This window comes from Rhodopirellula halodulae, assembly GCF_020966775.1.
GTDB lineage: Bacteria > Planctomycetota > Planctomycetia > Pirellulales > Pirellulaceae > Rhodopirellula > Rhodopirellula halodulae.
Map to the genome: position 1 here is coordinate 346030 of NZ_JAJKFV010000002.1, position 55952 is coordinate 401981.

Consider the following 55952-nt stretch of genomic DNA (forward strand, 5'->3'; position numbering starts at 1 on the left):
TTTCGGGATGACGATCATTATCGCCGTCGCGCACGAGGAGCCGGGACTGGCGGCTTCGTCGGACGTACCTCTAACGGATCGAAGAACCTCATGTTGTTTCCCACCCGGTCATAGTCGCCGAGGTCTTCACGCATCGATTCGACAAGCCCTAGCAGTCGTTCGACCACTTCAGGATTCCTCGCAGCAACATTGACTGTTTCGCCGAGATCGTTTTCCAGGTCGACCAGAAAGGGTTCATCGAAACCGATCCGATCCTCGGGTGCGATGTGGGTATTGCGACTAAATGGTGCAACTCCGATTGGTTCTTTTTCCCTGGGTAAATGAAGTTTCCACTTGCCCTGACGAACCGCCTGCAGATGGACTCGCAGATAGTAGAAGTACGCCTTTTCAGGATCCGCCTTGTCGAATTCGCCGCGGAAGAGATGCCGAATGTCTTCTCCGTCGATCACTCGATCGGATGGCACATCCGCGCCGGCAAGAGCGGCAAACGTTGGCATGACATCCATGGTCGTGGCGATCGAATCACAAACCGTTCCCGCTGGTACGTTCCCCGGTGCCCAAAGAATCGCGGGGACGCGCACGCCGCCCTCAAACGACGACACTTTGCCGCTGCGAAGCGGTCCGGCCGACCCACCATGATCACGCGGCAGATGTCCGTCGGCATGGTTTTTATTCTTGATTAGCCAGGGACCGTTGTCGCTTGTGACAAGAACATAGGTATTCTCAGCGAGATTCAGCTCGTTGAGCGTGTCCAGGATCCTGCCGACATTGAAATCGATCTCTTCAATGACGTCTCCGTACAAACCGCGAGAGCTTTTCCCTTTGAATTCTGGCGATGCATCCAACCGCGTATGCGGCATGGAATGAGGAATGTAAACAAAGAACGGCTGGTCTTGATTTTTTTTGATAAACGCGATGGCTTCATCGGTGTAACGCTGAGTCAACGTTGCCAGGTTCGTCGCTGGTTCGATCAACTTTTCGTTGCGGTAAAGATTCGCAATGCGGTCGTTGCTGGTGGGTGTTCCGTAGAAGTAATCAAATCCCTGGCGGGTCGGGAAAAGATCCATAAAGAAATCCGACTGAGAATGTTTCGCCAAATCCCACTTGCCAAAGCAGGCGGTCGCGTACCCCTTCGTCTTCAACACTTCGGCGATGGTGATCTCGTCCTCGTGTAGAATCGGATGGACTTGCTTTGTGTGGCCTCGCTCGGCAACACGCATCGGATAGCAACCGGTCATGAGTGCGGCGCGGGACGGTCCGCAAATGGGCTGAGCGTAGAAGCTGGTGAACTTCATTCCCTCAGCGGCCATCGAGTCTAACCGTGGAGTTCGAATGTCGGGTGAACCGAAGCAGCCAACATCCTGATAGCCCTGATCATCGGTGAAGATGATGACAAAGTTGGGTTGCTCAGCAGCAGAACACGTAGTGGACTTCGCCAGAAGTCCCAAAACAATCAACGTAGTGGACTTCGCCAGAAGCCCCATGATGAACCACCTAATCATTCACTTTCTCCAGCTTCCGGAATTCTGGCGAATTCCACTACGAGACCATTCTTGCGCAGATACGAGACCGTTCGGTCAAATCGCATCCAGAAATCTGATTGAAACGGATTTAGCTCCGGATACCCGGGGACCAAACATCCGGAATAGGGATAGTTGGTGTATCCGTCGAGCGGAACCAGCTTCGCTCGCTCGGGATTGCGAGCGAGATAATCACACGTTTCGACGAACACTGCTTCCTGCCGTTCTTCGGGTTGTAGCACATGATCATACGCTTGATCCTGCAGCTCAAAATCGATTGTTCGCAATGATTGGTTCAGCCTTGTTCGGAAGTGTTTCATCGCAAGCTTCTGATCGGAGGATTCGAGAATCCCTAACCACATCAGGTGAATGTGATCCGGCATCAGACAAAAGATTGGGCAAGCAATCGCGTAACGAAACAGCGAATGAGTGAGCAATTCTCGAAAGTGAAAGTAGAACTTCGCATCCAACCAACCTGTTCGACGATCCCGCATCGTCATCGCCCAATGCACCACGGCATTGCCTCGGTAGGCATTGGCGTCCAGTCGACGCAAATGATCTCGTTTGCTCATGACAAGGGCACCTGAACGTAGCGGACTTCGCCAGAAGTCTTGACTCATCGAAACGTATTGGGCTTCACCAGAAGCCCAGGTTCACTGAAACGTGGGGGGCTTCGCCAGAAGCTCGGGGGCTCTTCGAAACGTAGTGGACTTCGCCAGAAGTCCAGAAGCAAGAAAAGCGACGGAATGCGGGCCAGGAATCCTGGCGAATTCCACTACTTCATGGCGGGTTCTCGCAGCTTGGTTCCGTTGGTCGTGAGCACCTGGAAGTGGTGAATCCCGACTTTCTGGCCGTCGGTGTACTGCCACACTACTTTCTTATCGCGTGTCACCTCGAACAGCTTCGGGGCGTGAGGATCGGCACGTCCAGCGGCGTAGCTGGTGATGACGATGTTTCCATTGGGCAGCACCTGAGCACCACAGGGATCTTGCAACCACTCACCAGGCAAATCGTCGTTGGTCAACTTCCAAACGACATTTCCCTCGCGGTCAAAATCAACGACTCGGTTGCCGTGAGTGCAGCAGACAAGCGTCTGGTTATCGCCATGTCGGATCGCGGTGAACGGCCAAGTATGAATCTTGTGCTGAGTATCACCTGAGACGGTTGTGTCGAACTTCCGCAAGACATTGCCGTTCGGGTCATATTGAAAAACAGCAAAATCAAGCAGATGCGGAACAAGGTAGGTTCCATCTTCGACCTTGCGTGCCATGCGCGTCTGCATGTGATGATTCTCCGTTTGACACGCCAATGGAAATTCAACCAAGACCTTCCCGTCCGGACCAAGCTCGATCAGACGTGGTCGGTCTCCCGCTTCCGTGATGACCAAGTTGCCGTCCGGGGTCGGCTGAGCACTGTTGACCTCGCTTTGCGTGCCTTTCCAAAGCAGTGTTTCTGTTTCGTCCGGATCAATTTGGACGACAGCTCCACCCTTGTACCGTTTGGATTTACTGAGCGTCAGAATGATCGTGCCGTCCCCGAGGACATAGCCGTCTCGCGTGGCCGCCGGATACGTCCAACTCTTCGTGCCATCCGCTTTCATAATGTAAGTGTTCTTGCCACATGCTAAAAAGCTGTGTGTGGTGTCTTGAGCAATCACACCGACTGCGAAGAAAGACAAAGCGATCGAAGAGACCATTTGCAACAGGATTTGATTCAGCCTCCTCGCGTCAGGAAGACTCATTGAACGGAACGCGGAGGAATTCATGGAAGACTTTCTTTCAAAGTGGGATGGGGTGAAAATCTTGGCGGTTTTCGATGCAGGGTGGGATAAAAGTCTTGGCAGCTTCTGCTGTGGAATGCGCCGAAAGTCTTGACGACTTTCGCTACGGAATGAGTTGAGAGTCTTGGCAGGATGTCACGACGGAATGCTTCGGAAGGACAGGCGACTTTCGCTACGAGTTGACGCTTGGCCTCACGGGAAAGCGACAATGCACCGAACCCGTTACTGGAGAGGATCGGGACATCCATTCCCATGCCATCGAGCCTTCTCAATGTGATCAATCATTTCCTCGGTCCTCTCCGGTGTTTGATCGACGATGGTGCGGAGCCTGGCGCCTGTCCTTCTGTGTCAACGAACGGTCGTAGACTTTCCCCGGCCGGACCGGCTCGTGAGCCTCGGATGCGTACTCGACCAGTTGTTTGAGAACCCCAGGATGCTCGTCGGCGACGTTGTTCTTTTCTTCGACGTCGCTGGACAGATCATAAAGCTCCCAATCCGCTTTGGCGGCTCGGTAAGCCTTCCACTGATCCTTCCGCACGGCTCGTTGGTTACCGTATTCCCAGTAGAGAGTCTGATGAGTTTCTTGCCCCTTCTCATCGAGCAGAGTTGGAAGAAACGAAACGCCATCCGTTTCTGGGCAGGTGGTGTCGGTTAGCTCAGCCAGTGTTGGCATGACGTCTTGAAAACACAACAAATGATCGGACACGTTGCCCGCTTTCACACGCCCTGGCCACCGCACCAAGTACGGCACTCTCAGGCCGCCTTCATAGAGCGAACCTTTGCCAGCACGAAAACGTTCGCCCGTCTTGGGATTCAGGTTGGGAGCAAAGAATCCATGCGGCCTTTCGTCTGTTTTGAAGTAGTCTTGTCCGCCATTGTCGCCGCACAAAAAGACGATGGTGTTTTCGTCGATCTCCTGCTCGCGTAACAGATCTAGTATCTCGCCAAGTTGTCGATCCACTAAATGCAGGAACGCCGCATACACTCGTGCATCGCGATCTGTTTTCTGGCCCGCCGTCCATGGCTTGTCTTTAAAAAGCATCCAAGACGGGTCATCTTCGTCGATCCCCCAAATCCCATGCGGCGGTGTCCAGGGCAGGTAGCAGAAGAACGGCTTGTCACGATTTCGTTGAATGAACTTCTTCGCTTCTTCGAAGATAACCAATTGAGCATGGGTGTCACCTTCATAGAACGATTCACCTGGATTGCCGGGGAGCAGAACTTCTTGGCTGTTGCGGATCAAATACTGTGGGTAGAACGTGTGAGCGTGAACTTGGTCGTAGTACCCAAAGAACTCATCAAAGCCATGCTCTTCGGGGATCCCCGATGTCCCGCGACCTCCGATGCCCCATTTGCCAAAGCCACCGGTGACATAGTCCGACTCCCGAAGCATGGTCGCGAGCGTTGGCTCGTCGGCTCGGATGGGTGAGAAGCCATCGTTGACTCGCATGGACGTGTGCCCGGAGTGCAACCCAGTCAACAACACGCAACGTGTCGGTCCGCACACCGGGGCGCCCGCGTACGCGTTGGTGAAACGCATGCCTTCACGAGCAAACTGATCAATGTTTGGAGTCAACAGCTCCGGGTGCCCCATATGCCCCGATTCGAAATAGCCCCACTCGTCCAACATCAAGTAGATGATGTTTGGCTTTTCATTGGCACGAGCATTTCCGATGAAACAAGCCAGCGATAGGGCAACGAACGTCAACCATCGCGAGAGGAATTGGATTGGCAAGGTCTTCACTCACTGTCAAAGTCATGTACGGGCACTCTTCGATTCCCTCGCGAAGATGCCGGGGCCCCAACACTGATGCCGGGACCCTGTCGCTGATGCCAGGCGACAAGGTGACATGAGCATACCTCCCGCCGAATTGCCGCGAAGAGATCATCGTCGATAAAGCAACACGCTTTTCCAGGACGAAACGCAACGCGACGCCAACGATTTGCGACACGATGGCAGTATGGAGACAGCCACAAGAGGGCATGTCGCCTCGTGATGGCTGTTCTGCAAGTGTCGGTTCGTTCAAGAAAGCCAGCCACTGCGATCACTCTTCGAACACCATCGACTCAGTCTTGGCGCCGAGTTTCGACAACGTCTCTTTCAGTTCATTCACCATGGCGGGCGGACCGCAGAGATAGAACGGCTGCGAGAAATCGTCCACACGTTTCTGCAACCACTGTTGATCGATTCGCCCCTGTTCGTAATCGCGGTGCTGTTCCTGCGTCAACGTGCAAACGACGGCATGGCCCAAGATCCGAAACAGCTCGCCTTGCAAGAAAACGTTCTGATGTTGCTTGTTGGAAAAAAACAATCGATTCCCCTCCAGTTCCCCATCTCTTTCAAGCTGTCTGAGAATCGAAACGAAAGGCGTGATACCAGCACCGCCCGCGATGAAGACACCGGGGCCTTGATACTCGATCGTGCCCCACGGATCACCAAAGATCACTCGGTCATTCACCTCGATTTCGCGACCAAGATGTTCCGTGACACCTTCGTGTTCAGGAAACTCCGCTGTCGGGTACGACTTGATGATGAATTCCAACCGAGGGTTGTTGGGCAGGCTGGTGATCGTGAAGGGACGTTTCTTCTCGCGATAGCCGACTTCGTCGATGGACAGCTCAACAGCTTGCCCCGGCCGAAACTCGAACCCTTCCGGTTTTTCAACCACGTAAAGGTTCACGTGCTCGGCCAATTGCTCGCGATGCAACACGCGTCCTCGATGTTTCCCGTAACTGTCCCAATCTGTCGTGCCGCTTTGTGGTTGAGTCTCTGCGGTGCTCATGTTCGTTCCTTAGTGAGTAGAGGTTCTTTAGCAAACGCCTTCGCAGAGAGCCGCGAAAAGAATGCCAAACCCCAAGGAGCGATCCACCAAAAACCCATCCGTAGCGAATGTCGCCAAGACTTTCGTCGCACCATCCGTACCGAAAGTCATCCAAACCCTCGACGCCCCAACCGTAGCGAAAGTCGTCAAGACTTTCGTCGCACCGTCCGTAGCGAAAGTCGTCAAGACTTTCGACAAAACAAACCTAGAAAATGTCGTAAAGACATTCGTCCACTCAACATCTCTCCGCAAACGCTCAGCAATTCTCCCGACTTCAAAACCAAGCCTCGACGCACCACTCGCAACAACTGCGAGACACCGCAACGCGATCTGAATGGAGGGCCGCACACAACGGATCATCGACTTCCAATCCGTGCCGGTGTTCAGCTTCCTAGCATGTCGCATCAGCGATTGCGCCACCGCATCGCGATCATCTCAAGTGCGATCGAACCCGTCCCATCAACTTTTCTGCGAGCCACCATGTCCACAACCGAATCAAAATGTCCATTCCCTCATGGTGGCTCGTCCAAACCCGTTGACATGGAAAACGGTGGACATGACACCACGACCAAGGTCACCACGCGAGCCGCAACCACGGGAGCCTGCCCGTTCCGCGGGACGCGCATCGGTGGCGCCATCGGATCGGAACCTCAACTGGATCACTGGTGGCCCAACCGATTGAAAGTCGAACTGCTGCACCGGGATCCCATCCAAGCCAACCCCCTTCGTGATTTGAACTACCAGCAGGCTTTCAGCGAGATCAATTACGACCAACTCAAAGCCGACATTCGCCAGCTTCTCCGAACGTCAGTCGATTGGTGGCCGTGCGACTATGGCAATTACGGACCACAAATGATCCGTATGGCGTGGCACTCCGCCGGAACGTATCGCATTGCCGATGGCCGCGGCGGTGCGGGCGGCGGGATGCAGCGGTTCGCTCCCATCAACTCCTGGTGGGACAACGGCAACACGGACAAATCACGTCGCTTGCTCTGGCCAATCAAACAAAAATACGGAGCCAAACTCAGTTGGGCGGACCTGATGATTCTGACCGGCAATGTCGCGCTCGAAGACATGGGCTTCCGGACATTTGGTTTTGCTGGCGGACGAATCGACCAGTGGGAACCCGACTCGGCAACCTACTGGGGTCCCGAAGGCTGGGCCGGCGACGACCAGGTTGGACATCCGGACGAGATGGTGACGCTCGACGAGCGTTGGGAAGGCGATCCCAAACAAGAGCACTGGGACCTTGAGAACCCCGTCGCGGCAACTCACCAAGCGATCATCTATGTCAATCCAGAAGGCCCCGATGGCAACGGCGATCCGATGGACAGCGCTCGCGAAATTCGTGAAAGCTTCGCACGGATGGCGATGAACGATGAAGAAACCGTGGCACTGATTGCGGGCGGTCACGCCTTCGGCAAGTCGCACGGAATGGTCAATCCGGCCGAGATCGGTGCCGCACCGGAAGCCGCTTCCATGAAAGAGATGGGACTTGGTTGGAATAACCCGGTTGGTACCGGCAACGCCGAGTACACAATGACCAATGGCATCGAAGGGTCTTGGACATCCAACCCAACTCAGTGGGACAACGAGTACCTGCAAAACCTCTTCACCTACGAATGGAAGAAGACGGAAAGCCCCGCCGGTGCTTTGCAGTGGACTCCGGTGGAAGACGACGCACGCACGACGCCGGATGCCCACATCGAAGGCAAGCAGAATCCGTTGATGATGATGACGTCCGACATTGCACTGAAAGAAGATCCCATCTATCGCAAGATCTGCGAACGCTTTCTAGAAGACTTCGATTACTTTGCAGATGCGTTTTCGCGAGCTTGGTACAAGCTGACTCACCGTGACATGGGACCGGTCGATCGATACGTCGGCCCGGAAATTCCCGACGAACTGTTGCCTTGGCAAGATCCAGTGCCGTCGCTGGATCACGAAACGGTTTCCTCGGACGATATCGCCGCTTTGAAAACCAAAGTGCTCGGCAGTGGTTTGTCCGTATCGCAATTGGTCTCGGCCGCGTGGGCCTCCGCATCCACCTACCGCGACAGCGACAAACGCGGCGGTGCTAACGGAGCCCGCGTACGGTTGGAGCCTCAGATCAACTGGGAAGTCAACAACCCCGCACAGCTTAAAGAAACGCTCGCGACACTCGAATCAATCCAACAACAATTCAACGAGTCACAAACCACCGACAAGAAGATTTCCATCGCGGATCTAATTGTATTGGCAGGTTGTGCGGGAATTGAAAAAGCGGCCCAGGACGCGGGCATCGACGTCGAAGTCCCATTCGTTCCCGGACGAATGGACACGACGCAGGAATGGACGGACGAAGCGAGCTTTGAGTGGTTGAAGCCCGTCGTGGATGGTTTCCGCAACTATCGAAACGACCAAGTGACCTACAAAGTCCCGCCGGAGCATTTGTTCTTGGACAAGGCTCACTTGCTGAAGCTAACCGCGCCCGAATGGACGGCGCTGTCCGGCGGGCTGAAGGTGCTGAACGTCAACCATGACGGCTCCGCACACGGTGTGTTCACCGAAACACCAGGCCGCCTTACCAACGACTTCTTCCGAGTCCTAACATCCATGGAAGTTCAGTGGGAACCGCAGAGCGATGACGAACTGTTGTTCGACATCAAAGATCGCGAAACCGGCGAGACCAAATACACAGCCACACGATGCGACTTGGTGTTCGGCAGCAACGCTCAACTCCGCCAAGTCGCCGAGGTCTACGCCGCCGACGATGGCCACGAACGTTTGGTCAACGACTTCGTCCAAGCATGGCACAAAGTCATGATGCTCGACCGGTTCGATGTGCCCGAAGAGCGAGCTCAAGCAATGTCCATTTGCTAACCCGAATGCCTTGCCTCGCAGCAAACGATTGACCGCCTCCCCGAGTGTAACCCCCAGCGTGAGATACTTTCGGGGTTCTCTCTTTCCTAAACCCCGACCCCAAAACACCTTACGAAATCAGAGGCCGTTCCGGCTAAAAACGGCACAAACGTCACTCGTAGGAACCAAAACAAGAGACGCGATAGGCAATCGCCAGTTCCACCTCGCTAACCAACAACGAACGGTTCGCGGCGATACATTCGCGAAGCGTCAGTCGCGTGTAACCACGATCGAACGTCCAGTGGTCTGAAACCAATTACTCGTTGTCATCAAGATCCGAAGTTGATTTGGCAACGCGCAGAGCCTCGCTGGACACATACCTCTGACCCATCGTAAACGCGGTCGGTTTGCCCGATTTCGATCTTTTATCGTTCGGTATCGGATTATCCAATACGAGAGTGTCTGGTGAGTCCGGCGCTGATAGCAGCAGGATTTTAAATCGTTCACCTTCAGGTCGGTATCCTTCTTCAATCAACTGATTGACCAACTCAGCCAACGGCGTTTCAGCAGAGCCTTTTGTCATGACCACATCGTCGTAGGAAGCGATGACCTTTGGCACCAGCGGGTAAATGACTCCTTTGGAATAGAAACCAATCCGGCTTACTAGCTGAAATGAACGGTTTGGTTGACAAACGTATGCATGCAGCTTTTCGTATTCTGGCCAAGCATTCCGAGCAGCAACGATGACTGTGTCATTCAAACTCGCGGTGAGCCCTTCGGCCTCAAGCATGGACTGCAGCTCACGCAAAAGAAACGCTTCACGTTCGGAGACAACTTCCTTCGGGTCCTCGAGAAGCTCGTTGATTGCTTGATCCAGCATTGTGAATGAAGCCCAGGCGACCCGATCGTCCTCCACGGAGTCCAATGCCCTTGGGCGAACATCGTCAGGGGTTAGCACGAGAAGCAAAAGATTGGATTCAGTAGCTTCATCCAGCCGCTTCAGATGCCGAACAAGCTGGTCGCGGCGAACCGTGTTCCGCTGAATCTTTGTTTCGATAAGCAATCTTAAACTGCTCTGAATGATCGCATCCGGAACTCCAGCCGCGCCTTTAGAAGGCTGGTTTTCAAAGCGAATCAATTGAAACTCTGACTGCTCCAGCAGGGCACCGACCAGCCTCTCCATCCGATCAATCGAAAGTGAACGAAGTACCGCGAGGCATGAAGCGGTGACTCGGTTTTCGCCAGTAGAGTAAGTGGAAAAAATGCTGGTCATTGGATTTGGGTGCCGTTGTTATGCAAACAGTTGTCTAGGTAGACGCTATGACGGCCAACTCAAGCTTACACGCTTCTAAGTGTGGTCGAAGCGCGGCTTCCAGCTTGATCATATGATCGACCATTTGTTCTTGAATCGCTGGCCAAGCCGTTTCGTCGCTGCGATAGCCACCGCTCGCCATGTTTGATGCAATTCGACAACTGCGTTTCTCATTGAGTCTTTGCCATGAAAGGGAACCGCCAAACTGTTGCTCGATAGCGTCCTTTCGTTCTTGAAGCCAATCAAAAATCTGCTTATTCACTCCGTCCTGGCCGGCGCCGCGATCGATGTAGAGTTCTGCCGTGGTGTCATCTTTACGGATCACATAGTTGAAGCCCAATCCCCGAATCCCAGAGCCAGCGCCCACCCATGCGTACTCTCCCGGCGAGATGTTGGCATGCAGTTGAGTGCGACTTGATGCATGTCGGAGAAGTTGTTGCCAGAACTTGTACCGAATGCTGTATCGCTCAGCTCGCTCTTGCCTGCCTCGTTGCTCCTTCTCTCGAACCTGGACCTGATATTCCGCCGCTTCTGGAAGCGGAATCACCTGCTGGACGTCAAGGAGCAGTCGTTCACCATCTTTGTATGGCCGCATACGAACGCAGCGGATGTCAATTCCGCGACCGTTGAGCCACATAACCGCCGTCGTAAGCTCTTTTGAGAACTCAGCGGACGCGAGCACGATGCGCACATCCTGGGCAAAGTCATCCTCGTCCTCTGACTCCCACCCTAAGAAATCCAGAAGGCTCGACCTTGGATCAATTGTTTCGTTGATCCGTTGGAGGTAACGACCGTAGATCTCCACTACCTTGTCAAAGGTCAACGTCGAAATCATGGCGGCATACCGAATGGCCTGCAGTTCCATGTGTCCGCCGTCTTCGGTTCGCTTCAGTTCGATAACGACCAAGTTTGCGTCTCGGTCAATAGCCAGCAAGTCGATCCGCCGACGCGAATCATCCCACTCCCCAAACTCTTCACTGACAACCAAGGTGTCGGGCGCGATTACGTCAATCTGTTTCCGCAGCAAACGCTGAAGGTCTCCTCGCTCAGTGACCCCCACATCGCTAAAGGTAGTCTCGGTGATCTTGCGTATTTCGTGATCGCAAAGCTCAAAGATAGGCATACTGACTTGACTGTGAGGAAATTGGCGTTGAGGCTGGAAGACTATGATTATATCCGTACCAACTTCTGCCTGTGGGCCGACTCCAGAACTCCCGAAAGTTGATGCGAACTTCGAAAACCGGCCTTCATATTTCGGTCTGTGTGAGGTAACTGTTAAGCATCCCCGAAAACGAACGACCGGAGACAAAGAATGCTACCAAGGACAAGCGACCAAGCTCTTGAACTCCTGCGAAGAGGATTTCCCGGATGCGACATCGAGGTATGCGACTGCCACGAGCTAAATGACGGAACCATCGAAGAAGCCGGAATGGTAACATCATACAACCATAAAATCGCTTCCTTTGCTCTGCTGTACTCTCCGAGAGATCCAGAAGTCGTAGCTGAAATCAGACTTGGAATGGTTGGTCGCTATTGCGGAACCGTAGAAGAGCAACATGCTTTTCAACGCAACCGCTAGGTATCTGCGACCGCGAAACTAGCAGAGGCCGTATCTGTCGCCGGATTTCGTAAACAGCTTTCGAGGCGATGCGGCCTTTGACTGATTCTCGACGCAATGCTTGTTCAGTTGCGCACGCAAAATGGCGAAGGGGTCTTTGGCTTTGAACTCGTAAAGCTGCTTGGAATTGATCGAATCGTAGATTTCCTTCGCCGTCATAGGAGCTTTATTCGCTTCGAGCACCGTCACCACTACGTCTGCAATTGATTCTCGCGCCATCAGGATTTTGCCTCACAGGTTAATGCGACAAGGTCGCCAATATTCTTAATCTTGTTTGGAGTCGCCAAGTAACTGATCCCGCGGTGAAGGTGCAAGCGAAACTGCGCTGCAGCAACCTCGTCGTCAGGATCCAGTCCATCTTGCACGCAGCGTTCTCGCACCAAAGCCGCGTACAACTCGTAGTTGTCGCCACCAAACGTCTCCCAGGTCATCTCGACGTTGCTGTCGGCCGGGATCTCGACAGGAGTTGGAGGCGTTGGCTCCTTGAGCGAAACGCACAACGCCCATCGGCAAAGAACGTTCCAGTTCTGAATGCCAGTTCGAGTCTTCAGCCTGATCAGCTGGTCGCGTGCCTGAGAAGAGAGTCGTATCTGTTTTACAAACATCGATTAATTGCTCCCTACGCCGACTGCTTCTGCTTCCCAAAAGTACCCTTCGGTCGCTTCGGTGAACTGCTTCTTCTCGTTGTAGTCGAGATGGTAGGCATGCGAGAGGTGCGGAGAAAGCGTCTCGTAGTACTCTTGGTCAACTTCAGTGTCCGTCGACAAGATAATGACTTGGTGGCTGGCATTCGGGAAGTACCGCTCCACAAGGTGATTGCGGTGGGTCGCGTCGAGTCGAGCCATCGGCGTGTCGACGATGGATGGAAGCGGGCGAGCGGATGCTCGCGCCAATCCCCAGAGCACAGAGACAGCGAAGATTTGTTTCTCGCCCTCGGACAATCGTTCTTTGGAAATCGAAGTCCCATCCGCTGCGAGCAGTGAAATCGAAAACGACTCCGGATCAATTTGAACCGACTCGACCAGAGTTTTTTTGCGAAGCAGGAACCGAAACGACTCCGTAACGTACGAGGAGAGTCGATCAATCTTTGCCGCGGAGGCCCGCGCCAGAAATTGTTTCATGATCTCTTGCGTCTTGCTCGCAAGCTCGGCCATTCGAGCCGATTCCTCAACCTTGAAAACCTCGTCTTTGAGCAGGCGACTTCGCATGGAATCAAGTGACTTTTGCGCAGACTCCATTTCCGACTTTGCGCGATCTAGTTCCTTCTGTAACTTCCGAACTTGATCCTCGAGAGCGCCCGCTTCCTTCGCCTTCTCGGTCAGAGTCTCGGCAACGCCTTTGATTGCATCTTCTTCAGGCGTCGCGGCTATGGATCTAGATACAGCCTCCATATCATGGATGACCTGGTTCAATTCTTCGACTAGTCCCGCAGCCGATTCCTTTTCCTCACGCAAAACCGTTTCGAGAAGGTTGCTTAGGCGTGCACGGGCACGATCAGACAGCCTATGCCTGGGGCTGGTGTCGCCTTCGAACAAACGTCCCTGCCTATCCGCCGCCAGGATCTCATCCACCGTTTGAAGATGAGCCTCAGACAGCTCAGCGGATAGCGACTCCATGATCTGGCGGTCACGGTCTTCTAGCATTTCATGTACGACGCGGGATCTCGCCGACTGACTCTCGGATGCGTCTTGCCGTTGAGCCTTCTCAAGCAAGTGGCGAACGAGCGAAATCGGAAGACTGCCCGTTGCAGATTGAACGAGTTGGGTCTTCAACTCAGCATCGCGAACCTTCAAATCATTCGCAGCCTTCTGCTGGTCTTCCCTCTTGTCCCAGTGTTCACCACCGACTTTTGCAAATGCCTTCTTCGCCCGACGCACCTCTTCCTGAGCACGCTGACGCTCGTTCTCAGCAGTAGCGAGTTGTGCCTTCAGTTGCTTGGTCGCTTCGTCCCGCTCGCCAATCAGCTGCTCGAGCTCGTCGATCTTGGTGGAGTCCGCATCCGAAAGCGAAGACTCTTTCACCAGACGCGATTCAAGTATCTTCGAGTCCGCGATCAACCTTTCGGCCAAGTCCAGTCCGAGTAGAGCCTTTACGGCGGTCCCCAGTGCCTCATTGCTGGACGAATCTTCGGCGAGGAACCGGATTTGTTCTGCATCGAAGAAAAACAATCGGGAAACGCCGATGGGAATGATCTCTTCGACGACTGTGTTCCAGTTATCGCTTAGCCACTTATCGCGTTCGCCATCACGATACACTTCGAGTTTTTCGCGAACGGTTGCTCCTGCGCCGTGCCAACGGCGGCTCACTTCGTACAAATGCTCTTTGCCGTCCGAAGCATACCGGAAGCTCAGTCCCACTGATGCTCCATCAGCCGGATCTACGTTGCGGTGAATGCAATCACGCAAGAATTGTTCGTATGGCTGGCTATTCCGTTTCGAGCACCTTGCGCGCTGGCCATACAAAGCCAATTGAACGGCATCGAGAATCGTGGTCTTTCCTCCGCCATTGATTCCGCCGAACAACACCACCGGGCGCAGCTTTCCATGTCGACGAACGGGAGCCAGGTTGATGACCTGCTCACCTCCGTACAAACAGAAGTTGAATAGTGTTAGTTCTTCCAGAATCACTTGATGCCCTTGGCTAGATAATGATCTCTTCCGTGATGTCATCCTCGCCAAAAAGCTCTAGCTGAGGTGTATGCGTTGCTTCGTCCTTCTTGCCTTGCGCCTCGTCGAGACGTCTTTTTTCTTCCCGCTTCAGGCGAATGGCTTCATCCTCGTCAGCGAACTGACTCGCTTTCAGTCGGTCAACCAGCTCGTCGTAAACTCCTGCCCGGCGGGTCATGCCTCGATACTGCCGTTCTACATCCAGCAAGTCAGCCTGCAACCGAAACATTCGTTCGTCGCCGTCACACACGTCTGCCAGGATCTCCCAATCTTCTGCTCCGAGAAGCTTGTCATCAGCCGGCGGAATGGGGAACTCCTCTCCCATGACTTCCTGATAGATCGTTGGCAGCGAGTCGTCGAACTCATGCTTTTCATCAAGCCAGATACGTCGGATCTCTTGCAATTCGGCCATCGATATAAGCTCGAGCTTTGCTACCTCTTTCGGCCCAAGTTCCCGGATCTGCTTTTGAATCTCGAGTACTCGCCGCACCCAGTGTTCACGGAACGCTTTCGTGTAAGGCCCAGGAATAGTGGCGTCCTTAAATAGCATCACACGCCCGTCGATACGACGATAATCGCGCCGCGAGCGCTCGATCTTTCGCAAGTCGTCGTCGGAGAGTTTGTCTCGACGTTTCTTGCCGATCTTCTTGCGTTCCGCAGGGCCGATCCCCTCTTCGATACACGCCAATTCGTTGCGCAGCTCCAACAAAGGAGCCATCCACTCCTTTTCTTGGTCGTTCTTGATCATCGCCTCCATGGAGCGATCTTTGTCAACAACGGTGCAGACCCAGCATCCGAATCGACTGCTGCCACAACTTGGTGTAGAGGTGTCAACGACCAACGGGCACTCGTTGTCTTCCGACGCACCTTGGTACATGCCGAGCAGCGATTTGTTGGTATGTCCCCACGGGTTCTTTACTTGCATGAGGAACAACCAGACATCGTCATTGGTCCAATCTTCAATCGGTGTGAAGACACGAGAGTTTGGCAAGCTCGTATTCACTGACAATCGTTCATCGAGGAATGCACCACGTGACTGCTCCTCCGCCTTGCTCATATTGCGGGCGCGACGCTGGCTCTCCGCCTTCCGCGTGCCAAGCACCAGCAATGCTTCACCGTTCTCTCGAATCACATTTCTGATGAAATTGTTCGACGGATTGATCTTCATACGTGATGTACACCAACGGAATTGGTTCGTTGGCTTGGGATATCCCTTGCCGATGAGATTCACCCAAAACGTATCGACTGTCGCGGGAGACAGTTTGTGGGGCGTAATGGGCACCTCCTGCTCAGCAGCTGCCTTGCGCATCTTCGCATGCGAGTCATCGACCCAAAGCGAAACGATCGGCTGTTCCACAAGGGTATCAGTTGAGATGACGTGAATTTGCTTCTTTCGTTTTGCAGGCGGAATCTCTTTGATTGCCAGCCAGACAAGTTGCAAGACCGCGCTGGAGTCCTTGCCGCCGCTGTAGCCGATCACCCAAGGGATCTGATCCCAGAGGTAGAACTTACGAATCTCCTCGCAGATTCGATCGACGGTTTTGCCTAGTCCATCCGTCTCGAAAGCTGACTGCTGTTTAGGCGGCTTTGTCTTTGCCACGTTGTTCCCTCCTGAAGTCCTGTTCCAGCTGTTGCTCTTCTGCGGTTAGTTTCATCCCGAGATGTTTCTTAATAAAATTGGCACACAGTGCCACGTTGACCGTCTTCTTGGATAGTCTGCCAGCGTTCATCGCTCGGCCATCCCAATGAGAACTGCCGCGACTCCAATCGAGAGAGTCGAGCTTTTTGAGCTTGGACTTCCATGCACGCGAGTTCTTGGCCAGGAGTTGATTTCCGACTCTGGCGAGTGCAGAAAGGGCCAAGGTATGTGCGTGAATAAAATCGCGTCGCAATTCAGCTGGGCTGGCTTTCCGTTCTTTCGCCAACTGCCATTCGGGGACGTAACCCGAGACAGTCGTCCAAAACTCAGCTGCAAGATCGATCTTCTTCTCGACGGTCGGCAATTCGAGCCCATTGAGTAGGGTTCGCGTTGCACTGTAGATCCCGCTCAATGTAAACAATTTTAGCGATCTGTTCGAGATGCTGGACCTCTCCAGCTCCGTAAGTCCCACGAATACCGGCACTTTAGACGCTAAGGCCTTGGCGATAATCGAGTCTTCTTCGCGGTCATCGTAAAGAATGCCCAGAGACTTGGTCGGGCGGACAGCGTGCCTGTTCAAATCCGCGAACATTTGCTGCGAGCGCTCCAGCCCAACATCCATAAAGAAAACGACCGAAATCGTCTCATCCCCCAGGTCGGGGTTCTCGCGGAGAGCCGCCTCGATCGCAGCCCTTCGGTGCTGGCCATCATTGATGATGAAGCGAGCGTTCATCGGAACACGCAATCGCCCCATCGTTCGCTCCGTCTTTTCCTCCCCCATCGCATCGAATTTGACCTTACCATCGATCGAGGCCGTTAGCGCTGAGAAGATATAGTCCTTAGGGTTGGCCAACAGATACCGAGCCATTTCCGGAATCCGCGATTTGTTCAGAATCCTCTGCGCTCGGAGCTCGGGGTTGAGCTCGTCCTCGTCAAAGAGGAAAATGCGAGGAATCAGGCGCAAAGGACACATCGAGATGTAGTACTCACGCCCTGCCTGAATCCCGCGAATCGCGGGGAAGTTGTATTCAAAAGCGGGCATTCCATTAGCTCCACCGAGTAAGTTTGGAAGTTTCTTGGCCAACTTTGGAAGTGACCTATTTAACTTCCATCGGATTAATTTGACTTCCGGCTTAAAGCAAACCCATCAGACAGTCCGAAAATGCCACCCGTATACCTGGACTACAACGCAACGACGCCATTGGACCCTCGAGTCTTCGAGGTGATGAAAGAGTGGTACCTAGGACCGCCCGCAAATGCCGGCAGCCGAACACACGTCTATGGGCAGCGCGCCAAAGAAGCTGTTGAGAAAGCGCGGTCGCAGGTTGCTTCAGTTATCGACGCGAAGCCTGAAGAAATCATCTTCACCAGCGGTGCGACAGAGAGTAATAACATTGCGATTATTGGGCTGGCCGAACATGGAGAACGAACGGGACGCAAGCACATCATCTCAACTGCGATCGAACACAAAGCCGTTCTCGAACCGCTTGAGCATCTCGCGAGTCGAGGTTTCGAAGTTGAGTTGGCGCCGGTGAATTCGGGTGGCTATGTTGAGCCCGATGAGATTCGCAAGCGTTTAAGAAATGACACGCTGCTTGTCTCCGTCATGCACGCGAACAACGAGACTGGTATCCTTCAACCTGTCGTTGAGATAGGTGACCTTGTAGCTGAATTAGATGCCTACTTCCATGTCGACGCTGCACAATCATTTGGAAAAGAAATCGACGAACTGCGAGAAGTGGAAGCAGATCTGATTTCTATCAGCAGTCACAAAATCTTCGGACCTCAAGGTGCCGGCGCACTCTTGGTGACCAGGGCATCGGGCTGCACCATTCCATTGAAGCCGTTGCACTTTGGAGGTGGTCAAGAACGTGGCTTACGACCTGGGACTATTCCGACGCCGCTCATAGTGGGACTAGGAGAAGCCGCATCACTTGCCGTCATGGAGCAAGCATGCCGCAAACAACAGTCGCTGATCTCCCGCCGCGAAGTCCTTCAAGCATTTGCAAGACTAGACCACAAAGTGAACGGCGATCCGGAGCGGTGCCAACCCCATGTCGTAAATCTAAGGCTGAAAGGAATTGACAGCGAAGCTGTAATGATGGCCTTACGTGAAGTAGTTTCAGTCTCAAACGGTTCGGCATGTACATCCTCAAGCTATCAGCCAAGCCACGTCTTAGTAGCGATGGGCTTGAGCGAAGTTGCAGCCAATGAGTCGATACGTTTATCCTGGTCAGGAGAACTAACGGTTCCCATAGAGCAGATCCATCGCGTTCTGGAGAAGCTAAGCTAGTCGTCTTCCGAGGGCTCTTTTGCACGAGAGTTCAGGACGGGCTATGTTTAGAATTACTTTTCATGATGAGGCGAGCCGACTGCTCTCATATTTGTCACACCATAGGTGAAACTCTCTTTCTGAAAAAATGAACCCATTGGAGGCATCAAAAACAGAGTCTGGGGCATTCTCGGCAACCAAATAGACTAATTCTGGCAGCCCCCAAACCTGAACGCCGAGTCTTTTGCAGTCGCTTCGTGCTTTCGTGCTTAGTCTGTAAGTAGTAACAAAAATCATCTGAACTGGGGACAACATCTTTACTCCCTGGTCAGCCCACGCACCTACCGGGCTGCGCTGAATAACCCACCCTCCAATTAATTCGCGAATCATCGCCGGTGAAATCAACTTCAACTTTGCTCCGCTTGTTTCGCTTTTCTTAGACGAGGCGAATGCAAATACTTTTGCGTCGGGCGCAAAACTTGTTCGATTGTCTCGCTCCAGGAACGCTTCATTAAGTTTGAAAAGAATGGACCATCCCAATGCATCAATGCCCTGGTCGCCGGATCCCGTTGTTGCTGCACCAGCTTCCATTCTCTCATCAAGAATAGCTGCTGCAACTGCCTCCAAGTAATGACCAGAATTCAGCTTCATCAATGAATCGCGAATATCTTGGTGATGTTGAATTCGATCAATAGTTCGTGAATTGACGTTGTGGTGACTCAAGAACCCACCGAGCCCAGATATCAAAATATTCCTATTTAGATCGTTGGATATCGTAAAACCAGGAACGTTCCCCTTCTCAAACAGTTCATCCCCTCGATAACGCGTGAGGGTTGCGGCAATCTCTGCAATTTCAGTGTCGGTCAATATTTGCAAAGCGTTGCGATTCAGAACGGAACTACAAAATGAACTCAATTTCGTAGCGGCAGTGCGGAAGCCGATGGATTTTGCGGCTTGCAGAACCACATCTAACTCAGTTTTTGAAACTCCAGCCATTCACTTCATCCCCTCAATCGTTTCGATGAGGTCATTGATGATGTCCCTCAGCTTGCGAAGCACTGAAAGATTCTTTTTCGGATTGTGTTTCATATCCTCGATCGAGACTCGACCAAGTGCCCGGACGTACTTACCAATCCGCCTTTCAAGATCCCCCTCCCTACGGTCCAGATACAGTATTTCGGCGTCTTGAAACGAGCCCTCTGTTAAAAGCTCGTTTATTTCCCGATCTTCCAGTCTGAGCATGCTATTGAAATCTTTCACAACTTGCTCAGCGTTTTGCTTCCTTTCCTCTTCGGGCCCTTCGCCTAGGCGGACTCTTTCCAGTAGAAAATCAAAAAAAGCGCGTGTTTGCTTGGTGACAGATATGTTCATTCGGGAATCAGACCAACTCATCCAACTCATGATTTTGGGAGCTTTTGCGGCCTCGGCAAAGGCATTGTAGGTCAGCTTGTGGGGCTTACTGTGTTTCGCTTCATACTCTCTAAACTTGTGGTAGATTGCCTGAGCTTTCAGGTCTCGAACCACGTCCATTTTGCGGCGCCCGAAACGCTCAGCGACTTCGTCGACTTCCCATCCCTCTTCTTTGATTAACCTTGCCTGGAACTCATACTTGCTTGCTGGGTCCCAGCTCTGAGACTCCATCAAGTGTCTCATGCCAATGTAGATTTCAGCGTCTCGGCGGTATTCGCTCAGACGTTCTTCGTCGTCATCAATTGGATCTCCCTGAAGTACGAAGCATGGAAGCGTGAGCATTGAGTCGCGAACTTCTCGCGACAGAGAATTACCGAACTCGGTGAGGATGTGTTGGACGCAAGCTACGCGCCGATTTCCTTCGAGGACAAGGAAACTGTTGCCATCAAAACGCGCAACGATCAATTGCTCATGCCGAAGGTAGCCGTTCGACTTAATTGACGAGATAAGTTTCTTCGCACCGAAGCGATCGTTTGATACGATCAAGGCACGCAGTCTATCTTGAATTGCATCTTGCCCATACAAAGCGAGCCTTGTTGCGCGTATGCCATCGTCTGACAGTTCAAGCAGTCGTAGATTACCAGGGTCAAGGATCAGATCTTTTGGTTCGATCTTTTCAGATGCCCCACCTTTAATTGGCAGTGGCCCCTTCTTATCACGCAGGTGAGATTTGCTATTTGCCACGAGACTGGCTCCGTGTCCTAAAGCTACGCGTACTGTGATGCACTCTTGATAACTGGATTATTCGCGTCTTATGCCAACTTCCAGAATGGCAAGTCATGAATTTTAATGAGATGCTTCTCGCCGTCGACGTAGAGCGATTGATGCTTATCTAACGCCTGAATAGTGCTGGTAAGGGAGTCTATGTCGTCTTTGCCGGCGGTGTTGAATAGGGCTTTGATTTCTTGCGGCTTGATGCTCGGAACTCGGTGAATGATCCAGCTCAAAATGTAGCTGGAGTAGTCGTTGTTCGTGGTTTTGAAGTGGGTGAGTTCTTGCGTTGAAAGTATGGTGCCAACGCCGAACTCGCGGCCCTCTTTGAGCAGCATCCGTAGCCCTGGGAACTCCTGTTTCATGAAGTTGTCAGCCTCGTCGACCAGCACGAACTTGGTCAGCTGCCGGTGCGGATCTTCGATCTTGGAACTGCCCTGCTGGTGCATCTGGGCGTAGAACAGATCAAGCGCTAAAGCAACGACCAAATTTTGGATCTTGGGGTCGTAGCCGGACAGGTTGATTACGGTGACGCCGCTGACTAGATCGTAGAGGGAGGTCGCTTTCGTTCGATCTGGTTCGAAGATTTCAAAGTTGGCCAACTCTGAGAGTGCCGCATAAAGCGAGTCCTCGTCCACCTTTTCCTGTGCGTTAAACGCTGTCCATACATCATGCAGAGTTGGTGCCGGCTTGGACCACGTCGAGGGATCGTTCTTGATTATCCCAGCCGCTTCGTAGGCTTCAATCACTAAAGAAGTGATCTTGTTCTCTTGCTTGTTCCCTAGATTGAATGCCTTGGAAATTGTCGCTCTGAACTGGCTTGCCGTGTGCATGGGGAGCATAGGTTTGCTGCCGAATAGCGCAAACGGATTGAACGGCAATCGATGCAACGGAAGGACTTTCGCGCCAGTAGCCTCGACGAAGTCCTTTTTGATGTAGTCCGCCTTGTAATCCAGGATCAGAATGCCAATCGGCAGTCCGTCAACATTGTTTGCCTGATTCCGAATCAATTGCGTCACAAGGCTTTTCGTGAACTGAGTCTTGCCGGTGCCCATCGTGCCAATGATTGCGGTGTTGGGATTTAACACCTTTGCAGTATTGGTCGGCTCCCAGAAGACTTTCTTCTTGGTTTTAACATCCGTTCCGAATTCGACCTTCAACGTTTCGCCTGGATGGGACGGAAGAACCGAGCCTTGAACATCCGGCAGAGTCAAGGGCGTAGTCGTTGCCTGGATTTCAGTGCCAGCCACTTCCGGTTCGATTTCGATCCCGTCGTCACCAGACGGTAGCCAAGCATTTGATTCCGGCGGTGGCGTATCGTCACCCCCACCGCCAAGAAAATACTTTGTGGGGACGCCGGGGAAATTTTCTGTTAGTAACCGTTCTTCGAGCTGCACTCGCGGCGTTTTTAAAAATGTCTCGAGAAAACTCACAGGTATCTTCAGGGTGGCAACACCCTCTGATTCCGAAGCTGTGGTTTCAAAGCAGGTTTCGCTATCGAGATGGCCAATGACAAATGCGGAGGGGAAGTTGTTCAGCTCAGCAACATGGAAGTCGCCTCGCATCCACTTCTCTCGATTGTCGCGCAGCTCAGAGTAGTACTCAGGGGGGAAGACTTCGTAGAGCTCGTACTTTTCCAGCTGCATGAAAACCTGGCGTACTAGAAGGCTCCTGTAGATCTTGCCTTCAAGAGTGGAGGGACCGAATAGGCAGTCGACCAAGTACTCTCTAAGATTCTTCGCCTGCTCATGCGCTTTCTTGAAATCACCCGATCCTGTTTTCACCTCAAGCGGCAGAAAGTAAATGCTGTCGTCTTTGAAGCCAACAAACAGCACATCATCAGAAATGCGGCCGGTATTTGTCTTGTCTTTGTGGTAGCGAGAGAAATCTCCGTCGCTCATCCGCAGCCCGATGTTGCCAGACACCCGGATCATCTCAGCAACGGAAAGTGGTACCCAAGTGATTCCGGATTGGGAAACGAGTGCGCTTAACAGCTTCCATGCACCGATGATTCCTTCTCGTTCACGACGGATACGCTCATTGGCCGTGACCATCTTGAGCAGCCACTCGCCGTTAAAGGCATTAAATTCTCCAACTGCTTCATCGGATCCGTAGCTGAGAACTTCACGGTACAGGTCAGTTTGCCGGGTTACGGTGATGGCATCGTAACCGGCCGAGCTGGTGTATTGATCCGAAAAATGGATGAGAACCACTTCCTTGGTCTTCTCAAAGAACTTCAGCGTGACTTTCGGATCAATGATCGTCACCCAAAGAGAGCTGTCGTAAGAACGCTCAAGAAGTTCACGAAATTTGTCGCTGACTGCTAGCCGAATGGCGGAGCTGCTGTTGTAGGTTTCAGTCGTAGCAACAAGTGGCTGCTGCAATGTTCCAACGAGCCTGGCCAATTCCAAATGCGGAAGCTCGCGGGTATCGACGTTCTGCAACCCAAATCCAGTGTAGTAGTTCTGGTTTTCCGCGCACGACGCTTCGCCGCTCAGAAGACCATCGCAAGCAACCCCAGAGATATGATTATCAACATCAATGTTGGCTCGCTCGACTTTTTGGTTGTTACGGAACAAGGTCAAGTGAGCATATGCTTGCTCTGACGATTTCTCGATTTGGAATTTGCTAAAGGTCAATCTCGACCTCAAAAGATCGATGATCGCGTCAGCATTCTCTTTTGCTTTACCTTTGTCTAGTTTGTAGCTCTGCTTAATCTTGCTGTAAGTTCCGATTTCAGCGAAACGATCAAACTCGGTCTCGGTGATCTCGTCATCATAGAGATTAATGTGGATCTTCTCGGACTCTTTGCCGGCGTCACGGAAGTAATCCAGTATCCCCAGGAAGACTTCCCGATTGTCAGCATTGTTGATCGAGTTGATCAGCAACGGTGCATCAGTGCCGTCTTTGAATAGCTCATCGAAGGTCTGTACAAACTCTTCGATCTTTTCTTTGGTTAGACGTTCGACGTAGTCGTAGCTGCTTTCCTCTTGAGGCACGATCTCAAGCCAGAATGCATTCTCATCGACTGCTTGGGTGTAACAATACTCGTGTTCGGCCGAATAAATGTAAGGCAATAGGCCGCGAGCGTTGAGTCGCTTCCGTGTAACACTAGGGACGCTCTTAAAGGATCTTTCCTCCCCATCTCGCGTAATTTCAATCGCCAAATATCGGAAGTACGACAGTACCAGCGGATGAAAGGGCGTGAGAAACTGGCGGCCATCAAAAGTGGCTGTGCCAAGCTTCATCACGTCCCGGACGGTATCGTCAAGGCTCTTTCCATATTGAATCTCGCGAAGAAACGTTTGGTAGGCCGCGATGTATGCGCCTGCCACGTCAATCATGTTCGGTCCCCAAGATGCCAGACTGGGGATTGTTGATCTTTCTGAGAGATAGCTATGTAGATCCTGCCAAGCGTCATAAATCGCTGGAGCGGTGTTTCTGATCTTAGCCAGAGGCAGTGAATTACCTTCGCTAGAGAAGCTAAGTAGCTTGTCATCCACGAAGACTTGCTCTACTTCGAGCATCTTCTGTCGAATTGCAACGACGTTCGACTCTTTGTTGTCTAGTACAACGCGATTCCTGTCGCGGAGAAAAACTCCGTTGTACTGATCGTCGAATAGCCGATTGAACCTCCCCTCATCCAAGAGCAACGGCAGACTTAACGACTGGTCGCTGGCTTCGCCTTCAACGTTAAAACGAAGCGTGCTTCCGCTGCTCTCAAGAAGGAACTCTACGATGTCAGATTCTTCGTAGAGTTTCTCATATTCGACCGCACCGTATTGATCGACAGGAATTCTTTGGCCACTTTCATTCAAGAGCCATCGTTTAGAAATATTGTCGTTGATCAGTAGTTCACGCTCATCAGTCTGAAGCTGGATCAGTCGCTGCTCAGGATCTGCGTGCGTCTTAACAAGAAACGTGTTGGCGAATGCTCCAGTGCAGAACAGGCCTTTCTTAACTACCAGAATGTTGAATTCAAATCTTTCGGTGGTCTGGCTTCGATCTAGACGAATGCGAAATATTTCTGCGACAGCTGGCGTTGGCATGGACATCGCGATTCGCCGCCGATTCTTGCTTTTCTTGATCTCGATGCCTGCGGTGCTTTCAATCTCTTGATTGTGCTCCAGTTTCACATCCGACTTTTCAAGGTCGTCGCCAATGAACTCAATGGTCAGATCGACATTCTCGACCTCTTCTGGAACTGACAAGATAATGCTCTTGCGGCGACGACCGGCAGCAGTCTCGGACTTGTTGCGTGGGCCAATGATTTCGCAAGATTCAGAGATCACACTCAGATATTCAAGTCTGTGACTCTGCTGTTCGGCGATCTCGTCTTTGATCGCTTGCAGATCAAGATCTCGCCACGGAGCCTGAGCAGATTCGCCGAAGTGCTTCTTCTCAAATGACTCACTAATACCGAGTCGTTCCGCGATTTCATCAGGAAAGTGATGGGTTACTCGGTCGAACTCTTCATGCAAGCGGCGATTGTCGTCTAGTCGACGTCGGATCTGCTTTGACTTATCCATTTCTGGTAAGCCTTTGTCGTTGAACAGCCCGAGCGGTCGTAGGTCGAGGCAATCATCGTTCTCTATCGAATCGAAGATCTTCCGGAAGCCGAATGCGCTCCCACCTTCTTCTGCAATGATTTCCGATTGCCAGTCAAGGATACACTCGTAGACCTTTTTGGGCCTATCGATCGCATCAGCCAGCCTCAACAGCTCACTGCTGACATGCTTTGTGGACCAGGGACCTCCTCGGCTAGAGAGATCTATCGCGCTGTTCACCAGCGTATCCAGCAAGCTATTGTGAATTATCAGCAAGCTCGTATTGCCAAACTCGTCAGATTGCTCCGCGACGCGATCACGAAGCATTGAAATGTAATTCTCGTTAAACGCATTCGGGGATTCAGGGTTATCTGAATGTGCGACGCACAAGAGCCGAACGTCCCCGATTTCCAGGCATGGTATCGCCGTGCCGTTAACTTCAACTACAGCGGTCGCTGCACTACGGAGCTCTCCGATCAGGCTTTCCGTATTACTGCTGTCCGACGATCGGAACTGGTAACGTTTTCCGGCAACGACTCGCGTGTCCAACCAGGATACAAGAAGCTCCTTTAGAAACGCGTCAAATTGTGTTTCGGACATATACCGCATCTCCACTATCGCTCATGCGGTCGACATTCCCGACACGCTCATAAAAACTGATCAAGGCTTGCTGTGATCCCTTGTCGAAGTAGAAGCCCCGCTCCTTGAATGCTCTCAGCAGCTCTTGAAATCGAACTGACGGCCGATCACCAATGGCAAGATTGGTTAGCAGCAGGACGAAGTCTTGGTTGATAACCAAAACGCGACCCGCTCTCCCACGAGACTGGAGAAAGTTCCTTGCGACCTCCTTGTCAAATACCTCCATGTATTGTTGCTGGACACGGTGCCGCCCTTCATTCACCGTCTTCGCAAATTGCTTGACTCCCAAGCTCATCAAATGCTTCATCGCCTCGATTGCATCGATGGGTGCCGCAGGTACGGCAGGCAGTTTGCGATCCAACCGAAATTGTTCCGAGAATTCGACCAGGGATTTATGTACACGAGCCCTATTCGAATCGTCTGAGTCGTGCACTGCCTTTGCGTAGGACCACAAAGGCGCTTTCGGATAATCAGTGTCAGAGTTGAAATACTCCAGCATGCTGAGAATGGGAAAGACGTCTGCCATCGGGCCAGCAAGTGACCGATAACCTTCCTTGGTTACGTGTACCCTCTCACTGCTTGCCTTTTCGGTGTCAAGTATGAAGTAAAGCGGCTTGCTCGATGGAGGGCTACCGCTGGTCCAGTTGCGGATATTCAGTCCAAGCTGAGTGCAGTAAATGAAATTGTATAGTTCGATGCAACTTGGTAATTGCTCCAGAAGATACTCGGAGTGACCAGCTAGGAAGGTTACATCTCTCACAAATTTTTCGGCTACAAACGGCAGATAGCACTCTTCAGCAGCCGCGATGTCTGCTTCACGCAACTCATTCTTTAGCAGATCGAGAAACCCCTTCTCCAAGAAGTTCGTTCCGCTTTCAAATTCGACCGAGGGCAGCGATTTATCGAAGAAGGACTTGAGCAGTTCAACTAAGTGTTTCGTTGATGCGTTTGTCTTGGCATGCGTTCGAAGGAGCATGAATTCTGGGGCTGTTCTCGATAACGCGTCTCCAGAGAAATACATCTTGCGCAGATCCTCAATGATCGACGTGTCACTTAGCCTATCTTCGAGATATTCGGAGCATTTTGCTTCGAAAGCATCCATCGAAAGATTTCTCTTGACCTGCTTTCCCATCAGCCAAGACAAGACCACGCAGGCGACGGATTCAAAGTCGAATTCCTTCGCGCCCTTCCGGTAAGGGAGGTATGCTGTCAGCTTGTTTGATCCGATTTTTTCAGCGTCAACATTCGAGAGACGGTCTACCAAATGCTCCATTATCGACGCTCCACAATGATTTCGTCTTCGACCTCATCATCGATGAGCTCCCACTCGATATCGCCCTTCTGAACGCTAAGGCACTGTGTCTGCTTAACGATCCGCCGAACATCCTCAACCACCTCTTCGAGCTGCACTACCGTCGTCTTGTCATGCGTGTTCGGTCGGTAGCCAGCATTAATCCTAAAAGCCAACTCCAGGAAGTTCACTGTTATCGGAACAGCTCTGATGTGATGTTCATGCCCAACCCTTAAATACGCTTCAAAAAACCTAAGTTGTAATGGAGCAATATTTTCGAGCTTGCTTAGATCCGGTTGCATCGTCGCTGTGGCAGAAAGTGCATAGCCGTTTGGCTTTCCCAGGAGGAAGCGGTCCCGTCGTATCTCAGGCGCGAAGCGATTTGCAAAACGGGTGACGGCAGAAACAAGTGTGTCTTTGTAGAACGACCTCAACGCGTTTTTCTGCGCTTTGTCACTTCCCTCGTAGTCTCGATGCAGCTGCCAAAATTCTCGGTACTTATCGAACAGATCCCGTTTCAGGTCTTCGCGAAATTGATGGTGATAATTGTTGCTGAACTCGACTTCCTGCATGATGTAGAACAACCGAACCCATGTCCTGGGTTCTTTGACCGTCAGGCCAAACTCCTTCTCTGCTGCTGTGCGAAACTCGTTGAAGTCTTCCTCGTACAATCCTAGAGATGCTTTTACCTGGAATAGGTCAAGCCGTTTCGATCTCGCGTGGCAAGGGTCGAGTTTATTGAGCGAATCGACCAACTCCGAGCCGTGCCCGCAAAAGAGGTTGTCAAATAGTGTTCCAGGACCACTGAGTATTTGAAAGACAAAGTCAAGAATTGTGCGAGCGGTTAAAAACTGATCGAACTTGAGGTGAGCGTAGAAAAGCAGTGCGCATATTCGATCTTGAATTTCTGGCACGCAAAGCAATTTGAAGTTCTGGTGCAGCCTCGTATTAGGGTCTGACTTCAAGAATTCGGCGTAGATTGGATTCGATTCTGATTCATCGCAGATCCTTCGAAGAAGTGGCCCGATGAACGGAGCCTCAATCTGCTTCCCATTCAAAGCAAATTTCGGATAGGATTCAAAGTTGATGAAAACGAATTGCGATTCTGTTGAGGGGTGTCCCTTCAAGAAATTGGAGATAGCGTTCTTGATATCGATATGCTCCTCCGCTCCGTCAGCTTCGTAGTTGCCGAGCATCCCAATATTGATGCCTACAACCAGTGGACGTTCAGCCGCCTTGTACTCTCGGAATCGATCGTCCAAGGTCTGGATAGCGTTCTTACCCGGATCGAAGCTGTGGGTTGCGTCTAAGTGAAAATCGAAAGCAGAGGCGTACTTCTTGTGGATTCGCCGAAAAACCTCTGATTTTCCATCTCCACTAGAACCGCATAGAAACAGGATTCTCTTCGCGTTTGAATCGTCCAATGCTGTGGTCAGCGCCTTCTCAACAGGCGTGCGGACGTAGAGATACTTTTTCAGCTTTGCTGCTTCTTTACTCGCCGATCCAAGGGTCGTGACTGCCTGTGCAGATCCCTTCGAGAGCATCTCGATTGTTTGCCCGAATGACATGGGTGATCTCCTGATCCCGCGTATGACCAATTGGCAAAACACCTCGAGACACTATTTCATTGGCGTACGAACTCCTAGAGCTACTGGAATGCCCCTCTCGAATCGTGATTTGCTTACAATGATTGTTGCGAAGGGCGGTTCGTGAAACAAGCAGCCTGGTTTTAAATGCCAAATCGTGCGTTTTCTCCTAGGCAGAGCGAGGCCGCGGGATGTTGCTGGTGGTCTATTTTCCCTAGGTCCAATGGAATTCGGCATTAAACGCCATCGAGCCGCGATTCGTCGGCACGAGTACTCATTGCCGGTCAAATGCTTGCTCCGTGATGACCTGCTCAACTCGGAACGCTGCTTCTTTGACTATGGCTGCGGTCACGGAGACGATCTTTCAGGGTTGATTTCGGACGGCTTCGACTGCAGTGGATTCGATCCCGCGTTCAGACCCAATTCGCCAAAGTCTCCCGCAGCCGTGGTGAACCTCGGCTTTGTCCTGAATGTCATCGAGGATCCGAACGAGCGGCTTGCGACGCTGAAGGAAGCGTGGAAGCTTGCCGAGCAGGTGCTCTGCATCGCCGCGAGGATCATGGTCAGCGACGATGGTGGGGCGGACGTTCCCTACGGCGACGGTGTCGTGACTCGAATAGGCACATTTCAGAAGTACTTTGCGCAGGCAGAACTTCGTCAATACATTGAGTCGACGCTAGGCGAAGAGTGCTTTCCGGCTGCTCCTGGTGTGTACTACGTATTCCGAGATGCCGATCTCAAAACCTCCTACATAGCGGGCAAGTATCGACGAAGGCTTGCGGCTCCTCGCAAGCGAATTGCTGAGATCCGTTACGAGGAGCATCAGCTGATTCTCGATCCGCTGGTTGATTCGATCACGGAATTGGGGCGACTTCCCGAGGCGGATGAGTTTTCGTTTGTAGAGGAAGTAATCGAGGCGTTCGGCTCCCTGAAACGTGCATTCGCACTGATCAGGCGTGTCACCTCCGAAGAAGATTGGGAAACAGTTCGACAGCAGCGGAGCGAGGATCTCCTTGTCTACCTTGCCTTGGCCAATTTCGGTAAGCGTCCAAAACTGTCTCAATTGTCGCGTAAGGTCCAGCGAGACGTCCGTTCGTTCTTTGGAAGCTATAAACGTGCGTGCAGCCAGGCGGATAGCTTAATGTTTCGCGCAGGTGATCCAGATGAGATCGATGCTGCCTGCATCCGATCCAAGATCGGGCGTTTGTGTCCAAGTTCGCTTTGGATTCATGAGGGTATTCGAGATCAACTCGAGCCAATCCTGCGAATCTACGAAGGTTGTGCGCGCGCCTATATCGGAACCATTGAAGATGCGAACCTGATCAAGCTGCATCGATTCTCTGGAAAGGTGTCCTACCTAGCCTGCCCAGATTTTGAGTCGGATCCGCATCCGATCACAACCGAAACAACCAAGGTTTGGTTACGAACGTTGCGTGTAGGGTTTTATGAGACCGCCGACAGAATTAATCCTCCACTGCTGGACCGAAAAGAACTCATGCTCGACTCGAATGACGACCGTCGCAGCAAATTTGAGCGTTTAAGCAGTCAGGAGTTGAAGCATGGGCTTCTGCACGACGAAGATGATTTCCTGACTCGTGAGGTGTGGAAAGCCAATCTTCAGATGCTCGGATTTGAACACCGCGGTCACCGTTTGGTCCGACGCAAAAACAATACGTCGACCAGCGTTGTTCTGCCGAAACGTTGTTCCAATTATGGGGTTGGCAAGCGAATTGGCGGAGCGGCTTACGTTCACCGTGATTTTGAGCATGTGCTTGGCGAGGCCATGGCAGAGGCTAAGAGCCGCCTGCCACCGGGATTCGAATACACCGTCGTCAAGCACAATGAGACGAACGGCAATTTCAGCTTCATCCATTGTCCTGACTTCGATGAGTCTCCGGAACCATCGACCGGCAGCTACGCTGTAGTGAAATCCGATGGATCGGTAACCGTGCGTCCGGGTTTAGCTGATCCGTTCATCTATCACCACAAATGGCTTTTCGTTGACGATGATTACCGGGGATTCAATGTCGAAGAAAGCAAGCGACGGTCCGCCGAATGGATGGCATTGCCCAACGTCGACAAGTCCCTGATCGGAAGGGCAAGCTATTGGAACAATCACGTAGTGCCGCAGCTCAATCGCGATTCGCAGCAGAGATGGCTTCGCAGTGAGGAGGTCCGCAAACGTCTCGGATGGACAACTTGCGAACTTGCTCACCAGAGAGATGCCGGGCAAATTCGATTTAAGAAAGTCGGCAACGCGTACCTTTACCAGCTCGACGAAATGAATGCTGAAGAATGAAGATCTGGTTCATTTCTGACACTCACAACGAGAACCTTGGGCTCCAGGTTCCGGACGTTGATTTAGAGCCTATCCGGAAACTGGTATTTGCTGAAAGCCTGATAAACGCGATACTTTGAGCTCCTCGAAGCAACGGAGTGTGCGATGACCGATGGCAAACGAAAACGATACCCAAGCGACTTGACCGACGAGCAGTGGGAGATCATCAACGAGTTGATCCCAAAACCTCGCAAGAGCCGTAAAGGTGGTCGCCCTCGGACCGTTGATATGCGGGAGGTTCTCAATACGATCTTCTACCAATGTCGCAGCGGGTGTCAGTGGGACATGATTCCACACGACCTGCTTCCCAAGAGTACGGTGTACGACTACTTCGCGAAGTGGCGTGACGATGGAACGCTTCAAAAGATCAACGATCGACTTGTCGGAGCGATCCGAATGCTTGAAGCGCCCAGCGAAGAACTCGAGCCTAGCGCGTGCAGCATCGATAGCCAAAGCGTGAAAACCAGCGAACGAAGTGGAAGCCGCGGATACGACGGCGGCAAGAAGATTACGGGCCGAAAGCGAAATATTGCGGTCGATGCGCTCGGATTGCTGCTCGCCGTGACGGTGACGATCGCCTCGGTGGACGATGCCTACGCTGCTCGCCCGGTGATGAAGCAGCTTTCGCAATCGCGACAACCTCGTTTGCAGGTCGTTTGGGCCGATTCGAAGTACCACAATCACGCGTTGAATTCTTGGCTTGGTCGCCAAAGGAACCTGTCTTGGAAGCTGGAAGTCGTTCGTCGCCCCAAGGGAGCCAAAGGATTCGTGTTGCTTCCCAAACGCTGGGTCGTCGAACGAACCTTCAGTTGGCTTGGACGCTGGAGGCGTTTGAGTCGTGACTATGAACACCATACAGAATCAAGTGAGGCAGTGGTCCGCATCGCATCAATCGGACGGATGCTTCGGAGACTTGCACCCGCTGGCGACCAACCTCCGTTCAAATATCGACTTACAACCTGAATCGGTTTCCGGATAGGCTCTTAGTGATCCATTGTGGCGACGAGGCGACTCATGGCAATGCATGGATGAATGAACCCGAATCCAGGCGGTTTTTCGATTGGTACTCCAGTCTCAACATCCCTACCAAGGTCTTTGTCCCAGGCAATCATTCAACGGCGATTGAGCAGGGGCTGATCCGAGCCGAAGACTACCCGGCGGTCCACTTCCTGATCCATAAGCAGATGGAGTGGAATGGTTTGAAGATCTTCGGGTCGCCCTACACCCCGCGGTTTCATGATTGGGCTTACATGAAGAAACGTGGCAAGCTGGATCTTGTTTGGCAGTCAATTCCTGAAGAGATTGACGTTCTCGTTACGCATGGGCCGCCCAAGGGCGTCCTTGACTTGACGCACGACATCGAGTCACACGCGATTGTTCAAGTCGGTTGTGCTGCCCTCCGCAGACATGTCGATGAAAGAATCCAGCCAAGGATTCACGCTTTCGGACATCTGCATGACGAGAAAGGAATCAGCAACTACGGAATGTTCACCCGTGGTACGACACAGTTCATCAACTGCGCATGTTGCGATCTCGCCGGCAAACTCAAGAACAACGGTTTTGTTGTTGAGGTTTAGCCGAGCAGTTTGCGCATCGCGGATGCGACGCCGAGGGTGACTTCGGTCATCCTGGGATAGTCGAGCGTATCTGGTGTGTCGGTGGCCTGGTGGTAGTTCGGATTGCGCAGGAAGCTGGTGTCGGTGAGCATCAGGGCGGGATAGTCTTGGTCCCAGAACGAGCTGTTGTCACTGAGCCGGATTTCGTTGATCTTTTCGGGCAAGCAGATCGAGAACAGGGGCATGCGTCGTGTGCCGCGTTTGAATCCTCGCCGGAATCTCCAGCACAATTTCCAGGACGGCATGTTGCCGACGGCTGCCAGAAAGTTGCCGCGTTGTGGGAAGAATCGGTGCATCCATTTCGGAATGCCCGGTGGAACCGCCTGCGAGCCTTTCGTCAGACTGTAATAGCCGACCATCTCCAGGCACAGCATCCCGACGATGTTGTCGCCGCGCTGTCGTGAAAGACGGGCGTGGTGCTGGCTGCCCATTGAATCCATGTTGAAGTACGGCGGCTCTTCGCAAGCAAATGCGACGAATCGGGCGGTTCGTTTCCCTCTGTACTCGCGCAGCAAGCGGCTGACTTCGATCAACACGGCAACGGCGGACGCGTTGTCATCGGCGCCGGGTGTGCTGAAGACGGTGTCGTAGTGGGCACCGAGCAAAACGATCTCATCGGCTCTTTTGGTTCCGGGGCACTCGACGATCAGATTGGTTGCCTCATCGCCCATGGCGTCGTAGCATTCCCGCGAATGACTGAATCCCATCTCGGACCATTGACCTTCGATGTAGCCGATCGTGGCCTGTATCGTTTTCGGCTTGCTCAAGGTGCGCGGACCGATCAGTCCCGCAAGCCGATCGACATGCAGTCGCAGGTTCTTCTCGATCGTTTCGCGGTCGATTGACATCAGTAAGGTGGAACAAGTCGGCGGAAGCCGTGAAAGAGAACGACGAACAGGAACAGAAGATTGCGGAGAAGCACTGCAACTGGATTGACGGTGGGCGACTTCACTGATGTATCACCATCGAGCGAATTGGCCAGAGTTTCACCGAGACGCCGCATCCAAGAAACACTACGTGGCCATTCCCAGATGCCGTCAAGCCATTCGCCCGGGATACCTTCCGCCCCGACACCAGCGCCCACGATGCCACCGACAATCGCGGCCGTCGTATCCGCGTCGCCTCCGCACTCGATGATGCTTGTCACCGCATCGCGAAAGTCATGGGGATTGGACAGCCATGCGTGAATAGCAACCGGAATGGTGTGGTACGTGTATCCGGTCACGCCCCGATCCAGGCCAAGCGAGTTGGCAAAGGTCTTTGTCGTTTCGCCGGCGTCAACGCTTCGAGTGGCTTTGCGAAGCAAGTCGATCAACTCCGCTCCACCTTCTCCCACCGCATCGACAACCTCGTCGAGCCAAAGGTTCGCGTCGACGGTTTCATTGTCGCGTGTGCGTTTGGCTGCCAATGCCACGGCGACCGCACCGTATTCGGCTTTCGGATCACTGTGGGTCAGCCGCGAGGAGGCCCGAACAAATTCCAGTATCGACGGAATGTCGTTCAGGGCAGCTCCGAAGATCGCTGCACGCATGGCGGGACCGTTCCCGGCTGAGAATACACCTGCCTTCTCGGGACTTGCCCCGAGCCACAACTTGATTCCCGATCTCGCCGTCGCTTTGCCAACTCCCGCCGGTAAAGCCAGAATCCACCAACGCAAACGTCTCGCAAACGTACGCGTGAATTTTGGAACGTCGCCACCCGAGTCAATCAACGACTGAGCGACCATGCAGGTGTGTTCGGTGTCGTCGGAGATCATTCCCCGACGAAAGAAGAATCGGTACCGATCGGGCGAGCCAAGCAGCCTGGCAGCTCGCCTTGGCGAAACGCCTTCATAGGGCAGCCCCAGCGCATCCCCGACCGCAGTTCCTAGGATGCATCCAACAATTGCATCGCGATTCACTCGATTTGCTCCAATAGTGATCGTTGCATTCGGTTGAGTTCCACTCCTGGTCGAACGGACTGAATCATTGCGATTGCCTCTTCGGCCGTTTGTGCTTTTCCAGATACAAGCAAGACGGCCGCAGCGACTAGGCCCGTTCGTCCGTGACCCTGGGCGCAATGAATCAGCACTGGGCTTGGCAACTCGATGATTTCAGCCGCGAGCGTGCGTAGTTGCGTCGGAGATGCACCCGATCCGTCGAGCATTGGAAAACAGATATACGACACACCGGGCCATTCTGTGATCGGCTCGGTGAACTCGCAGGTCAGATCGACCACCGACGCGACCTCGCTGGGAAGTTCATTGGCAAGTAGCCGCCGCGAGAGCATAAGCTCGTCCGTCAGCGCGTCGGCTTTCGATTCTCGCGAAACGAGACGCACTACGTGCCAGACAATCGCCACATAGGCAAGATACGGCAGCAATAGAAGGAGTGCCAATGTCGAACGCGAACCATCGGGTTGCTTCCCAAAGATCTCCGGTTTGGAAAGCAGGTAACTTGCTCCAACCATGCCGAACGAAAACGCCGGGTACAATAGCATCCATGACCAGGAACCCGTGCGCACTGCAACGCCTGCGATCGCGATTGCTAGAAATGATAAAAGCAGGCCGTACTTCACGCAGTTTCCTTACACTCGAGTTTTTCATTGCCCATGTAGTGGATCTTGTTAAAGATCCTTTCGGAAAGGTGAATGGCCGGGATCTTTAACAAGATCCACTACCGAGGGCGTCAATCATGCAGTCGATGGCTTTTTGAAGTTCTCCACGGTGTTCCTCGGACCTGACAACGATCGTGAGTGTGATCGCGTCGAATTTTGAATCGCTCAGCAGCGGCGAGATGGCTCGACCGAAATCCGGGATCGTCAAAGGACCATATCCGGTAGCCAAGGTTGGGGACGCGACAGTCTGTGCACCTCGTTCGATGACCATTGCCAATGCGGTACGCAGCGTTTGCCCAACAAGATCGATCGATGAGTCATAAAACGGATCGATCGCCACCGCGTGAAGGATGCACTGAAACGGCAAATTGCCGGCTCCGCTTTTGACGACAGTTCCGGCGGCAACGGCAGAGATTCCTAGAGACTTCAGGTAGCTGTGAAGTTCATCTTGAATCGTAGGCCCCGCGGATGAAAGGATGGCACCGTTGACTCCCCCCGAAAGATTCAACCACGGGTTCGCCGTCGAGATCAAAACGTCAGCAGGACATTGCAGTACATCGCCTACTTTGATCTCAACTTGCATTGATCTAATCCCAACTGCTTCGATAATTCCGAAAATAAAATCGAGCGAGCAGAAGCCTGAATCCGCCGATCGTCGCCGTGTTGTTCCTACCCGAAGACGTCTATCATAGGCGACGCCTGAATTCTTCTCGAAGTGAAATGCGCTCTCCTTAGTCAATATGGCAAAAAAACGCTCCCAACCAACGAAGCCTGCGAACGCCATTGCATCTCCGGACGGCAAGCCCGTCATCGCGTTTTCTACCACCGGCAAGCTTGAAAGATGGCTTAACAAACATCATGCCGAGCATGGCGGTGTTTGGATCCAGTTCTTCAAAAAGGACAGTGGCCACAAGAGCATCGCATATGCGGAGGCACTCGACGTGGCATTATGTTATGGCTGGATCGATGGCCCCGTGCGAAAAGGCATGAAGTCTCTTGGATTCACAAATTCACGCCGCGCGGGAAACGAAGTGTTTGGTCTCAGGTCAATAAGAAGCATATTGAACGTCTCACTCGTGATGGACGCATGAAGCCTGCGGGCCATTCGGCGGTTGAGCTGGCAAAGGCGGATGGACGTTGGGACGCCGCCTATGCATCAAGTTCGACATTCAAAGAATCGGAGGCGTTTCTCGCTGCTTTGAAGAAGTCTAAGAAGGCAAGAGACTTCTACGCGACTCTTTCAAAATCCAGAAAGTATGCGTTCTACTATCGACTCCACAACGCAAAGAAACCCGAAACGAAAGCACGCAAGCTGGTCGAATTCATCGCTATGCTCGAACGCGGAGAGACGTTCGGGTGAACACGAAAATCGATCCCAGACTTTTAGTCGAGGCGGCTTAATCGGAGAACGTCAGGTAGGTTGGTGGCACGGCGTCGACGAGCCAGACGCCGTTGGCGGAGAGATAGAACTTGTGCCCGTCACGATGCATGGTGTCGGCGGCGATTCTCAAGATGATGGGCTTGCCTCGGCGCGAGCCGACTTTGGTCGCGGTTTCTTCATCGGGCGAAAGATGGACGTGGTGACGTGATCGCTTTTGCAGGCCGGTCGCTCGAATGCTGTCGAGGAAAGCCGCGACCGTTCCGTGGTAGAGAATCTCGGGAGGCGTCTTCTGTTCGAGATTGAGTTCGACACCGGAGACCGAGTGACCCTGGCTGGCACGGATGCGCAATCCATCGTCGCTCAAGGCGAAACGCTTCTTGTCGTTCGTCGCAACCACGTCATGAAGCAGCTCGAGCGTGAGTGCCTTTCCGTGAGCGCCTGCTTGGGCAATCAATTCGTTGATGCAGAGCCAACCTTCAGGGTCTAGCTGTACACCAATCACCTCGGGACGATGGCGAAGGACCAAGCTAAGGAATTTGCTGGTGGAGACGAGTTTGTTATTTGATTTCATGACTCAAAGTGTACCGCAAACGAAAAAACGCCCGCGACAGAAATTCCGTCACGGGCGTTTCGATATTCAGCCTTTCGTCCTACAGCTCAACGGCTTCGACCTCGCGGACGAAACGGGCTGAGTCGGACTCGAGGAAGCTGCTGACGACGTTGAAGACGGCGTCGCTGAAGCCTCCGATGTTCAGGATGTCCTGGCGATCGGGTGCTTGCGTGTTGCCGTATGGGGCGATGTCGATGCAGACCAACTTCGGATCGGCGATGCCGTGTCCGCGCTGAGTCTTCTTGAACTTCTCCCATTCGGTCATGACGCCAGTCGAACCGCCTCGGCCGTACCCGTAGACACGTCCCGAGTTGATCCAGCTTTCGTTGTCGCTGACCAGGACGATTCCAGCAAACGCACGCTTTGCGTAACGCTTGTTGGCCTCGACCAACGGCAGCGACACATCCGTTCCGCCGCCACCGTACTTCGACAGCCGCGCCGACAGGCTTAGGATCGAATCGCTTGGATCGATCTTTGCCGAGTAGGCTTGCGTGTCGAACGGAATGACGACGCTGTCCGGGTTGCGACGCAGGATCGCTGCGGCGAACAACGCGGCGACGTCAACGCAACGCATCTTTGATGCGCGGCCCCGAGCTTGCCAACCTGTAACCGAGCATCCCATCGATCCAGACGTGTCCAAACCGATGATCACCGGCGCCGGCAACTGCGGGATGTTTCCGCACGCAATCTCGGCCGCGTCATGCAACGCAGACTTGATCTTGTGTGGAACCTCGTCCGCAGCGTTCAGGTACGCCGCCAAGAACTGGTACGGGAACTGACGTGAACGTCGAATCGCCTCCGGATCCGCGATGCGGCCGGCAACGTAATCGATCATTCCGTTGTCAGGCTTGTTACCGTTCTTGAAAACGTCGTGACGCAACAGCGTGTTCAGGTTCATGCGCAGAGCCTGCGGACCCATCTGTCGAGCGATTGCCTTCCAGACGATCGGACCCTTGGCCGCGTCGGCCAGCAAGTCCCATCGGACCTGCAGGTCGCCGGCGATCTGCGCCTGAGCCTCTTCGGTCTCCGCAGCACGGAACGCCTTCAGCGACTGAACCTCGGCCGGCAAGTCAGCTTCCGTCGCCGGAGCCCACTTTTCGACTTCCTTAACGGTCAGCCAACCGAACAACGCTCGACGAGCGTCATCCTTCGGCGTCGGACGTGCCATTCGCAGGACGTCGCGCAGGCTCGGATCGTTACCGATCGAAGTCGACAGCAACTTGCCCGTCGATGCCTCGTTCAGCCAACGCTGGAACGCACGCTGAAGCGAAGACGACAGACCCTTGCGACCGAACTGGCCCGAGCGAACCATCTGGAACACCGTGCGCAGAACGCGACCGTTGTCAGCGACTCGGTCAAAGACCTTGTGCATCAACGCCGTGTCGCGAGTCGACAGGGTGACCAGCAATGCTGCCGGCATGTCCTTCATGTAAGCACGCTCACGTGAATAGACCGCCAGCTTCGCCAGGAACTCGTTGTCGTCGACTTCGTCGATCAGCTTTCGCAGTTGGTCAAGCTGATCCGAAGCCGTCGCGTAGAAAACGTTTCCGAACGTACCGGTAGCCGCAAGCTGCGCGAGCGCATGCTTGGCCGGAAACTTGTACGCCGGACCGCCAGCTTCGTTGACAGCCAGTGCTCGTGGTAGAACGCTCGTGATGCTCGAAAACAAAGACTTATTTGCCATTACAGCCTCCTACGTATCGCAGGTGACGCACCTGCTTGGACAGTCGCAACCGGAAGTCCCGTTCGCGACGAAGTTAAAGGTCCCGACGAAGTATGGTTCAGAGGTGGCTCCCAATGAGCCGCAGCGCCGTGTTGTTTCCAGCCGTAGGTTTCGGCTGACGAAAGAGGCGCCGGAGGGAATCGAACTCTCATGTACTCCGTTCCGACAGTCGGGATGACTGTTCAGGGATAAGAGCCAGCTGTCCATCAAAGACAACTGAACGCCTATCCCACGATTTGTTTCAAACACTCGACGAGGTGTTGGTGCAGAGTTCTTCCCTGCGACAGACGCACGCGTATGACACAGGGTCCGGCCCCGCATCAAGTTTCTTGCGAAGGGGGCCGGCCGGGAGTCGAACCTGGGTAGCCATGTACTCCACTCCGGCAGTCGAATGTGTTCGGTTATTGGTTGTGATGCAGCTTTGGAAAACAAAACGCGATCGACGAAGTTGTGACCAGAGGATTTACGGTGCTCTACCACTGAGCTACGGCCCTGCTTGGATAAACAGTTGGGCCGGTGGGACTCGAACCCACGACACCCGGCTCCTGAAGCATGTACTCCGAATCGGCAGTCGATCGTGTGCGCTTGTTACTTCCGTTTCTTCTTCAAATTCTTCCGCAATCGCTTCCACACCTTGCGGCCAGTGTGAGGTGGCCTGGTTTTTGGGGGCCATGCGTCCTCTTATTTCAGCAGGGGACGGTTGTCTCGAATCGGCTTGGCGACAGATAGCCAAGCGAGGAGTGAAGTCGCGATGTGTTGTAGTAATCGATGAACCCAGTGAGTTCTTTTAACGCGTCGCGGTAGCTTTCGTATTCGGTCATCTGCAGCTCCGTCTTGATCGTTCCGAAACAAGATTCAATAAACGCATTGTCGTAGCAGTCGCCAGCACGGCTCATGCTTTGACGCATTGAGCTACGTTTGATAATTGCCCGATAGTTCTTGCTTGCGTATTGGCCGCCGCGATCGGTGTGGTGAATCAGACCGCAACGTGGTTGCCGACTGCGGATCGCTTTTTGAAGTGTCTCGACGACCAAGCGTTCGGTCATATCCACCGCCAAAGACCAACCGATGATCCGCCGAGAGAAGCGATCCATTAGCGTCGACATGTAAGCAAATCCGTCTCGAACGATCGGTACGTAGGTGATGTCGCCAACCCACAGTTCGTTGATGCCAGAGGGTTCCGGTTGATCAAGCAGCAAGTTCTCGTTGTAGCCTAGAGTGTGCCTACTTTCGGTGGTTCGCGGCTTGAAAGACTTCGGTTGAATTGCCGAAAGTCCCGCGATTCGCAGCAGTTTGGCAGCTCTTTGGCGTCCGATCGCAAACCCTTGCTGCTTCATGTCCGCAGCAATACGTCGGGCACCGTAGCGTCTTCGGTGTCGATGAAATGTCGAAATCACCATTGGCAGGACATCCATGTCGCTCTGCTCTCTTTGGCTTGAAGGTTCATTTTGGAATCGCTGAAAGGCCGACCGTGAGAAGCCAAATATTTCACTGACTTCACGCTCCGAGGCAATCCTATCGTTGACGATGCTGGTCGCGGCGCTGTAGAGCTGACTTACTCGTCGCGGCCGAAAATGATCAAAGCTTTTTTTAAAACATCCCGTTCCCGCTGGACGCGTCGAAGCTCGGCTTCAAGCTCTGCGACACGGCTGTCGAGTACTTCACCAACCGGCCCGGCCGACTCGACTTGCTGCTTCTTCCAACGATAGAGCAGGTTGGTTCCCGAGATCCCCAGCCGCTGAACAATCGAGGCTGCCGAGTGTCCATCGAGCAACATGGCGACAGCATCGCGTTTAAATTCATCGGTATAGGTGCGTCGCTCGGGCGTCGCTGAGGGTCGGGTCTTCCGTGGCATCGTAGGCTCCTTAAGTTCCTTTCAGTTTAAGGACTCGCATGGCCCCCAAAACCCAGGCCACCTCAGTGTCTCGGTCGAGCCGGACAAGCTGGTGTTTGCGGATGTCGAAGATCGCGGTACCGCCTCTCGCTTGCTCGGTGTAAACGAACGGCAAGCAGACGGCGATGACTTTGCTGGGCTGGCCAGCGTCACGAGCTTTGTAGACCGATCGAACCGGTTCGTCCGCCGCGAGCGTGCTGCTCGTGCAGCACCACAGGAACGATGGTAGTTCGTAGATCTCGGTCAAAGCGGTAACGTAGTCTCCTGGCTTGATGTCTTCTCCAGCGACGCGTGCTGCCACGTTCGTCGCGAAGTTGGTGTCGGTTGTGGTATCCATGATTCATTTCGCTTGATGAAAGTAAATTTGAATGTGCAGATCGTCTTCGCTCGGCGTCCGATTACTCGGCGCCGGATTTCGTAATGGCGAAGAAGTGAAATTGCACACGCATGGTTACTCTCACGAGCAAATGAAAATGAAAACGGCTGACGAAGTAATGTGTCAGAGATAAGCTCTCCCAATTGAGCTACGGCTCGGCTTGGCCAAACCGACGGGACTCGAACCCGCATCCTTCGATTAACAGTCGATGTACTCCAACTCGGCAGTCAGTCGTGTCTTGTTTGAGCTAGCCACATTGGGCCTTCGCTCATGGACTTGCAAAAACGATCAACGAAGTTATCGATCAGACAATTCGATGCTCTACCCACTGAGCTACAAAGCGAGCCAAAGGTTCGCTTTGGCGGGATTCGAACCCGCGACCGTCGCGTGATGTAGTCCGACCTGGCAGTCAATCGTGTATGGGTGGCGACGAAGTTCTGGCAAGAGAATTCTTTACTGAGCTACTGGCAAACTCTCGTTCGCCGGCGGGGCTCGAACCCGCGACCTCGCTGTTTCCAGCGCGCTCTCACCATGTACTCCGAACCGGCAGTCGCCGTGTGTTGTTAAGTTTCAAAAGCAACCGACGAGGTGTTGACCAGAGGCTTTTTTCCGCGTGTCTTCCAATTGCACCACTGCGATCGTGGATCGCAGACGGGACTCGAACCCGCAAGGTCTTTCGACCACAGAACCCTATGTACTCCGAATCGGCAGTCAGTTGTGTAGGGTTGGCGACGAGGTATTGGTCAGATCACAAACGTGTGGGAATCGAACCCACCAACGACGCGAACGTCGTTGCCAGACTCACTGGACGGCACATTGGTTAGCATGTATTCCGAACCGGCAGTCGCCGTGTTTTACGCTTGAACGAAGTGGTTGTTGAGTCGTTTAAGAGCGTCCGTTTTCGGCTTTCGCCGATCGTTGACTGGCACCTTTGTCTGCGAGAGACTCCGGTGACGTTCACTAGCCGGTCGCCCGACATCGCTACCTTAGGCTCCTCATATGTAGACCCAAACGGCAGTTCAAGCAGTGTTGGTTTGCGACGGATCGACGAGGTAACAGCTCAGATGGTTCACATTAGCAATATGTAATCCAAGCCTGCAGTCGATTCGTCAGAAACGCTGGTGGGAGTCGAACCCACTTCGACCGGGTTGCAGCCGGTTGCCTGGCCATCTGGCTCCAGCGTTTTGTTGATGACTAAGACTCTCTGTAATTTATTTGGTTCGCAGCAGCCAGCAAAAAGCTGCACAACTTCGAGTTCCCAAAAAACTCCTGCTCGCTAAAATGCAGGATGCAAAAAAGTTAGCAATCCCGTGCAGCTGAACAGACTCCATGCGCAACTACCTCTCTCGAATCAGCCCACTCAAGCTCTTGTTGATTGGATACGCTTCTTACATTCTGTTGGGCTGGATTGGCTTGTCGCTTCCCTTCGCTCAGGCGGGCGACGGGGTGTCAGCAATCGACAATCTATTCACGGCTACTTCCGCGGTCAGCACCACCGGTCTAGCCACCGTCGGAACACCAGACTCTTATTCGTTCTTCGGCGAGATGTTTATCCTTGTGATGATACAACTTGGCGGAGTCGGTTACATGACGACGGGCTCATTCATCCTGCTGATGCAGCGACAAACTCTACCGTCGACCAATGAAGAAATTGCCAAAGTGGCTTTCTCCCTTCCGGAGGGATTCAGCGTCAAGGAACTCGTCCGAAATGTCATTTTCTTCACCGCAGCAATCGAGATCGCGGGTGCCATCGCTCTGTATTCTGTATTTCAAAGTCAAGGCGTAGAAAACGCTGCATGGCAAGCGATTTTCCATTCCATCAGTGCTTTTTGCACCGCCGGATTCAGTTTGTTTCCAAACGGCTTGGAATCGTTTCAGTCGGACTTCTGGGTGAATGCGATTGTTGCGACTTTAAGTCTCTGTGGCGCGATTGGATTTCTCGTTTTTAGCGACGTTGCACGTTCTTTTGTAAAGCCGGAAACGCAACGAACACTCACTACTCGCATCATCTTGAGAGCGACCTTCATTTCCGTTGCTGCGGGTTGGGCACTGCTTTTCTTGACCGAGCCAAGTTATCAATCACTGCCAACGGAGCAGCGGCTGCTCTCGTCTGGCTTCCAAGCCATGACAGCATTGACAACCGTTGGTTTTAACACGTCGCCGATTGGTGAATTGGCTTTGGGGCCAACGTTTTTGATGTTGCTATTGATGATCATGGGCGCTTCGCCATCGGGAACCGGTGGAGGGCTGAAATCGACCTCGGTCTCTGCGGCGATTGCGACTACGATCAGTACGCTGAAGGGACGAGACAAGGTAACGTTCTGGGGATGTGAAGTTCCCGCGTATCGCCTGTCACTCGCTTTTGCTTCACTCGTGTTCTACGTTGGGATATTTTTTACAGGAGGGTTCTTGTTGCTATTGCTTCAAGACACCAACAAGTTCGAAGATGTCGTTTTCGAGGCTGCATCTGCACTCGGAACAGTTGGGCTTTCGCGAGGGTTGACTGGAGAACTGACGCCATTGGGTAAGATTGTCGTGATTGCATTGATGTTCATTGGACGGGTAGGCCCCATTACTTTTGGTCTCGCACTAGCTTCTGGTTGGGACGGATTTCGGAAGCGAGATGACCTTGCAGTCTGAATGCATGTCGTCTCAAATTTTTAGAATCGAAGGAGGAACGTTTATTGGCAATTTCAAATGCCTTTTCCTGACGCGATTTGGATTCATTGGTCGAATCTCAATGAACCCGACACAGAACCCGTTCCAACGGATGCTGCTATCCAGCACACTCCAAGGACGAAAAATCGCAGGACCGATGAACTGGTCACCGGTCCTGCCTAAATCGAATTCACGATTCGCTTCAATTACGAATCGTGCTTTCCTGAATCCGTTCCGTTCAGACTGACTCGGTCGAGACCGAGGTACAGTCGAGCGTTGCCGTTCTGGGCCAGTTCACGCAGCGTTTCGAGTTCAGCCAGTCGCAGCAGAGCCGGGTGGCCTTCCAGTGCCTCGGCTGCCTTGACACGTTCCGCGTACGCTTGCGTTTCGGCTTCCGCCTTCGAGCGAGTTGCTTCCGCTTCGGCTTGCTCACGCAGTCGTCGTGCTTCGGCATCCGCCTGGGCATCGCGGCGTGTGATTTCCGCTCGAGACTCTGCCTCGATCTGCTCGACTTCCGCACGCGTACGTGCTTCGACCAGTTGAGCTTGACTGTGTCGTTCCGCTGCCAGAACGCGGTTCATGATCTCCTGCAGGTTTCCCGAGAAGATCAAGTCCTTCACGTCGGCTCGCCTAATCGTCACACCGTAGCTGCCGGCCGATTCAGTGACGTCGGACAGGATATCCTCACTCAGCCGATTTCGGTTCGTCAGGATTTCTTCCAGCGTCATCGACGCTAGTGAACGTCGCGCGGCCAGCTGCACATCGCTGTACAGTCGGTCCTCGAAGCTATCGACCGTGTGGATCGCAGCCTTCGGATCGGTGACACGGAACTGCACCAGAATGCTGACTCGGATAGCCACCTTGTCAGCCGTCAAGATTTCCTGGCCCTTGATCGTCAGCTCTCGCTCACGAACGTCGACCAGCATGCACTCGACGCTCGGTAGCTTCTTGAAGAATCGCTTTCGCGGCGGAATCTTGTAGTGTCCCGCCTCGAGAATCTTCGTCAGCTTACCGTCTTCGTAGTACAAACCGCGATGGGTGTCCTTAATGATGAACTCTCGTCGAGCACCGCTAATCATCATGATGCACCTCCTGTCGGTTTGCGTGATTGATGATTGGAAATGGTTAAGTGAATGGAGCCTCGGAGCGGAGTTGATGTGAAGTACGAGCTGTCAGATCAGGAAAATCTGAGCGATCATTTCGAATGGTGAACGCAGGCTCCATTTGTTCGCTCGCTCCTAACGCCGCCGAGGCAAGTAACCCGCCCAGGAATCGAACCTGGTCCGACAGTTTCGAAGACTGTCATGCTATCCAGCACACCCGCGAGTCATGTAATCAAGCGTCCTCACCAGGAATCGAACCTGGTCTACGACCTCCGCAAAGTCGCGTGCGAATCCGGCACACTCCAATGACGAAAAAGTTCAGAGCCGACGACTGGATTTGCACCAGCATCAACCGCTTTACAAGAGCGGTGCCTTTCTCAGTCGAGCCACGTCGGCAATTTCCAGGGTGACCGAAGGGATTTGAACCCTTACCTCTTGCTTCACAGGCAAGTGTGCACAAACCGAGTACACCACGGACACCGTATGAAACGGCTCGCCACCGTGGTGGAGAGCCGCGGGTTAATCGATGAACGCGACGTGTCGCATTGCAAGCGATTCGTTTTCTGTGTTCATCATGACTTGGTGCCATCCGTTCAAGATGATCGTCTTGTGATCCGGATGACGCACTCGTCCGCGAACGAACACACTTGGGTTTCGTCGTTGAGCCACCCAATGCAGATGACGAAGTTCAGGTCGACGACTTATCATTTGTCGACGCTGGATCTCGGTCACACCGTTTGGGTATTGGTTGCTGACGTAAACCAGTTGTCCTCCCTGCCGAACGACCTCTTCGCACACGTGCGGCTTTCCACCGCCACGTGAAATCGGCTCGTTTCGTAAAGCCAGTCGTTTATCGACAAAGCTCGAGTTTTCGACGGGAACGAAGAACCATTCACCTTGACGGATGAACGCTTCGTTTCGTCGACGATTTCGCTTTCGCGGCTTCACGCCGAGACGGTTTTCGAGTGCTCGCACCGCAGTTGGCTTGAGCGCGTCGAACGCTGTCTTGACCGAAGAAACCGAGGCTCGCTCTGGAACGGCCGCGACGAACCAGTGACGTTCATCGTGTCCGCACAGGAACTTGTGCTTTCCGTCGTCTTGACGCGACATCAACAGCAAGTGCCGCATTGAAGGCTGAACGTCGATGACCTGCGTTTCAGCGACCAACTTGGGCTGAATCGCAAGATCGAAGAATTCGCCCTCGGCGTCGTTGCCGATGTCGATCGAGACTTCAGGAGGCGTTCCCCAGCGTCTGGCGATCGGAGGGTGGACTTTTGCTCGAGCACCAATCCGCGTGAATTGACGCTCGATACTCTGCATGCTCATGACAGTGCCTTTCAAAAGTGTCAAACAAGCGGAATGATGCCGGCAGCCAACGTGACCGCGAAATTCGGCAGTAGCCCGACCAGGAATCGAACCCGGAACTTCTGGTTAGAAGCCAGAGATGATGTCCGTTTCACCATCGAGCCGTTACAAACAAGCGGAAGGAGAGGGAGTCGAACCCTCAAGGCACCATCAAGATGCTCGCCCGGCTAGCAACCGGATACCGTCGCCCATCGGATTGCCCTTCCATTAATGAGTGGACCGGAAGGGAATCGAACCCTCCCACCGATCTTGCAAGGATCAGTCGCCCCCTTGGAACATGCCAGCCCATATCAGAGGTCCGTCCGGGAATTGAACCCGGTCTTCGTCCAAACCACAGACGCGTGCTGCCGCAACACTTACAGACCTTGTGAATCAGTGATCGCGGATGGAATCGAACCATCGATCTTCTGGTTGTCACCCAGACGTCTTCGCCGCTGGACCACGCGATCGTGTTTGCCAAGTAGTCGAGACAGGAGTCGAACCTGCAAAATCACAAGCCTCTCATGCTTGCCGCTTTGCCTGTTTGCGTACTCGACCTTTGAAGTAGCGGATCCGGGGGTCGCACCCGGCGGTCCTGGCTTATGAGGCCTGGCTGAGCACTGGCCCATCCGCGTCGTTGTTTGCACCGAAGTTGCAGGTCTCGGTATCGAGCCGAGCACACCGACCTTATGACGATCAGTTGGACACCTGTCGCACCTGCAAGGTTGTCTTCGAAAAGTAGCCAAGGCGAGAGTTGAACTCGCACGCCACGATGGGCACGACATTCTGAGTGTCGCGTGTCTACCAGTTCCACCACTTGGCTGTCATGAAAGTAGCGCGGGAGGGAATCGAACCCACAGACATGTCACGGAGGTTTGAGCTCCGCCGCTTTTCCGGTTTGCGTACCGCGCCGTTTGTTTGAAAGCGTCCCCGATCGGATTTGAACCGACGACCTCTTGCGTGACAGGCAAGCGAGCACTCCGCTGCTCCACGAGGACGATTGAATTGGAAAGTACGGGCACTCGGATTCGAACCGAGACTAATTGGTTGGAAGCCAATCGTGCTGGCCGTTGGACACTACACCCGTATGATGTATGCAGTAGCTCGAGTGGGATTCGAACCCACAGCATCTCTGGTTCTAAGCCAAAGTGGTCTTCCGGTTGCCTACCGAGCCGTTTGAGTCAACCAAGTGGAGCACCGGGGAATCGAACCCCGATTTTCTGCTTGCAAAACAGACGTCTTCCCGTTGGACGAGCGCCCCATGTGTTTCGTGTTTGAAGAGGACAATGCTTGGCTAGTGGTTCGCCTCTTTCATAAGTTTTCAGTACCCAGAGCAGGGATCGAACCTGCAAACACTCGGGTTTAAGCCGAGTCGCTCTGCCGATTGGCGTATCTGGGCATCCGATGCTCACCGACCGATGTGATGTCACCACACCGACCGGCAAGCCTTGATTCCTCATTTCAGTCGCGGTTGACTATCGCCTGTCGATTTGCGATGGTTCCGAATCGCTTTCCGATAATCGGGAGCATCCGCAGCATCGACGACCACGTGGCCGACGCACTCGACCACCCATCCATCAACCCAGCGATCAAGGTCGTCTTTCAATTTCAAGACACGACCCAACTTCGCAAACTGCTGAGGGATGTAGGACGTTGTCCGCACCGAGCCACCAGCGACCGCGCGTTTCATTGCACACTGCACATATTTGACTTGTTTGGCCATCGTCATTCTCCAAGGCGGGCAGGAAGCAGCGTCACCGCGACGCGTGAGTAGTCCTGGATGGAATCGAACCATCGTTTCCTGTTTGTAAGACAGGTGTCGTAGCCGTTGGACCACAGGACTTTTTTAGATTGTCGATCCGGAGAGCACGTCCCCAAGGATTTGAACCCTGACTTACTGGTTTGGAATCAGCAGTGCTACCGTTACACCAAGGACGTGAATGAAGTGGGAACGCAAGGAATCGCACCTCTCGCCAGCTACCACACAATTAAAGGCAGAAGGGTTACAACCTCCCGTGTGGAAACGCTCCCAAGTTTTTTCAAGCGGAAGCCGTGGGACTCGAACCCACAACGGTTTTACCCGCAGCTGTTTTCAAGACAGTATCCTCATCCGGCCGGGTGACTTCCGAGTGATGCGATTGCTCGCAGTGACGTGAGCGGGAATCGAACCCGCGGACTCCTGGCTGAGAACCAAGCGATTCTGCCATCAGAATCTACCACGCCATAAAATTGCTTCTTGTCGAAGCGAGTACCGCATGGGAGTTTCGATCTCCCTCCTGCTGTCTGAAAAACAGCCGACCTAGCCAGTAGTCGAATGCGGCATTTGAAAAGGGTGACCAACCGGAATTGAACCGGCGACAAACTCATTCACAGTGAATCTCTGGAAACCAGCACCAGATCTGGCCACAGCGCCGAGGACAGGAATCGAACCTGTGTTTGCCTGGTTCAGAGCCAGGTGCAACGACCAGCAGTTGCCGCCTCGGTGTTTCAGTTCTTAGGAAGCACTCCGTCCGGGAATCGCACCCGATCAGCGGGCTTCAAAGGCCCACGTCGCGTCTACGCGCCGGAGAGAATTGCAATACTGCAAGCTCCGGTGGATGGGCTCGAACCATCAATCGTCTCCTTAACAGGGAGCCGCCCTACCGATTGGGCCACACCGGATTCTTAACTCAACAGTCAGGATGGCTGGATTTGAACCAGCGGTCTCGTGCACCCGAAGCACGCGGATTGCCAGGCTTTCCCACACCCTGATAACAAAGCCTCATACAGAAAGAGCGCCCAGTGGGAGTCGAACCCACACTTCCGCCATGGCAAGGCAGCAGGCTACCGCTACATCATGGGCGCAAAATTGCATCACAACCAAATTGTCAAAGATCAAAGATGCACGAGGCATCCAAAGAGCACCGAGTCGGAATCGAACCGACGTCTCCTCGTTACGACGGAGGAATCTTCCCGCTAGACGATCAGTGCTTGTTGTTTGTTTCAGTGGGACCGGTGAGAATCGAACTCACATCGTTCGGTTTAAGAGACCGATGCATTACCTTGTCTGCCACAATCCCAAATTGTGTTGTCGTTGTTTCGTTTCAGTCGGCGTGGCGGGAATCGAACCCGCGACCGTCGCCTTATAAGGACGCCGCTCTCACCCCTGAGCTACACGCCGATGCGTAGCAAGTGGGGCCGGAGAGATTCGAACTCTCGCCGAACGGATTAAAAGTCCGTCATGCTGCCAGTTACACCACAACCCCAAGATCGATTTGGGGTATGCGTTTCAATCGCTGAAGCATGCTTGGTTCTCCTTCGTGTTCGTTGTCGTCAGTGGTAGCCCCGAGGATCGAACTCGGCACAACCTCGTTATCAGCAAGGCCTGGACAACCAGCCCTCGACTACCATGTGGTTCCCATTCAAGTCGGACACCTCGGAGTCGAACCGAGACCCTCCTGCTCCCAAAGCAGGCGTGCTTCCATCTGCACCTGTATCCGATGTGTGTTGCCGATTCCGTCGGCGCATATCTTCCTTGTCAGTGGGCCGGGAGGCGCTCGAATCCTCGTCTGCGGTTCTTCAGACCGCCGCTAGACCGTCTCAGCTACCAGCCCATATTGGCTTGTTGGGTTCGTCCGATACGGACACGAAAAAAGGCTCGATGTCTGCGTGACACCGAGCCTTCATGTAGAAAGCAGTTCGCTTGAAGCGAGTGTCACGTGAGCAATCGATACGCCGGGCTATTACCGGGCAGGAACGTATTGGATAAGGACCAATCGCTACCGCCGAAGGCAATCCCTTCGTGTATTCGTTCGAGTTGATTTGATTGCTGTTTGGTAAACATCAGAAAGCTCGACTCGCTTCTCTGGGTGTGACTTTTGTGTTCCGGCTTGGCCGGGTCTGGGGTAATAGACGCTATCGGATCTGAATGGTTCGCGAAAAAACTCGCTTTCGCAAAACTAGATGCGCTGCGAGGCGAAGTTATTTCATGCTCGCAAGAAAAAATTTGCCATCTCTCGCACGAAAGTCAAACGATTCGTCCATGCTTTTGTACTCGCAACTCGCGAGATTTTCTCCGCTGGCCAATCAATCAGAGTCCCCTTGGGCTCGAAGATGTCGGAGATGGTGAGCCGCATGAGCTGTGTGAATCTCAAGAATCTTCTCGCGTGGCAATCGGCCGAATCCTGGATGCGGAGCGAAGCTGCCGGAGTGATCAAGCAGTCGTCCAACACTTGCCGCGAATGCTTCGACTTCAGTTGCGTCTTCCAAGTTATCCGGCGGAACAAAGATCGGGGCCGTTCGTATCCCGCGAGGAGAATCACCGCTCAGCACCTTGGGCAACAGTATTCGTCGCACCAGAGGCCGCAATGGCGCAAACAGCGACATCCAAATCGGGTAGCCATCGACGCTGGAGTCTTGAACCAAAACCAAGTGCCGACAGATCTGCCCGAGCGACCAGTTTCCGTGCAGGACATAGCCGCTAGCCAACAATTGCCGAGCATCATCGACGGCCGCTTCGAGATTGTTGAACTGCAATTGACGGAGGTCACTCATGTGTCTGCGGCATCTCGGTAGAATCTGAATCTTTGGAAGCACATTATGGGCGACACGCCTGAAGATTGACACCAGCGATGAAAACCGACGCCATTCAAGTCCGAGCGACTCGCAGCGATGATCGCGATCGCATCCTTGCCGTGCATCTGGATGCATTCGGCGGGGACGAAGGTCCTGTGATAGTGAGCTTGCTACAAGAGATGCTCGACGATCCGACGGCAGAGCCGATGCATTCATTCGTTGCCGAGTCAAATGACAAGATTGTCGGTCACGTGCTCTTCACGTCTGTCACGATCGAGTCGGCCAGCGTCTCTACCGATGGTGTGACTGCCCAAATTTTGGCGCCTTTGGCTGTGCCCAGCGAGCTGCATGGCAAAGGTATCGGCACGCATCTCGTTAAAGAGGCATTGCAACAACTTGCCGCAAACAGCGTGCAACTTGTTTTTGTGCTCGGTTACCCAGGCTACTATTCTCGATTTAGTTTTGTGCCTGCCGGTGCTCGCGGTTTACAAGCTCCCTATCCAATACCTGAGAAGAACGCAGACGCTTGGATGGTTCTTGAACTGGAAGCTGATGCGGCCAAGTCGTTCGACGGCACGGTCAAATGCTGCGAAGCATTGAGCCACCAAAAATACTGGGTCGAGTGATGGACGGTGCTGCATCACTACAGCTGAGGCCGTTCAGACCAGACGACGCAGAAACGTGCTTGACATTGTTCATGGATTGCGTCCATCGCATTAGCTCACGCGACTACACACCCGAACAGATCGCGGCGTGGGCGTCACGAACGATTGATCTTGAAATATGGCGTGCACGGTTCGATGATCGCTTTGCTTACGTTGCAATGGAAGATGATTGCATCGTTGGGTTCACCGATATGACACGGGAAGGACATCTCGATCGCCTGTTTGTATCCGCGGACCATCAGGGCCGCGGTATCGCTCGTGGACTTGTTAGAAGACTTCTGAAAGACTCGATCGATCATTCAATCGAAGAGATCACGACGGACGCCAGTATCACCGCAAAACCATTCTTCGAGCGAATGGGCTTTAGCGTCGTTCGCGAGCAATCCGTCGAGTGCCGCGGAGTGTGGATGACCAACTATCGAATGCAGCGAGCCGTTTGAGCCGAAGCTAGTTGACCCTGCAAGTTCCATCGTCGCAGCGCCCCGTCAATCGCAAGCGGTTCTTAGCAAAGACGCGATAGCCGAACTCGAGACCGTGCGAGATGCCGGGCAAGCGAGTGAGCGAGACAATCGGCTTCAGACCAACGGCAGCATACAGTCGACGAAAGACCTCGACGCCCGTGATCCACTCGCCACTGGGCAACCGACCTTGGATCTCGTCCATAAAGTCTTTCATGGTCATCCCGTAGCTTGCCGGCCTAAACGAAGGATCGGCGATGTCGGTAAAGCGGATTCGGTGCTTTCGATCAAGTCGACGAAGCAGTTTGATCTCGCGCAGGCAAAGTGGACACTCGCCGTCGTAGAAAACTTCCACCTGCCAGTCGTTGCTCACCTCGCCGTTCATCAGTCCTTCGCCGCCTCAATGCCAGATTCCGAATCGCCTTTTTCGGTTTCCTCAACCGACGATTTCAAGCGGATCAGGATCTCGTTCCGGCGAAGTGCTGCCGGAGTAAACGGCGGATCGTAGCCAGCCGCCTCGGCCGACTCCTCACCTTCCAGCCCTTGGCTCTTCATCCATTCTCGCAGCTCGGTTTCCTTTTCTTTGGCCAGCTTAGAATCGAGCTTGCCGGGGAAGCGAACCACGGCGAACTGACCACCCTTCCGCTCACGCAGTTTTACGCTTTCACCCTTCGGATCCGGAGCTCCCTTTGCCGCGACTTCTTTGGGCATCACAAAACCCATCGAGACATCCGACTTGCCGATTTCGCCTTCCATGAATACCGGCGTCGTCATCGCGATCTTCTGCTCGGCTTCGTTGGCCCCACTGATGTACTGAAACAGCCGCATAAAGCTGCCGTCCCGACCTTGAGAGTCCATCTTGGAATCGGTCGCAACCAGCATCAGGTCCGGGTATTCGCGGACTTCAAAACTTCCGTTGGACTTGATCACTTTGTACTCGGCCGACTCGTACCCCGCTCGAGTGGTCATGGCCAGGGCGAACGTGCCGACCAGAGCGACTCCGACGAATCCCGCGATATAGATCCCCGTTCGATAGATTTCTGTACGTTTCATCCGTCCCAACTCCATCGTGTTGAACTTTCTCGACTGCCTTACTGTAGACACACGGCTAGCAACGCCCATGCCGCCATTGACGGCTGCCAATCCTGCTATTGGGCAAGTCGTTTGGAACTCAAAGTCTGAAGGAAGAATGCGGGATGGATGAAGGCCAGCCGGAACTATCGAGAGGCGAGATCGATCGCGTCATCATGATGGCCTGGGAAGATCGCACCAGCTTTGACGCCATCCAAGATCAGTACGGCCTGTCCCCAGGCGACGTCATTAAGTTGATGCGTCGAGAGATGAAGCCCAGTTCCTTCAAGCTCTGGCGAAAACGAACCCACGGGCGAGTGACCAAGCACGAGGCCAAATTCGCCAAAACCGTGAACGGCGACGAGCTCCGACGGTTCCGAGCGTCGTCTCAGCGAGGGTAACGGCATTGGCGAAGATCAAACGAGTCAGGACCAAGCCTTGCAGTCGTTGCAATGAAACCAACGACGTTCTCTACCGGGTTCGCGTCGAGGAAGACGGTAACTGGATTTTCGTCTGCCCGACCTGCCTCGGCAAAGTCAAACCTGGCAATCCACACTACCAATACGGCGGGACCTGGAAGAGTAAGAAACGTCATTGACTGGTGAAGCTTCCATCTCCGGTCGAGCCTTCCGGTTCATCCGGTACCGGGTGAATGACTGGATACGGCGGCATGTCGGGATAGTACTCGCCGGGATGACCCGGCGGCAGGTTGTCCGGCGCTGAGTAGCCGGGCGGGACGTGGTACGGATGGTCGGGCGGCAGTCGCGGCCAAGTGTGGATTGTCGGAGGAGCTTCGATCACGACGGGTTCTTCGGGCTCCGGCGGCCACGGCCAATCCTCGGGCCACCAGTCGGGCCGCGATCCCGAACTGAATGTTTCGTCATCGGTGCTGGATCCTTCCGGTGGATCGGGATCGGCGGGCATTGATGGCGACTCGCTTCCTGGCGGATCGAACGGCGGGATGAATGGAGGCGGCGGCATTTCGGGTTCGAACGAATCATGCGGGGTCATCGCAAGGCACTCCGTTGCAATGGATTTGAATGAACAAACTTGGTGCGGTGCGAGGGACACAGGCCGCACTGGTGAATCGCTTTTGTTTGCAAGAACCGGCGAACATCATCGTCGCTCGCGTCGGCTGAGCAGGCTTGGTAATCGCGGAACGGTTGCCACGCAGGCAGGTGATGCAACTTCAGCTTTGCTTCGACTTGGTTGAAGTAGGCTAACGCCGGGCATTTCCAAAGCATCGAGCGGTAGAGCTGCGTGCAGGTCTTCTGCATGCACACTCGGTAGGCTGCGGCGGGTTTCGAATCAAATGGGATCAGCTTGCCATCCTCAACGTTGTATTGCCGCATCCACCCGCGATGCGACTGTCGGATCTTGATCTGGATGCCCGGGTACTTTTCACGCCATCGCCAGACGAGCCGCTTCACCTCGCGGAACCGTTGCACGTAGGCTTCATGAGTTCCGTGTTGACTGACTTCGAGGCGACAATTCGTTTCCAGCAGGACTTCCGGCAAGTCGGGAAAACGGTGCAAAAAGAAACCGTTCGTGACGAACATCAGTTGGCTATCAGACCAATGCTGTCTGGCAAGCTGAATGTGCCCGATGACCTGCGGGTTCAAAAGTGGCTCGCCGCCTAGCATCGCGAATCGTTTTGGCTTCAACCGATGCGACCAGTTCGAATACTCGCCATCGGCAGTATCAACTGTCGGCAATTTGCCTGCCACGTGAAAGTTGCTGTAGTGGCTGCACTGCTGGCAGGAGAGATTACAACCGTGGGCGACGTGGTATTCCAGGGCAGGCAGTTCGATCATCGCCAGATCACCTTTTTCAAACCGTATTTTTCCAGCCCGAGTTTGAGGAATTGCGGGCGATGTCGCTTGTAGCCAGGCGGATCGATGTGTTCATGTTTGAACGAGTGAGAGACGTCGCAGGCAACATTGACGCCGGCGACCTTGCATCTCCAAAAGAAATCCCAGTGTTCTTCAACCTTGAGCGATTCGTCCCAACGGATCGCTTGCAAAATGTCGCGATAGGCGACAAAGCAATTACCGACGTAATGACACCAGCGAATCGAGCCGCGTTGTTTCAGAACGCCGCGATGGATACGGAGACGACGACCGTTGCTTTGCAACAGTCGAGGGCGTTCTTCATCGTTGCTTAGGGTCGAGAGCAGATCGATGTCGTTGTGCTTATTGAGCTTGGCGACAAGTTCCGGCAGTTTTGTCCGTTGGGTCACCAAATGGTCATCATCGGTGAAGACGACGATCGGGGTTTCGCCCGCGTCGAGCAATCGATTGCGCCCGGCGGATAATCCAATGTCGAAATCTGTCTCGATCAATTGGTCCACCATTGCCGCTTCGGTCGGACAGTTTGTTGAGAAGCGAAGTTCCGGTTTGCCATCGTCGAGCACATGGATCGCCGGGCGATTCGTTCCGTAGTGTGTGTGGATGCTCCGCACCAGCGCGGCACAACACTGCGGTCGATGGATCGTCTTGATGCAGAAGGTGACTTGATCACGCATGGACGATGCCGCCTCCGGGATATCGCATTGAATGGAATCCATGTTTTCGAAGGCCAAGTTTCCTGAACTTTGGCCGACAGCGAAGATCGCCGTAGGGTTTCGCTCCAACGTGGGCATGAACGACCATGCAGTCCTCTGCGACGGCGACTTTCAACTTTTCGATGTGGCTGGCCCGGTAGAAGAATTCCCAGTGTTCGTAGGTCTTGATCTCAGGATCCCAACGCAGCTTCGCGATCGCGTCCCGACGGGCGAGGAATGCGTTGCTAGACATGTCGCACCAGGCCAGCTGGCCAATGCGCCGGTGTTCGCCTCGGAACATCCAGATCCG

47 protein-coding genes, 30 tRNA genes and 1 pseudogene (1 of these 78 running past the window's edge) are annotated in these 55952 nt (G+C 53.5%); 11 read left to right on the forward strand and 67 right to left on the reverse strand.

The features are described from left to right. Positions 1-17: 17 nt before the first annotated feature. The 5 genes from LOC70_RS01890 to LOC70_RS01910 form a co-directional block, all read right to left on the reverse strand. The gene (locus tag LOC70_RS01890) at positions 18-1502 is read right to left on the reverse strand and encodes a sulfatase family protein (protein ID WP_230251558.1); all 1485 of its coding nucleotides are present in this window, start codon (positions 1500-1502) and stop codon (positions 18-20) included. Further along, positions 1499-2092: a hypothetical protein gene (locus LOC70_RS01895; RefSeq protein ID WP_230251559.1), complete on the reverse strand. Its 594-nt coding sequence runs from the start codon at positions 2090-2092 to the stop codon at positions 1499-1501. Before LOC70_RS01895 ends, LOC70_RS01890 begins: the two co-directional genes overlap by 4 nt. A 203-nt stretch (positions 2093-2295) precedes the next feature. Next, a complete protein-coding gene (locus LOC70_RS01900) occupies positions 2296-3216 on the reverse strand; it encodes a beta-propeller domain-containing protein (protein WP_230251891.1) in 921 nt (306 codons plus the stop codon). Positions 3217-3577: 361 nt separating this feature from the next. Beyond that, positions 3578-5035, reverse strand: a complete 1458-nt coding sequence (locus LOC70_RS01905) for an arylsulfatase (RefSeq protein ID WP_230251560.1) — start codon at positions 5033-5035, stop codon at positions 3578-3580. Positions 5036-5345: 310 nt separating this feature from the next. After that, entirely contained in the window at positions 5346-6083 is a 738-nt protein-coding gene (locus tag LOC70_RS01910) for an FAD-binding oxidoreductase (RefSeq protein ID WP_230251561.1), read from the reverse strand. A 519-nt stretch (positions 6084-6602) separates the two neighbouring features. On the opposite strand from LOC70_RS01910, the gene katG reads away from it, so the two are divergent. Then, positions 6603-8984 (forward strand): catalase/peroxidase HPI, encoded by a 2382-nt coding sequence (gene katG / locus LOC70_RS01915; protein WP_230251562.1) that lies wholly within the window; start codon positions 6603-6605, stop codon positions 8982-8984. A 151-nt stretch (positions 8985-9135) separates the two neighbouring features. On the opposite strand, the gene LOC70_RS01920 is transcribed toward katG, so the two are convergent. From LOC70_RS01920 to LOC70_RS01930, 3 genes are read right to left on the reverse strand one after another with little or no spacing between them, the layout of a single operon-like run. Beyond that, entirely contained in the window at positions 9136-9279 is a 144-nt protein-coding gene (locus LOC70_RS01920) for a hypothetical protein (protein WP_230251563.1), read from the reverse strand. Beyond that, positions 9280-10236 carry a hypothetical protein gene (locus LOC70_RS01925; RefSeq protein ID WP_230251564.1) on the reverse strand — a complete coding sequence of 319 codons (957 nt, stop codon included), beginning with the start codon at positions 10234-10236 and terminating at the stop codon, positions 9280-9282. Between the two features lie 34 nt (positions 10237-10270). Next, on the reverse strand, positions 10271-11140 hold the full coding sequence (locus LOC70_RS01930) for a DUF4268 domain-containing protein (RefSeq protein WP_230251565.1): 870 nt from the start codon (positions 11138-11140) through the stop codon (positions 10271-10273). Here LOC70_RS01930 and LOC70_RS01935 point away from each other — a divergent pair, their 5' ends adjacent. After that, the gene (locus tag LOC70_RS01935) at positions 11141-11500 is read left to right on the forward strand and encodes a hypothetical protein (protein WP_230251566.1); all 360 of its coding nucleotides are present in this window, start codon (positions 11141-11143) and stop codon (positions 11498-11500) included. It begins immediately after the preceding gene. 372 nt (positions 11501-11872) lie between these two features. Here the strand turns inward: LOC70_RS01935 and LOC70_RS01940 are convergent, their stop codons facing one another. The 5 genes from LOC70_RS01940 to dndB are packed head-to-tail and all read right to left on the reverse strand — an operon-like array spanning position 11873 to position 17240. Next, positions 11873-12112: an HTH domain-containing protein gene (locus tag LOC70_RS01940; protein ID WP_230251567.1), complete on the reverse strand. Its 240-nt coding sequence runs from the start codon at positions 12110-12112 to the stop codon at positions 11873-11875. After that, on the reverse strand, positions 12112-12498 hold the full coding sequence (gene dndE, locus LOC70_RS01945; RefSeq protein WP_230251568.1) for a DNA sulfur modification protein DndE: 387 nt from the start codon (positions 12496-12498) through the stop codon (positions 12112-12114). The genes LOC70_RS01940 and dndE overlap by 1 nt, the downstream gene beginning before the upstream one ends. Positions 12499-12501: 3 nt before the next feature. Then, entirely contained in the window at positions 12502-14520 is a 2019-nt protein-coding gene (dndD, locus tag LOC70_RS01950) for a DNA sulfur modification protein DndD (RefSeq protein WP_230251569.1), read from the reverse strand. Positions 14521-14533: 13 nt separating this feature from the next. Further along, positions 14534-16159, reverse strand: coding sequence for a DNA phosphorothioation system sulfurtransferase DndC (gene dndC / locus LOC70_RS01955; RefSeq protein ID WP_230251570.1), 1626 nt, complete (start codon positions 16157-16159; stop codon positions 14534-14536). Beyond that, positions 16137-17240, reverse strand: coding sequence for a DNA sulfur modification protein DndB (gene dndB / locus LOC70_RS01960; RefSeq protein ID WP_230251571.1), 1104 nt, complete (start codon positions 17238-17240; stop codon positions 16137-16139). Before dndB ends, dndC begins: the two co-directional genes overlap by 23 nt. Before the next feature lie 120 nt (positions 17241-17360). On the opposite strand from dndB, the gene dndA reads away from it, so the two are divergent. Then, complete coding sequence (gene dndA / locus LOC70_RS01965; RefSeq protein ID WP_255715149.1) at positions 17361-18491, forward strand: cysteine desulfurase DndA; 1131 nt, start codon at positions 17361-17363, stop codon at positions 18489-18491. 60 nt (positions 18492-18551) lie between these two features. Here the strand turns inward: dndA and LOC70_RS01970 are convergent, their stop codons facing one another. From LOC70_RS01970 to dptF, 5 genes are all read right to left on the reverse strand, one after another. Further along, on the reverse strand, positions 18552-19466 hold the full coding sequence (locus LOC70_RS01970; RefSeq protein WP_230251573.1) for a hypothetical protein: 915 nt from the start codon (positions 19464-19466) through the stop codon (positions 18552-18554). After that, positions 19467-20624 (reverse strand): hypothetical protein, encoded by a 1158-nt coding sequence (locus tag LOC70_RS01975; protein WP_230251574.1) that lies wholly within the window; start codon positions 20622-20624, stop codon positions 19467-19469. Positions 20625-20692: 68 nt separating this feature from the next. Beyond that, the gene (gene dptH / locus LOC70_RS01980) at positions 20693-25798 is read right to left on the reverse strand and encodes a DNA phosphorothioation-dependent restriction protein DptH (RefSeq protein ID WP_230251575.1); all 5106 of its coding nucleotides are present in this window, start codon (positions 25796-25798) and stop codon (positions 20693-20695) included. Beyond that, on the reverse strand, positions 25779-27110 hold the full coding sequence (gene dptG, locus LOC70_RS01985) for a DNA phosphorothioation-dependent restriction protein DptG (protein WP_230251576.1): 1332 nt from the start codon (positions 27108-27110) through the stop codon (positions 25779-25781). The genes dptH and dptG overlap by 20 nt, the downstream gene beginning before the upstream one ends. Further along, positions 27110-28696, reverse strand: a complete 1587-nt coding sequence (gene dptF / locus LOC70_RS01990; RefSeq protein ID WP_230251577.1) for a DNA phosphorothioation-dependent restriction protein DptF — start codon at positions 28694-28696, stop codon at positions 27110-27112. The genes dptG and dptF overlap by 1 nt, the downstream gene beginning before the upstream one ends. 241 nt (positions 28697-28937) lie before the next feature. On the opposite strand from dptF, the gene LOC70_RS01995 reads away from it, so the two are divergent. From LOC70_RS01995 to LOC70_RS02005, 3 genes are all read left to right on the forward strand, one after another. Beyond that, positions 28938-31013, forward strand: a complete 2076-nt coding sequence (locus LOC70_RS01995; protein WP_230251578.1) for a DNA phosphorothioation-associated putative methyltransferase — start codon at positions 28938-28940, stop codon at positions 31011-31013. Between the two features lie 144 nt (positions 31014-31157). Beyond that, positions 31158-32015 (forward strand): IS5 family transposase, encoded by an 858-nt coding sequence (locus tag LOC70_RS02000; protein ID WP_230251579.1) that lies wholly within the window; start codon positions 31158-31160, stop codon positions 32013-32015. Positions 32016-32080: 65 nt separating this feature from the next. Next, positions 32081-32629 carry a metallophosphoesterase family protein gene (locus tag LOC70_RS02005; RefSeq protein WP_230251580.1) on the forward strand — a complete coding sequence of 183 codons (549 nt, stop codon included), beginning with the start codon at positions 32081-32083 and terminating at the stop codon, positions 32627-32629. Here the strand turns inward: LOC70_RS02005 and LOC70_RS02010 are convergent. The 4 genes from LOC70_RS02010 to LOC70_RS02025 form a co-directional block, all read right to left on the reverse strand. Then, the gene (locus tag LOC70_RS02010) at positions 32626-33516 is read right to left on the reverse strand and encodes a M28 family peptidase (protein ID WP_230251581.1); all 891 of its coding nucleotides are present in this window, start codon (positions 33514-33516) and stop codon (positions 32626-32628) included. The two genes, LOC70_RS02005 and LOC70_RS02010, sit on opposite strands and share 4 nt — an antisense overlap. After that, a complete protein-coding gene (locus LOC70_RS02015; RefSeq protein ID WP_230251582.1) occupies positions 33516-34568 on the reverse strand; it encodes an ADP-ribosylglycohydrolase family protein in 1053 nt (350 codons plus the stop codon). Before LOC70_RS02015 ends, LOC70_RS02010 begins: the two co-directional genes overlap by 1 nt. Next, positions 34565-35146 carry a phosphatase domain-containing putative toxin gene (locus LOC70_RS02020; protein ID WP_230251583.1) on the reverse strand — a complete coding sequence of 194 codons (582 nt, stop codon included), beginning with the start codon at positions 35144-35146 and terminating at the stop codon, positions 34565-34567. Before LOC70_RS02020 ends, LOC70_RS02015 begins: the two co-directional genes overlap by 4 nt. A gap of 163 nt (positions 35147-35309) precedes the next feature. After that, positions 35310-36116 (reverse strand): macro domain-containing protein, encoded by an 807-nt coding sequence (locus LOC70_RS02025; RefSeq protein WP_230251584.1) that lies wholly within the window; start codon positions 36114-36116, stop codon positions 35310-35312. A gap of 234 nt (positions 36117-36350) precedes the next feature. Here LOC70_RS02025 and LOC70_RS02030 point away from each other — a divergent pair, with 234 nt between their 5' ends. Beyond that, positions 36351-36623, forward strand: a complete 273-nt coding sequence (locus LOC70_RS02030; RefSeq protein ID WP_230251585.1) for a YdeI/OmpD-associated family protein — start codon at positions 36351-36353, stop codon at positions 36621-36623. Between the two features lie 37 nt (positions 36624-36660). On the opposite strand, the gene LOC70_RS02035 is transcribed toward LOC70_RS02030, so the two are convergent. The 7 genes and pseudogenes from LOC70_RS02035 to LOC70_RS02065 all read right to left on the reverse strand — a co-directional run bounded on the left by LOC70_RS02035 (position 36661) and on the right by LOC70_RS02065 (position 42431). Further along, positions 36661-37215, reverse strand: a complete 555-nt coding sequence (locus tag LOC70_RS02035; protein ID WP_230251586.1) for an RNA 2'-phosphotransferase — start codon at positions 37213-37215, stop codon at positions 36661-36663. A 79-nt stretch (positions 37216-37294) separates the two neighbouring features. Beyond that, positions 37295-38938 carry a TROVE domain-containing protein gene (locus LOC70_RS02040; RefSeq protein WP_230251587.1) on the reverse strand — a complete coding sequence of 548 codons (1644 nt, stop codon included), beginning with the start codon at positions 38936-38938 and terminating at the stop codon, positions 37295-37297. Positions 38939-39663: 725 nt separating this feature from the next. Beyond that, positions 39664-40509: pseudogene (locus LOC70_RS02045) on the reverse strand (IS3 family transposase); the annotation flags it as partial. Positions 40510-40532: 23 nt separating this feature from the next. Then, positions 40533-40832 carry a transposase gene (locus LOC70_RS02050; RefSeq protein ID WP_230251588.1) on the reverse strand — a complete coding sequence of 100 codons (300 nt, stop codon included), beginning with the start codon at positions 40830-40832 and terminating at the stop codon, positions 40533-40535. Between the two features lie 10 nt (positions 40833-40842). Beyond that, positions 40843-41208, reverse strand: coding sequence for a hypothetical protein (locus tag LOC70_RS02055; RefSeq protein ID WP_230251589.1), 366 nt, complete (start codon positions 41206-41208; stop codon positions 40843-40845). A 519-nt stretch (positions 41209-41727) separates the two neighbouring features. Then, a tRNA-OTHER gene (locus tag LOC70_RS02060) sits at positions 41728-41795 on the reverse strand. Positions 41796-42360: 565 nt separating this feature from the next. Next, positions 42361-42431: transfer RNA gene (locus LOC70_RS02065), tRNA-Cys, on the reverse strand. Between the two features lie 145 nt (positions 42432-42576). Between LOC70_RS02065 and LOC70_RS02070 the strand changes: the two genes are divergently transcribed. Further along, on the forward strand, positions 42577-43887 hold the full coding sequence (locus LOC70_RS02070; protein WP_230251590.1) for a TrkH family potassium uptake protein: 1311 nt from the start codon (positions 42577-42579) through the stop codon (positions 43885-43887). A gap of 224 nt (positions 43888-44111) precedes the next feature. On the opposite strand, the gene LOC70_RS02075 is transcribed toward LOC70_RS02070, so the two are convergent. The 32 genes from LOC70_RS02075 to LOC70_RS02230 all read right to left on the reverse strand — a co-directional run bounded on the left by LOC70_RS02075 (position 44112) and on the right by LOC70_RS02230 (position 50885). Next, the gene (locus tag LOC70_RS02075) at positions 44112-44987 is read right to left on the reverse strand and encodes a slipin family protein (protein WP_230251591.1); all 876 of its coding nucleotides are present in this window, start codon (positions 44985-44987) and stop codon (positions 44112-44114) included. 175 nt (positions 44988-45162) lie between these two features. Then, a tRNA-Arg gene (locus LOC70_RS02080) sits at positions 45163-45234 on the reverse strand. Between the two features lie 96 nt (positions 45235-45330). After that, positions 45331-45404 (reverse strand) — tRNA-Thr (locus tag LOC70_RS02085). Positions 45405-45412: 8 nt separating this feature from the next. Continuing rightward, positions 45413-45489: transfer RNA gene (locus tag LOC70_RS02090), tRNA-His, on the reverse strand. A gap of 38 nt (positions 45490-45527) precedes the next feature. Then, complete coding sequence (locus LOC70_RS02095; RefSeq protein WP_230251592.1) at positions 45528-46334, reverse strand: hypothetical protein; 807 nt, start codon at positions 46332-46334, stop codon at positions 45528-45530. A gap of 71 nt (positions 46335-46405) precedes the next feature. Further along, positions 46406-46477: transfer RNA gene (locus tag LOC70_RS02100), tRNA-Arg, on the reverse strand. A gap of 12 nt (positions 46478-46489) precedes the next feature. Continuing rightward, positions 46490-46579: transfer RNA gene (locus tag LOC70_RS02105), tRNA-Ser, on the reverse strand. A gap of 9 nt (positions 46580-46588) precedes the next feature. Next, positions 46589-46660, reverse strand: a tRNA-Ala gene (locus LOC70_RS02110). 89 nt (positions 46661-46749) lie between these two features. After that, positions 46750-46822, reverse strand: a tRNA-Val gene (locus LOC70_RS02115). Positions 46823-46834: 12 nt separating this feature from the next. Next, positions 46835-46910: transfer RNA gene (locus LOC70_RS02120), tRNA-Leu, on the reverse strand. Positions 46911-47091: 181 nt separating this feature from the next. Then, positions 47092-47175 (reverse strand) — tRNA-Leu (locus LOC70_RS02125). Between the two features lie 10 nt (positions 47176-47185). Beyond that, positions 47186-47264: transfer RNA gene (locus tag LOC70_RS02130), tRNA-Leu, on the reverse strand. Between the two features lie 13 nt (positions 47265-47277). Then, positions 47278-47350, reverse strand: a tRNA-Asp gene (locus LOC70_RS02135). A 15-nt stretch (positions 47351-47365) separates the two neighbouring features. Next, positions 47366-47439, reverse strand: a tRNA-Gly gene (locus tag LOC70_RS02140). Between the two features lie 13 nt (positions 47440-47452). Further along, a tRNA-Leu gene (locus tag LOC70_RS02145) sits at positions 47453-47526 on the reverse strand. A 16-nt stretch (positions 47527-47542) separates the two neighbouring features. After that, positions 47543-47613, reverse strand: a tRNA-Ala gene (locus tag LOC70_RS02150). Between the two features lie 64 nt (positions 47614-47677). Continuing rightward, positions 47678-47751, reverse strand: a tRNA-Leu gene (locus LOC70_RS02155). Between the two features lie 57 nt (positions 47752-47808). Beyond that, positions 47809-48075 (reverse strand): hypothetical protein, encoded by a 267-nt coding sequence (locus LOC70_RS02160; RefSeq protein WP_197137859.1) that lies wholly within the window; start codon positions 48073-48075, stop codon positions 47809-47811. Positions 48076-48123: 48 nt separating this feature from the next. Next, a tRNA-Val gene (locus LOC70_RS02165) sits at positions 48124-48195 on the reverse strand. A gap of 24 nt (positions 48196-48219) precedes the next feature. Further along, positions 48220-48290, reverse strand: a tRNA-Trp gene (locus LOC70_RS02170). Between the two features lie 106 nt (positions 48291-48396). Continuing rightward, positions 48397-48479 (reverse strand) — tRNA-Ser (locus LOC70_RS02175). A gap of 21 nt (positions 48480-48500) precedes the next feature. Continuing rightward, positions 48501-48575, reverse strand: a tRNA-Glu gene (locus tag LOC70_RS02180). A 365-nt stretch (positions 48576-48940) separates the two neighbouring features. Next, a tRNA-Asn gene (locus tag LOC70_RS02185) sits at positions 48941-49013 on the reverse strand. A gap of 15 nt (positions 49014-49028) precedes the next feature. Further along, positions 49029-49102, reverse strand: a tRNA-Pro gene (locus LOC70_RS02190). 23 nt (positions 49103-49125) lie between these two features. Further along, a tRNA-Gly gene (locus LOC70_RS02195) sits at positions 49126-49196 on the reverse strand. A gap of 55 nt (positions 49197-49251) precedes the next feature. Next, a tRNA-Thr gene (locus LOC70_RS02200) sits at positions 49252-49322 on the reverse strand. 16 nt (positions 49323-49338) lie between these two features. Beyond that, positions 49339-49411 (reverse strand) — tRNA-Lys (locus LOC70_RS02205). Positions 49412-49439: 28 nt separating this feature from the next. Continuing rightward, positions 49440-49512: transfer RNA gene (locus tag LOC70_RS02210), tRNA-Ile, on the reverse strand. A 12-nt stretch (positions 49513-49524) separates the two neighbouring features. Next, positions 49525-49597, reverse strand: a tRNA-Lys gene (locus LOC70_RS02215). A 161-nt stretch (positions 49598-49758) separates the two neighbouring features. Continuing rightward, positions 49759-49831, reverse strand: a tRNA-Pro gene (locus LOC70_RS02220). 42 nt (positions 49832-49873) lie between these two features. Beyond that, positions 49874-49945: transfer RNA gene (locus LOC70_RS02225), tRNA-Phe, on the reverse strand. 472 nt (positions 49946-50417) lie between these two features. Then, positions 50418-50885, reverse strand: a complete 468-nt coding sequence (locus LOC70_RS02230; protein WP_230251593.1) for a DUF1569 domain-containing protein — start codon at positions 50883-50885, stop codon at positions 50418-50420. Positions 50886-50962: 77 nt separating this feature from the next. Between LOC70_RS02230 and LOC70_RS02235 the strand changes: the two genes are divergently transcribed. Then, positions 50963-51532 (forward strand): GNAT family N-acetyltransferase, encoded by a 570-nt coding sequence (locus LOC70_RS02235; RefSeq protein WP_230251594.1) that lies wholly within the window; start codon positions 50963-50965, stop codon positions 51530-51532. Further along, positions 51532-52011, forward strand: a complete 480-nt coding sequence (locus LOC70_RS02240) for a GNAT family N-acetyltransferase (protein ID WP_255715150.1) — start codon at positions 51532-51534, stop codon at positions 52009-52011. The genes LOC70_RS02235 and LOC70_RS02240 overlap by 1 nt, the downstream gene beginning before the upstream one ends. Before the next feature lie 7 nt (positions 52012-52018). Here the strand turns inward: LOC70_RS02240 and LOC70_RS02245 are convergent, their stop codons facing one another. Together LOC70_RS02245 and LOC70_RS02250 are read right to left on the reverse strand one after the other, a co-directional pair. After that, positions 52019-52414: a thiol-disulfide oxidoreductase DCC family protein gene (locus tag LOC70_RS02245; protein WP_230251596.1), complete on the reverse strand. Its 396-nt coding sequence runs from the start codon at positions 52412-52414 to the stop codon at positions 52019-52021. Next, positions 52414-53082: an SOUL family heme-binding protein gene (locus LOC70_RS02250; RefSeq protein WP_230251597.1), complete on the reverse strand. Its 669-nt coding sequence runs from the start codon at positions 53080-53082 to the stop codon at positions 52414-52416. The genes LOC70_RS02245 and LOC70_RS02250 overlap by 1 nt, the downstream gene beginning before the upstream one ends. A 143-nt stretch (positions 53083-53225) precedes the next feature. Between LOC70_RS02250 and LOC70_RS02255 the strand changes: the two genes are divergently transcribed. Next, positions 53226-53501, forward strand: a complete 276-nt coding sequence (locus LOC70_RS02255) for a TIGR03643 family protein (RefSeq protein WP_230251598.1) — start codon at positions 53226-53228, stop codon at positions 53499-53501. A gap of 190 nt (positions 53502-53691) precedes the next feature. Here LOC70_RS02255 and LOC70_RS02260 read toward each other — a convergent pair whose 3' ends face one another. The 4 genes in view from LOC70_RS02260 to LOC70_RS02275 are tightly spaced (each overlapping or abutting the next) and all read right to left on the reverse strand, a layout consistent with a single transcriptional unit that may run on beyond the window. Further along, on the reverse strand, positions 53692-54111 hold the full coding sequence (locus tag LOC70_RS02260) for a hypothetical protein (protein ID WP_230251599.1): 420 nt from the start codon (positions 54109-54111) through the stop codon (positions 53692-53694). Next, positions 54108-54914, reverse strand: coding sequence for a radical SAM protein (locus LOC70_RS02265; protein ID WP_230251600.1), 807 nt, complete (start codon positions 54912-54914; stop codon positions 54108-54110). Before LOC70_RS02265 ends, LOC70_RS02260 begins: the two co-directional genes overlap by 4 nt. Further along, positions 54911-55624: a glycosyltransferase gene (locus tag LOC70_RS02270; protein ID WP_230251601.1), complete on the reverse strand. Its 714-nt coding sequence runs from the start codon at positions 55622-55624 to the stop codon at positions 54911-54913. Before LOC70_RS02270 ends, LOC70_RS02265 begins: the two co-directional genes overlap by 4 nt. Continuing rightward, positions 55617-55952: the 3' end of a glycosyltransferase family 2 protein gene (locus LOC70_RS02275; protein ID WP_230251602.1), read on the reverse strand. It continues 438 nt past the right edge of the window; the window shows 336 of its 774 coding nt (coding positions 439-774); its start codon lies beyond the right edge, outside the window; the stop codon is at positions 55617-55619. Before LOC70_RS02275 ends, LOC70_RS02270 begins: the two co-directional genes overlap by 8 nt.

What these genes read in the sequence shown, in the direction of transcription:
- LOC70_RS01890 (WP_230251558.1), bottom strand. Translation starts at nt 1,502, where the DNA reads ATGATTAGGTGGTTCATCATGGGGCTTCTGGCGAAGTCCACTACGTTG.
- LOC70_RS01895 (WP_230251559.1), bottom strand. Translation starts at nt 2,092, where the DNA reads ATGAGCAAACGAGATCATTTGCGTCGACTGGACGCCAATGCCTACCGA.
- LOC70_RS01900 (WP_230251891.1), bottom strand. Translation starts at nt 3,216, where the DNA reads ATGGTCTCTTCGATCGCTTTGTCTTTCTTCGCAGTCGGTGTGATTGCT.
- LOC70_RS01910 (WP_230251561.1), bottom strand. Translation starts at nt 6,083, where the DNA reads ATGAGCACCGCAGAGACTCAACCACAAAGCGGCACGACAGATTGGGAC.
- katG (WP_230251562.1), top strand. Translation starts at nt 6,603, where the DNA reads ATGTCCACAACCGAATCAAAATGTCCATTCCCTCATGGTGGCTCGTCC.
- LOC70_RS01925 (WP_230251564.1), bottom strand. Translation starts at nt 10,236, where the DNA reads ATGACCAGCATTTTTTCCACTTACTCTACTGGCGAAAACCGAGTCACC.
- LOC70_RS01930 (WP_230251565.1), bottom strand. Translation starts at nt 11,140, where the DNA reads ATGGAACTGCAGGCCATTCGGTATGCCGCCATGATTTCGACGTTGACC.
- LOC70_RS01940 (WP_230251567.1), bottom strand. Translation starts at nt 12,112, where the DNA reads ATGGCGCGAGAATCAATTGCAGACGTAGTGGTGACGGTGCTCGAAGCG.
- dndE (WP_230251568.1), bottom strand. Translation starts at nt 12,498, where the DNA reads ATGTTTGTAAAACAGATACGACTCTCTTCTCAGGCACGCGACCAGCTG.
- dndB (WP_230251571.1), bottom strand. Translation starts at nt 17,240, where the DNA reads ATGCCCGCTTTTGAATACAACTTCCCCGCGATTCGCGGGATTCAGGCA.
- dndA (WP_255715149.1), top strand. Translation starts at nt 17,361, where the DNA reads ATGCCACCCGTATACCTGGACTACAACGCAACGACGCCATTGGACCCT.
- LOC70_RS01970 (WP_230251573.1), bottom strand. Translation starts at nt 19,466, where the DNA reads ATGGCTGGAGTTTCAAAAACTGAGTTAGATGTGGTTCTGCAAGCCGCA.
- dptH (WP_230251575.1), bottom strand. Translation starts at nt 25,798, where the DNA reads ATGTCCGAAACACAATTTGACGCGTTTCTAAAGGAGCTTCTTGTATCC.
- dptG (WP_230251576.1), bottom strand. Translation starts at nt 27,110, where the DNA reads ATGGAGCATTTGGTAGACCGTCTCTCGAATGTTGACGCTGAAAAAATC.
- dptF (WP_230251577.1), bottom strand. Translation starts at nt 28,696, where the DNA reads ATGTCATTCGGGCAAACAATCGAGATGCTCTCGAAGGGATCTGCACAG.
- LOC70_RS01995 (WP_230251578.1), top strand. Translation starts at nt 28,938, where the DNA reads ATGGAATTCGGCATTAAACGCCATCGAGCCGCGATTCGTCGGCACGAG.
- LOC70_RS02000 (WP_230251579.1), top strand. Translation starts at nt 31,158, where the DNA reads ATGACCGATGGCAAACGAAAACGATACCCAAGCGACTTGACCGACGAG.
- LOC70_RS02005 (WP_230251580.1), top strand. Translation starts at nt 32,081, where the DNA reads ATGAATGAACCCGAATCCAGGCGGTTTTTCGATTGGTACTCCAGTCTC.
- LOC70_RS02010 (WP_230251581.1), bottom strand. Translation starts at nt 33,516, where the DNA reads ATGTCAATCGACCGCGAAACGATCGAGAAGAACCTGCGACTGCATGTC.
- LOC70_RS02020 (WP_230251583.1), bottom strand. Translation starts at nt 35,146, where the DNA reads ATGCTATTGTACCCGGCGTTTTCGTTCGGCATGGTTGGAGCAAGTTAC.
- LOC70_RS02030 (WP_230251585.1), top strand. Translation starts at nt 36,351, where the DNA reads ATGAAGCCTGCGGGCCATTCGGCGGTTGAGCTGGCAAAGGCGGATGGA.
- LOC70_RS02035 (WP_230251586.1), bottom strand. Translation starts at nt 37,215, where the DNA reads ATGAAATCAAATAACAAACTCGTCTCCACCAGCAAATTCCTTAGCTTG.
- LOC70_RS02040 (WP_230251587.1), bottom strand. Translation starts at nt 38,938, where the DNA reads ATGGCAAATAAGTCTTTGTTTTCGAGCATCACGAGCGTTCTACCACGA.
- LOC70_RS02050 (WP_230251588.1), bottom strand. Translation starts at nt 40,832, where the DNA reads ATGCCACGGAAGACCCGACCCTCAGCGACGCCCGAGCGACGCACCTAT.
- LOC70_RS02055 (WP_230251589.1), bottom strand. Translation starts at nt 41,208, where the DNA reads ATGGATACCACAACCGACACCAACTTCGCGACGAACGTGGCAGCACGC.
- LOC70_RS02070 (WP_230251590.1), top strand. Translation starts at nt 42,577, where the DNA reads ATGCGCAACTACCTCTCTCGAATCAGCCCACTCAAGCTCTTGTTGATT.
- LOC70_RS02075 (WP_230251591.1), bottom strand. Translation starts at nt 44,987, where the DNA reads ATGATGATTAGCGGTGCTCGACGAGAGTTCATCATTAAGGACACCCAT.
- LOC70_RS02095 (WP_230251592.1), bottom strand. Translation starts at nt 46,334, where the DNA reads ATGAGCATGCAGAGTATCGAGCGTCAATTCACGCGGATTGGTGCTCGA.
- LOC70_RS02160 (WP_197137859.1), bottom strand. Translation starts at nt 48,075, where the DNA reads ATGGCCAAACAAGTCAAATATGTGCAGTGTGCAATGAAACGCGCGGTC.
- LOC70_RS02230 (WP_230251593.1), bottom strand. Translation starts at nt 50,885, where the DNA reads ATGAGTGACCTCCGTCAATTGCAGTTCAACAATCTCGAAGCGGCCGTC.
- LOC70_RS02235 (WP_230251594.1), top strand. Translation starts at nt 50,963, where the DNA reads ATGAAAACCGACGCCATTCAAGTCCGAGCGACTCGCAGCGATGATCGC.
- LOC70_RS02240 (WP_255715150.1), top strand. Translation starts at nt 51,532, where the DNA reads ATGGACGGTGCTGCATCACTACAGCTGAGGCCGTTCAGACCAGACGAC.
- LOC70_RS02245 (WP_230251596.1), bottom strand. Translation starts at nt 52,414, where the DNA reads ATGAACGGCGAGGTGAGCAACGACTGGCAGGTGGAAGTTTTCTACGAC.
- LOC70_RS02250 (WP_230251597.1), bottom strand. Translation starts at nt 53,082, where the DNA reads ATGAAACGTACAGAAATCTATCGAACGGGGATCTATATCGCGGGATTC.
- LOC70_RS02255 (WP_230251598.1), top strand. Translation starts at nt 53,226, where the DNA reads ATGGATGAAGGCCAGCCGGAACTATCGAGAGGCGAGATCGATCGCGTC.
- LOC70_RS02260 (WP_230251599.1), bottom strand. Translation starts at nt 54,111, where the DNA reads ATGACCCCGCATGATTCGTTCGAACCCGAAATGCCGCCGCCTCCATTC.
- LOC70_RS02265 (WP_230251600.1), bottom strand. Translation starts at nt 54,914, where the DNA reads ATGATCGAACTGCCTGCCCTGGAATACCACGTCGCCCACGGTTGTAAT.
- LOC70_RS02270 (WP_230251601.1), bottom strand. Translation starts at nt 55,624, where the DNA reads ATGCGTGATCAAGTCACCTTCTGCATCAAGACGATCCATCGACCGCAG.